58 protein-coding genes and 1 pseudogene are annotated in these 55,127 nt (G+C 64.2%); 31 read left to right on the top strand and 28 right to left on the bottom strand.

What is annotated here, in order from left to right; translation table 11 throughout:
- Positions 1–33 precede the first annotated feature (33 nt).
- The 4 genes from ACUXH0_RS23780 to ACUXH0_RS23765 form a co-directional block, all read right to left on the bottom strand.
- Positions 34–1,341, bottom strand: coding sequence for a DASH family cryptochrome (locus ACUXH0_RS23780; protein WP_024541867.1), 1,308 nt, complete (start codon positions 1,339–1,341; stop codon positions 34–36).
- The gene (locus ACUXH0_RS23775; RefSeq protein WP_170816401.1) at positions 1,338–1,502 is read right to left on the bottom strand and encodes a DUF2256 domain-containing protein; all 165 of its coding nucleotides are present in this window, start codon (positions 1,500–1,502) and stop codon (positions 1,338–1,340) included. Before ACUXH0_RS23775 ends, ACUXH0_RS23780 begins: the two co-directional genes overlap by 4 nt.
- Before the next feature lie 8 nt (positions 1,503–1,510).
- Positions 1,511–3,061 carry a cryptochrome/deoxyribodipyrimidine photo-lyase family protein gene (locus ACUXH0_RS23770; protein ID WP_024541866.1) on the bottom strand — a complete coding sequence of 517 codons (1,551 nt, stop codon included), beginning with the start codon at positions 3,059–3,061 and terminating at the stop codon, positions 1,511–1,513.
- 184 nt (positions 3,062–3,245) lie between these two features.
- Positions 3,246–4,106 carry an alpha/beta hydrolase gene (locus ACUXH0_RS23765; RefSeq protein ID WP_024541865.1) on the bottom strand — a complete coding sequence of 287 codons (861 nt, stop codon included), beginning with the start codon at positions 4,104–4,106 and terminating at the stop codon, positions 3,246–3,248.
- Between the two features lie 439 nt (positions 4,107–4,545).
- Between ACUXH0_RS23765 and ACUXH0_RS23760 the strand changes: the two genes are divergently transcribed.
- Positions 4,546–5,205 (top strand): carbonic anhydrase, encoded by a 660-nt coding sequence (locus ACUXH0_RS23760; protein WP_182594714.1) that lies wholly within the window; start codon positions 4,546–4,548, stop codon positions 5,203–5,205.
- An 87-nt stretch (positions 5,206–5,292) separates the two neighbouring features.
- Here ACUXH0_RS23760 and ACUXH0_RS23755 read toward each other — a convergent pair whose 3' ends face one another.
- The 3 genes and pseudogenes from ACUXH0_RS23755 to ACUXH0_RS23745 all read right to left on the bottom strand — a co-directional run bounded on the left by ACUXH0_RS23755 (position 5,293) and on the right by ACUXH0_RS23745 (position 8,473).
- Complete coding sequence (locus ACUXH0_RS23755; protein ID WP_182594715.1) at positions 5,293–6,213, bottom strand: TIGR01777 family oxidoreductase; 921 nt, start codon at positions 6,211–6,213, stop codon at positions 5,293–5,295.
- Positions 6,214–6,247: 34 nt separating this feature from the next.
- Entirely contained in the window at positions 6,248–7,789 is a 1,542-nt protein-coding gene (locus ACUXH0_RS23750; protein WP_182594716.1) for a cryptochrome/photolyase family protein, read from the bottom strand.
- A gap of 77 nt (positions 7,790–7,866) precedes the next feature.
- A pseudogene (locus tag ACUXH0_RS23745) lies at positions 7,867–8,473 on the bottom strand (lipocalin family protein).
- Between ACUXH0_RS23745 and ACUXH0_RS23740 the strand changes: the two are divergent.
- Together ACUXH0_RS23740 and ACUXH0_RS23735 are read left to right on the top strand one after the other, a co-directional pair.
- Positions 8,432–8,644 (top strand): hypothetical protein, encoded by a 213-nt coding sequence (locus ACUXH0_RS23740; RefSeq protein ID WP_182594748.1) that lies wholly within the window; start codon positions 8,432–8,434, stop codon positions 8,642–8,644. The pseudogene ACUXH0_RS23745 and the gene ACUXH0_RS23740 sit on opposite strands and share 42 nt — an antisense overlap.
- A 168-nt stretch (positions 8,645–8,812) precedes the next feature.
- Positions 8,813–9,292, top strand: a complete 480-nt coding sequence (locus ACUXH0_RS23735) for a chalcone isomerase family protein (protein ID WP_004634960.1) — start codon at positions 8,813–8,815, stop codon at positions 9,290–9,292.
- A gap of 11 nt (positions 9,293–9,303) precedes the next feature.
- On the opposite strand, the gene ACUXH0_RS23730 is transcribed toward ACUXH0_RS23735, so the two are convergent.
- Entirely contained in the window at positions 9,304–9,936 is a 633-nt protein-coding gene (locus ACUXH0_RS23730) for a lipocalin family protein (protein ID WP_024974142.1), read from the bottom strand.
- Here ACUXH0_RS23730 and ACUXH0_RS23725 point away from each other — a divergent pair.
- On the top strand, positions 9,925–10,455 hold the full coding sequence (locus ACUXH0_RS23725; RefSeq protein ID WP_004634963.1) for a DUF2878 domain-containing protein: 531 nt from the start codon (positions 9,925–9,927) through the stop codon (positions 10,453–10,455). The two genes, ACUXH0_RS23730 and ACUXH0_RS23725, sit on opposite strands and share 12 nt — an antisense overlap.
- A gap of 15 nt (positions 10,456–10,470) precedes the next feature.
- Here ACUXH0_RS23725 and ACUXH0_RS23720 read toward each other — a convergent pair whose 3' ends face one another.
- From ACUXH0_RS23720 to ACUXH0_RS23690, 7 genes are all read right to left on the bottom strand, one after another.
- A complete protein-coding gene (locus ACUXH0_RS23720; protein ID WP_182594717.1) occupies positions 10,471–11,571 on the bottom strand; it encodes an SAM-dependent methyltransferase in 1,101 nt (366 codons plus the stop codon).
- 22 nt (positions 11,572–11,593) lie between these two features.
- Positions 11,594–12,370 carry a DUF1295 domain-containing protein gene (locus ACUXH0_RS23715; protein WP_024974144.1) on the bottom strand — a complete coding sequence of 259 codons (777 nt, stop codon included), beginning with the start codon at positions 12,368–12,370 and terminating at the stop codon, positions 11,594–11,596.
- 2 nt (positions 12,371–12,372) lie between these two features.
- The gene (locus ACUXH0_RS23710) at positions 12,373–13,572 is read right to left on the bottom strand and encodes an SAM-dependent methyltransferase (protein WP_024541856.1); all 1,200 of its coding nucleotides are present in this window, start codon (positions 13,570–13,572) and stop codon (positions 12,373–12,375) included.
- On the bottom strand, positions 13,569–14,336 hold the full coding sequence (locus ACUXH0_RS23705; RefSeq protein ID WP_182594718.1) for a DUF1365 domain-containing protein: 768 nt from the start codon (positions 14,334–14,336) through the stop codon (positions 13,569–13,571). Before ACUXH0_RS23705 ends, ACUXH0_RS23710 begins: the two co-directional genes overlap by 4 nt.
- Positions 14,333–15,628, bottom strand: a complete 1,296-nt coding sequence (locus tag ACUXH0_RS23700) for an NAD(P)/FAD-dependent oxidoreductase (protein WP_182594719.1) — start codon at positions 15,626–15,628, stop codon at positions 14,333–14,335. The genes ACUXH0_RS23705 and ACUXH0_RS23700 overlap by 4 nt, the downstream gene beginning before the upstream one ends.
- A 28-nt stretch (positions 15,629–15,656) precedes the next feature.
- Positions 15,657–16,385, bottom strand: a complete 729-nt coding sequence (gene folE / locus ACUXH0_RS23695) for a GTP cyclohydrolase I (protein ID WP_024974146.1) — start codon at positions 16,383–16,385, stop codon at positions 15,657–15,659.
- A 100-nt stretch (positions 16,386–16,485) separates the two neighbouring features.
- A complete protein-coding gene (locus tag ACUXH0_RS23690) occupies positions 16,486–17,460 on the bottom strand; it encodes a MerR family transcriptional regulator (protein ID WP_235202077.1) in 975 nt (324 codons plus the stop codon).
- Between the two features lie 547 nt (positions 17,461–18,007).
- On the opposite strand from ACUXH0_RS23690, the gene ACUXH0_RS23685 reads away from it, so the two are divergent.
- Positions 18,008–18,661, top strand: a complete 654-nt coding sequence (locus ACUXH0_RS23685) for a GntR family transcriptional regulator (protein ID WP_024541853.1) — start codon at positions 18,008–18,010, stop codon at positions 18,659–18,661.
- Between the two features lie 84 nt (positions 18,662–18,745).
- Here the strand turns inward: ACUXH0_RS23685 and ACUXH0_RS23680 are convergent, their stop codons facing one another.
- Positions 18,746–19,753 (bottom strand): zinc-dependent alcohol dehydrogenase family protein, encoded by a 1,008-nt coding sequence (locus ACUXH0_RS23680; protein WP_182594720.1) that lies wholly within the window; start codon positions 19,751–19,753, stop codon positions 18,746–18,748.
- 150 nt (positions 19,754–19,903) lie between these two features.
- Between ACUXH0_RS23680 and ACUXH0_RS23675 the strand changes: the two genes are divergently transcribed.
- From ACUXH0_RS23675 to ACUXH0_RS23595, 17 genes are all read left to right on the top strand, one after another.
- Positions 19,904–20,290: a winged helix-turn-helix transcriptional regulator gene (locus tag ACUXH0_RS23675; RefSeq protein WP_182594721.1), complete on the top strand. Its 387-nt coding sequence runs from the start codon at positions 19,904–19,906 to the stop codon at positions 20,288–20,290.
- A gap of 76 nt (positions 20,291–20,366) precedes the next feature.
- Complete coding sequence (locus ACUXH0_RS23670) at positions 20,367–20,606, top strand: hypothetical protein (RefSeq protein ID WP_371316227.1); 240 nt, start codon at positions 20,367–20,369, stop codon at positions 20,604–20,606.
- A gap of 308 nt (positions 20,607–20,914) precedes the next feature.
- Positions 20,915–21,496 (top strand): FMN reductase, encoded by a 582-nt coding sequence (msuE, locus tag ACUXH0_RS23665; protein WP_024541850.1) that lies wholly within the window; start codon positions 20,915–20,917, stop codon positions 21,494–21,496.
- Between the two features lie 50 nt (positions 21,497–21,546).
- Positions 21,547–22,683 (top strand): dimethylsulfone monooxygenase SfnG, encoded by a 1,137-nt coding sequence (sfnG, locus tag ACUXH0_RS23660; RefSeq protein ID WP_024541849.1) that lies wholly within the window; start codon positions 21,547–21,549, stop codon positions 22,681–22,683.
- 93 nt (positions 22,684–22,776) lie between these two features.
- Positions 22,777–23,691 carry an ABC transporter ATP-binding protein gene (locus ACUXH0_RS23655; RefSeq protein WP_182594722.1) on the top strand — a complete coding sequence of 305 codons (915 nt, stop codon included), beginning with the start codon at positions 22,777–22,779 and terminating at the stop codon, positions 23,689–23,691.
- Between the two features lie 14 nt (positions 23,692–23,705).
- The gene (locus ACUXH0_RS23650) at positions 23,706–24,587 is read left to right on the top strand and encodes a branched-chain amino acid ABC transporter permease (RefSeq protein ID WP_220660176.1); all 882 of its coding nucleotides are present in this window, start codon (positions 23,706–23,708) and stop codon (positions 24,585–24,587) included.
- A gap of 3 nt (positions 24,588–24,590) precedes the next feature.
- Positions 24,591–25,670: a branched-chain amino acid ABC transporter permease gene (locus ACUXH0_RS23645; RefSeq protein WP_024541846.1), complete on the top strand. Its 1,080-nt coding sequence runs from the start codon at positions 24,591–24,593 to the stop codon at positions 25,668–25,670.
- Between the two features lie 62 nt (positions 25,671–25,732).
- A complete protein-coding gene (locus ACUXH0_RS23640) occupies positions 25,733–27,064 on the top strand; it encodes an ABC transporter substrate-binding protein (protein ID WP_182594723.1) in 1,332 nt (443 codons plus the stop codon).
- A gap of 45 nt (positions 27,065–27,109) precedes the next feature.
- A complete protein-coding gene (locus ACUXH0_RS23635; protein ID WP_182594724.1) occupies positions 27,110–28,366 on the top strand; it encodes an acyl-CoA dehydrogenase family protein in 1,257 nt (418 codons plus the stop codon).
- Positions 28,367–28,377: 11 nt separating this feature from the next.
- Positions 28,378–29,154, top strand: a complete 777-nt coding sequence (locus ACUXH0_RS23630; RefSeq protein WP_182594725.1) for an ABC transporter ATP-binding protein — start codon at positions 28,378–28,380, stop codon at positions 29,152–29,154.
- A 30-nt stretch (positions 29,155–29,184) separates the two neighbouring features.
- A complete protein-coding gene (locus tag ACUXH0_RS23625) occupies positions 29,185–30,387 on the top strand; it encodes an acyl-CoA dehydrogenase family protein (protein WP_182594726.1) in 1,203 nt (400 codons plus the stop codon).
- A gap of 23 nt (positions 30,388–30,410) precedes the next feature.
- The gene (locus ACUXH0_RS23620) at positions 30,411–31,568 is read left to right on the top strand and encodes a sigma-54 interaction domain-containing protein (protein ID WP_182594727.1); all 1,158 of its coding nucleotides are present in this window, start codon (positions 30,411–30,413) and stop codon (positions 31,566–31,568) included.
- Between the two features lie 49 nt (positions 31,569–31,617).
- Positions 31,618–32,745, top strand: a complete 1,128-nt coding sequence (locus ACUXH0_RS23615) for an acyltransferase family protein (RefSeq protein ID WP_182594728.1) — start codon at positions 31,618–31,620, stop codon at positions 32,743–32,745.
- A gap of 89 nt (positions 32,746–32,834) precedes the next feature.
- Positions 32,835–33,689 carry a transporter substrate-binding domain-containing protein gene (locus tag ACUXH0_RS23610; protein ID WP_024541840.1) on the top strand — a complete coding sequence of 285 codons (855 nt, stop codon included), beginning with the start codon at positions 32,835–32,837 and terminating at the stop codon, positions 33,687–33,689.
- Between the two features lie 14 nt (positions 33,690–33,703).
- On the top strand, positions 33,704–34,486 hold the full coding sequence (locus ACUXH0_RS23605; protein ID WP_182594729.1) for an amino acid ABC transporter permease: 783 nt from the start codon (positions 33,704–33,706) through the stop codon (positions 34,484–34,486).
- A complete protein-coding gene (locus ACUXH0_RS23600; protein ID WP_182594730.1) occupies positions 34,479–35,162 on the top strand; it encodes an amino acid ABC transporter permease in 684 nt (227 codons plus the stop codon). The genes ACUXH0_RS23605 and ACUXH0_RS23600 overlap by 8 nt, the downstream gene beginning before the upstream one ends.
- Positions 35,149–36,006, top strand: coding sequence for an amino acid ABC transporter ATP-binding protein (locus ACUXH0_RS23595; protein ID WP_182594731.1), 858 nt, complete (start codon positions 35,149–35,151; stop codon positions 36,004–36,006). The genes ACUXH0_RS23600 and ACUXH0_RS23595 overlap by 14 nt, the downstream gene beginning before the upstream one ends.
- Positions 36,007–36,016: 10 nt before the next feature.
- On the opposite strand, the gene metC is transcribed toward ACUXH0_RS23595, so the two are convergent.
- Positions 36,017–37,261, bottom strand: a complete 1,245-nt coding sequence (metC, locus tag ACUXH0_RS23590; RefSeq protein ID WP_182594732.1) for a cystathionine beta-lyase — start codon at positions 37,259–37,261, stop codon at positions 36,017–36,019.
- A 155-nt stretch (positions 37,262–37,416) separates the two neighbouring features.
- On the opposite strand from metC, the gene ACUXH0_RS23585 reads away from it, so the two are divergent.
- On the top strand, positions 37,417–38,022 hold the full coding sequence (locus ACUXH0_RS23585) for a cysteine dioxygenase family protein (protein WP_182594733.1): 606 nt from the start codon (positions 37,417–37,419) through the stop codon (positions 38,020–38,022).
- A gap of 43 nt (positions 38,023–38,065) precedes the next feature.
- On the opposite strand, the gene ACUXH0_RS23580 is transcribed toward ACUXH0_RS23585, so the two are convergent.
- Complete coding sequence (locus ACUXH0_RS23580) at positions 38,066–39,016, bottom strand: LysR family transcriptional regulator (RefSeq protein ID WP_182594734.1); 951 nt, start codon at positions 39,014–39,016, stop codon at positions 38,066–38,068.
- A 111-nt stretch (positions 39,017–39,127) separates the two neighbouring features.
- Between ACUXH0_RS23580 and pcaD the strand changes: the two genes are divergently transcribed.
- Complete coding sequence (gene pcaD / locus ACUXH0_RS23575) at positions 39,128–39,943, top strand: 3-oxoadipate enol-lactonase (RefSeq protein ID WP_182594735.1); 816 nt, start codon at positions 39,128–39,130, stop codon at positions 39,941–39,943.
- Positions 39,944–40,029: 86 nt separating this feature from the next.
- Positions 40,030–40,641, top strand: coding sequence for a TetR/AcrR family transcriptional regulator (locus ACUXH0_RS23570; RefSeq protein ID WP_004635026.1), 612 nt, complete (start codon positions 40,030–40,032; stop codon positions 40,639–40,641).
- 3 nt (positions 40,642–40,644) lie between these two features.
- Here the strand turns inward: ACUXH0_RS23570 and paaE are convergent, their stop codons facing one another.
- The 8 genes from paaE to ACUXH0_RS23530 form a co-directional block, all read right to left on the bottom strand.
- Positions 40,645–41,745, bottom strand: coding sequence for a 1,2-phenylacetyl-CoA epoxidase subunit PaaE (paaE, locus tag ACUXH0_RS23565; RefSeq protein WP_004635028.1), 1,101 nt, complete (start codon positions 41,743–41,745; stop codon positions 40,645–40,647).
- Between the two features lie 20 nt (positions 41,746–41,765).
- Entirely contained in the window at positions 41,766–42,248 is a 483-nt protein-coding gene (gene paaD / locus ACUXH0_RS23560; protein ID WP_182594736.1) for a 1,2-phenylacetyl-CoA epoxidase subunit PaaD, read from the bottom strand.
- Between the two features lie 23 nt (positions 42,249–42,271).
- Positions 42,272–43,072, bottom strand: coding sequence for a 1,2-phenylacetyl-CoA epoxidase subunit PaaC (gene paaC, locus ACUXH0_RS23555; RefSeq protein ID WP_182594737.1), 801 nt, complete (start codon positions 43,070–43,072; stop codon positions 42,272–42,274).
- Between the two features lie 9 nt (positions 43,073–43,081).
- On the bottom strand, positions 43,082–43,369 hold the full coding sequence (paaB, locus tag ACUXH0_RS23550; RefSeq protein ID WP_182594738.1) for a 1,2-phenylacetyl-CoA epoxidase subunit PaaB: 288 nt from the start codon (positions 43,367–43,369) through the stop codon (positions 43,082–43,084).
- Between the two features lie 17 nt (positions 43,370–43,386).
- Positions 43,387–44,406, bottom strand: coding sequence for a 1,2-phenylacetyl-CoA epoxidase subunit PaaA (gene paaA, locus ACUXH0_RS23545; protein ID WP_182594739.1), 1,020 nt, complete (start codon positions 44,404–44,406; stop codon positions 43,387–43,389).
- Positions 44,407–44,572: 166 nt separating this feature from the next.
- Positions 44,573–46,021 carry a DHA2 family efflux MFS transporter permease subunit gene (locus tag ACUXH0_RS23540; RefSeq protein ID WP_182594740.1) on the bottom strand — a complete coding sequence of 483 codons (1,449 nt, stop codon included), beginning with the start codon at positions 46,019–46,021 and terminating at the stop codon, positions 44,573–44,575.
- A 427-nt stretch (positions 46,022–46,448) separates the two neighbouring features.
- Positions 46,449–46,880, bottom strand: a complete 432-nt coding sequence (locus tag ACUXH0_RS23535) for a VOC family protein (RefSeq protein WP_182594741.1) — start codon at positions 46,878–46,880, stop codon at positions 46,449–46,451.
- 97 nt (positions 46,881–46,977) lie between these two features.
- The gene (locus ACUXH0_RS23530) at positions 46,978–47,409 is read right to left on the bottom strand and encodes a YybH family protein (protein ID WP_004635042.1); all 432 of its coding nucleotides are present in this window, start codon (positions 47,407–47,409) and stop codon (positions 46,978–46,980) included.
- A gap of 125 nt (positions 47,410–47,534) precedes the next feature.
- Here ACUXH0_RS23530 and ACUXH0_RS23525 point away from each other — a divergent pair, with 125 nt between their 5' ends.
- The 5 genes from ACUXH0_RS23525 to ACUXH0_RS23505 all read left to right on the top strand — a co-directional run bounded on the left by ACUXH0_RS23525 (position 47,535) and on the right by ACUXH0_RS23505 (position 52,562).
- Positions 47,535–48,179, top strand: a complete 645-nt coding sequence (locus tag ACUXH0_RS23525) for a TetR/AcrR family transcriptional regulator (protein WP_182594742.1) — start codon at positions 47,535–47,537, stop codon at positions 48,177–48,179.
- 154 nt (positions 48,180–48,333) lie between these two features.
- Entirely contained in the window at positions 48,334–49,173 is an 840-nt protein-coding gene (locus tag ACUXH0_RS23520) for a hypothetical protein (RefSeq protein ID WP_182594743.1), read from the top strand.
- A 5-nt stretch (positions 49,174–49,178) separates the two neighbouring features.
- On the top strand, positions 49,179–50,564 hold the full coding sequence (locus tag ACUXH0_RS23515; protein ID WP_182594744.1) for an LLM class flavin-dependent oxidoreductase: 1,386 nt from the start codon (positions 49,179–49,181) through the stop codon (positions 50,562–50,564).
- Between the two features lie 249 nt (positions 50,565–50,813).
- Complete coding sequence (locus ACUXH0_RS23510) at positions 50,814–51,938, top strand: zinc-binding metallopeptidase family protein (RefSeq protein WP_182594745.1); 1,125 nt, start codon at positions 50,814–50,816, stop codon at positions 51,936–51,938.
- A gap of 111 nt (positions 51,939–52,049) precedes the next feature.
- On the top strand, positions 52,050–52,562 hold the full coding sequence (locus ACUXH0_RS23505) for a hypothetical protein (RefSeq protein ID WP_116576226.1): 513 nt from the start codon (positions 52,050–52,052) through the stop codon (positions 52,560–52,562).
- 54 nt (positions 52,563–52,616) lie between these two features.
- Here ACUXH0_RS23505 and ACUXH0_RS23500 read toward each other — a convergent pair whose 3' ends face one another.
- Together ACUXH0_RS23500 and ACUXH0_RS23495 are read right to left on the bottom strand one after the other, a co-directional pair.
- On the bottom strand, positions 52,617–53,570 hold the full coding sequence (locus ACUXH0_RS23500) for a chemotaxis protein (RefSeq protein WP_004635059.1): 954 nt from the start codon (positions 53,568–53,570) through the stop codon (positions 52,617–52,619).
- Between the two features lie 117 nt (positions 53,571–53,687).
- Positions 53,688–54,593 carry a LysR family transcriptional regulator gene (locus tag ACUXH0_RS23495; protein ID WP_024541822.1) on the bottom strand — a complete coding sequence of 302 codons (906 nt, stop codon included), beginning with the start codon at positions 54,591–54,593 and terminating at the stop codon, positions 53,688–53,690.
- 107 nt (positions 54,594–54,700) lie between these two features.
- On the opposite strand from ACUXH0_RS23495, the gene ACUXH0_RS23490 reads away from it, so the two are divergent.
- Complete coding sequence (locus ACUXH0_RS23490; protein ID WP_259393752.1) at positions 54,701–55,084, top strand: NAD-dependent epimerase/dehydratase family protein; 384 nt, start codon at positions 54,701–54,703, stop codon at positions 55,082–55,084.
- The last annotated feature ends 43 nt before the right edge of the window (positions 55,085–55,127 follow it).

Below are 55,127 nucleotides of genomic sequence, written 5' to 3'. Positions count from 1 at the left end.
GCGCTTGCGTTCCGGGGCGTTGGACGCCGCGCACTATCGCGCCGCCCATAGATGGAGATAAGACCCATCGGGGTCGTATTCGGAGGCCTGCTTGCGGACGTTGAACCGCCTGCCACCACGTGGGTCTGTGCCGCGCCCCGCGATATACAGCCAATTGCCCTGATTGCTGTACACGTCGTAGTCGACGAGTTGGGATTCGAACCACGCGGCACCGGCACGCCAGTCGCCTCCCAGCTCATGCACGAGGTAGCTGGCGACCACCTGTCTGAGCCTGTTGCTGAGGTAGCCGGTGGTATCCAGCTCGCGCATCGCGGCATCGACTAGCGGCTCGCCGGTCGATGCATGACGCCAGCGCTCGAAGCCCTGCGCATCTCGGCGCTCGGCGTGCTGCCGCACATCAGCGAGACCGCGCGCGCGGTACAGCCGAGACCCATGCTTGAGATGCAGAAAGCGGAAATAGTCTCGCCACAGCAGCTCGAACCATAGCCAGTAGCTCCCGTCGCTCTGCCCATGCGACTGCTCGAACTGCTGCAGCTCTGCCATCACACGTCGGGGCGACAACGCACCGGTGGCCAGCCACGGCGACCATTTGCTCGAGAAGTCCAGACCAGCCAAGGCGTTGCGCGTGCGCTTGTACGTGTGAGGCAACTTGCGCTGCAGGTATCTGGCCAGGTGCCGAAGCCCCGCCGTCTCCCCTCCATCAAACTCCGGCGTGCCGTACGGAAACGACGTGCGCGAATCCGCCGACAGCGTTTCGTTTGCAACGTGGGCCGGCGCGCGCAGCAGCCCGGGTGGAATGATGACGCCTGAGGGCCATGGCGGAAGGTGGGTTGGCGGTGGCAGAGGCGTCGAAGGTGCAATCCGCGCTTGTTCGAGCGCTTGCCTGAATGTTGTGAAAACAGCCGGCAGCGATTGAACCGGCCACGGCAGCGCAAGCGGATCGATCAGGCTACTCTGCCAGACGGTCTGCACGTGCAAACCCGCGCTTCGCACTTCGGCCACGTCTGCCTGCTCGTACGGCGCGGCGATGTCTTCGCAAAACACAGCGCTGGCGCCCACGGCATGCGCCAATGCGGGCAGAACCTTCCCAGGCGGCCCGTAGCACTCGACCAACCGGTTGCCAAGATCGACCAACTGGCGGCTCAGATCGCGGAGCGCCGCCGCAAGTACGGCCCGGCGGTGAACACCCACACGTGCGAAGCCCCACAGCGTTTGCGCTTCGTAGTCGGCATGGCAGTAGACCGGGACGAGGTGCGTGGCCCCGCTCTCGCACGCGGCACGCAGTGCCGGCTGGTCGTGCAGTCGCAGATCGCTGCGGAACCAGAACAACACGGTGCTCAACGCGCCTCTCCATGCTGTGCCCTGCCCTGCTTGCCTTGTCTGCGACAACGTTCCGAGCAGTACTTCACCGCATCCCAGTCCCGCGCCCACTTTTTGCGCCAGGTGAATGACAAGCCGCAGTGCATGCAGCGCTTGTCCGGCAGGTTCAGCTTCTTGTGCATCGGCGCATTCAAAAGTCGAGACTGAGTTGCGAATGCGCGGACGCATTCTCACGTGGGTTGCTGACACGGTCACGGCGCAAGCGCGAAGCGTGCCTCTTTACGATGGCCTCGTTGGCGACGTGAACTTCCGGCCGCGCACGCAACGCATGGACGCGCATCTTGGCCTGCCGCGTTGCTGCCACAAGGTCGACCAGCGGAACGGGGATGTCTTCGCCCACCCGCACACCGCAGCGCGCCTGCACATCGGGCGGCATGCGCCAAGGCTGCAAGAGCCAAGCATCGGGCACGCGGCGCAGGGCCGGCAGCCAGCGCCTGACAAACCGGCCATGCGGGTCCTGGTCCTGCGCCTGCTTGATCGGGTTGTAGACGCGCGTGGTGTTAATGCCGGTGGTGCCGGCTTGCATCTGCATCTGGCTCCAGTGAATTCCCGGCTCGTAATCGATGAACTGCCGGGCCAGCCAAACGCCCACCGGCCGCCAATGCAGCCATAGCGGGTAGGAAGCCACGGAGACAAGCATGGCCCGCATGCGAAAGTTGATCCATCCGGTCTCTCTCAGCATGGCAACACAGGCGTCCACCATCGGCCAGCCGGTGCGCCCGGCGACCAGGGCGGCAAAGTGGGTTGCGTTCCATGCGTCTTCGCGCAGGCCGTCGTAGCCGCGGTGCAGATTGCGGAACTCGATGGCGGGTTCGGATTCCAGCTTCTGGATGAAGTGGCAATGCCAATGCAGGCGGCTGACAAACGCAGCCAGCCCCTTACGCTGCCACACCGCATCCTCGTCTGTGCTGGCCCTGAGCTGGAGCACGCGTTGCTCGGTGGCCTGTACCACTTCGCGCATGCCGAGGCATCCGTATGCCAGGTAAGGAGACAGACGTGAGCAGGCGCTCGGCGCCGTCAAAGGCGAAGAGATGCCGCCCCGATAGTTCCGGCTTCGCTCGAACAGGAAATCGCGCAGCACTTCGCTGCCGCGCGCGCGTCCACCGCGCTGGCGGCGAGGTGGGGCATGTGTATCCAAGCCGAGGGCCTCGCACCCAGGCCAGTCCATCGCCGGCCATGGCAGCATGACATCGCTAAGGGCGCCCACCCCGGGCGCAGGCACGCAGGGCGCGTACATATGTTCCGCCCAGCGGTCGTGCCAGACGTCTCGCATCGGCAAGCGCCGCACCACGCCGTGCTGGGGCCACTCGCGCCAGGTTACGCCGTGATCGAGGCACCAGCGTGCGACGGCCTTGTCGCGCGCGAACGTATGACCGTTGCCGGTTTCCTCGTGAGACACCAGGTGACTGAAGGCCGCGGCCGCATGCAGCCGCCCGAATACCTCCGTCACTTCGCCCACGGCGACTTGCAACCGTGCGCCGCATGCACGCAGTTGCTGCGCAAGATCGTGCAGGCATTCCTGGATAAAGAGATAGTGCTGGGATGCGGCGTCCGGCTGCGCCCACAGGCTTGGCTCGATGACGTACAAACACAAGACTTTTCCCCGGCGCGCGGCGTGGACCAGCGGGGCGTGGTCGTGCACCCGCAGGTCGCGCTTGAACCAGACGATGGTGTAGCTCATTGATCTTCAGCGGCTTGCAGCGCGGCTTGATCGCGTCGCCTGAGTATAAGGACGCCGGGTCCCGCAATGAACGACCCACCGCGCTGGCCGAGCACGAATTTCCAACGCATTACCAATTCAAATCGCCCCGCCACGTCGTTGAAAAACGTTTCGTGATCTGGCGAGGCGAAGCTCCAAATTACGCTCAGGCGTTGGCCACAAAGCGCGCCACATCTGAAAGCACAGGCCCGAGAAACTGCAGCGGCGAGGCCAGTGCGGCCACGAGTGTTTTATGGTCCAGGCGCGGGTAGACCTTGAGTTCCACGGGGTGCCGATACTCGGTCAGGCGTTCGGCGAGTGAAAGCGTATTTCGCCGGACATCCACATATGCATCGTGCTCGCCGGTGAGCAGCAACGCCGGGGGCAACCAATCCTGGCGCACGTGGAACAACGGCTGGCTATCCGCTGTTTCATTCGGATGGTTGAACACGGGCCGCACGTCGGCCGCTTGAATCGGCAGGAAGTTGTAAGGACCGGCCATGCCGATCCAGCCCGACAGCGTTTCAATGCGCAAACCCTGCATCGCCAACCAGCGGCTGTCGGTTGCCAGCATCGCGGCGTTGTAGGCGCCTGCGCTGTGCCCGGCAACGAACAAGCGCGCGTCGGCATAGCCCTGCCGATCCAGCCACCGTCGGGCAAAGGCCGTGGCGGCGGCACAGTCAAGCAGGAAGTCCGGGTAGCGCACCTCGGGATACAGCCTGTAGTCAGCAACCATTGCGATCGACCCAGCCGCGGCCAACGCTTCGCCAACGAACGCGTAATCCTTGCGGTCGCCCTCTCGCCACGATCCGCCGTAGAAGAAAACAACCGCCCGGGGCGGCCCTTCCATCGGGCGAACCGGCCGGTAGACGTCCAGCCTTTGCCGCGGATGTGCGCCGTAGGGCAGGCCAAGCGCCGGCACACTTGCGTCGGACGTAGACACAGCGTTGAGAACATCCAGGGCCGAACACCCTGCCAGGCTCGCCAACGCGGTTCCCATCCATGCTCGACGGGTCACGCCACGCATCGGCATCCTCCATGCGGCACCAAAGCCGGGCGAACGCGCAGATGGCGGTCAGTGCCGCCCATGCTCGATGGGATATGGATCAAGTGGAAGCGCATACAGTTTCAGGTCAAGGCAAGACGTTCGACCGTATACGCGCGTTTTCGGGGGTTGGATGCGCTGTCCTGAATGGATCGGCCAACTGCATGATCCATCGGCATGTGGCGGTGCCACACGGTAGACCGCCCTGACCGAGACGGCCCGTGCCGGCGTATCGCACGACCAGGTAAGAAGAACACGCATACATCGACCTCGCCGCCTCCATCGGCGTATCACCTTCATGGCCCTGCAATCCGTATGGACCCGTTTTTCTTCCGCTCGATATCGACGACAATAGCGGCTGTGCCGGTGCGTTGGTCCCGATGACCGCGCCGGCATCCAACCATTGAACGGGAAAAACGCCATGCGCGACATCATTGACGGTTTCCTGCGCTTTCAGCGCGACATCTATCCGCAACGGGTAGAGCTTTTCAAACAACTTGCGACATCACAGAACCCCAAGGCGCTGTTCGTGACCTGCTCGGACAGCCGCGTCGTTCCAGAACTGCTGACACAACGCGAACCCGGTGAGCTGTTTGTCATCCGCAACGCGGGCAACATCGTGCCGTCGTATGGCCCGGAGCCGGGCGGCGTTTCGGCCACAGTCGAATATGCCGTTGCGGTGCTGGGCGTGCAGGACATCGTGATCTGCGGCCACTCCGACTGCGGTGCGATGGGCGCCATCTCGCGCTGCACCTGTCTTGACCACCTGCCGGCCGTGGCCAACTGGCTGCGCCACTCAGACGCCGCCAAGATCATCAACGCAGCGCATACGTTCGACTCGCCCCGAGCCAAGCTGGACGGCCTCGTTCGTGAAAACGTGATCGCACAGCTTGCCAACCTGCGCACGCACCCGTCGGTTGCGCTCGCCCTCGAGCAAGGCCGCATGAACCTGCATGGCTGGGTGTATGACATCGAGAGAGGCAGCATCGACGCGCTGGATGGATCGACGCGCCGCTTTGTGCCGCTTGCGGAATCCCCCACCACGGTGGCGGTCACGTCACGCAGCCAGCGGCAAGGCTGAGGAGCACGGCCGGGGCCTTCGGGCACCGGTCGCTCCCGGCCACGCGGCGGGTGTAGTTCCCCCCGCCGCTCAATATCAATCTGCGGGTTACCGGGTAACGGGATGCTTATCCTGCACCAGCAGACCCGCCAGCGCCTCCTCCAGATTCGGAAAGCGAAAGCGATAGCCGGCCTCCAAGGCCCGCCGCGGTTGCAGACGCTGACTGCCCAGCAGCAACACTGACATTTCGCCCAGCGCCATTCGCAATACCCAGGCAGGAACCGACAGGAACATCGGCCTGCGCAGGGTCGCCGCCAGCGTGCTGGCAAAGTCTGCGTTTCTGACGAGGTCCGGTGCGCACGCATTGAAGGCGCCCCAGTAATCGGCGTGGTGCAAAAGGAAATCGATCAGACCGACCACGTCGTCAAGATGAATCCACGGCATCCATTGACGCCCATTGCCGAGCCGACCGCCAAGCCCCATGCTGAATGGCAGACGCAGCCTGGGCAACATGCCGCCGTCGCTTGCAAACACGGGCGCGGTGCGCAGTAACACGACACGCATGCCGAGCGCCTCGGCACGGCGCGCTTCCTCCTCCCACGCGACGCAGAGTTGACTGCCAAAGTCGTCCTTGCCAGCGCGGCTGTCTTCATCCAGGGGCTCCTGCCCCCGATCGCCATACCAGCCGGTGGCAGATCCGGAAACAAGCACGCGAGGGGGCTGCTTGCAACGGCCGAGCCAGTCCACGAGTTCACGGGTCAGATCGACCCGGCTGCGCCACAGAATTCTTCGTCGCGGCGCACTCCACGGGCGATCGGCAATCGGCGCGCCCGCCAGATTGATGACCGCATCCAATGGCGCAGCACCGTCCAGCTCTCGCAGCGTTGCAATGCCGCGCGCACCGGCACACAGCCGCGCGACGCGTTCAGGCGTACGGCTCCAGACAACCAGATCGTGCCCCTGCGCCTGCCAGTGGCGGCACAGTGCCCGCCCGATCAATCCGGTGCCTCCAGTCAGCAGGATGCGCACGATGGAACGACCTCCTTATTGCGGTTCAACGCAGTCATAACGCCTCGAGACTTGCGCGCACTTCTTCGGCGCGCTTGCGCAGGGCGTCGCGCTCTTCGGGTTCCATCTTGGCGAGTTGTCGATACACCATCGACAGCCGCGGGTTACGGCCGAACACTTCACTGTGGCGCGCAAAGAAATCCCAGTACAACGCGTTGTATGGGCATGCGCGCTCACCGACACGCTGCTTGCTGTCGTAGTGGCAGCCCTTGCAGTAATCGCTCATGCGGGAAAGATAAGCGGCACTGCTGACATACGGCTTGGTGGCAATGCGGCCGCCGTCTGCCCATTGGCTCATGCCCACCGTATTCGGCAGCTCCACCCATTCGAATGCGTCGATATACACGCCGAGGTACCAGCGGTGCACCTCGTCGGGCGCGAGCCCCGCCAGCAAGGCGAAGTTGCCGATCACCATGAGGCGTTGAATGTGATGGGCATGGGCCGTTTGCAACGACTGGCCGATGGCGAGTTGCAGGCAGCGCATCTGCGTCTTTCCGCTCCAGAACCAGGATGGCAGCGGCGCATTGTGATTCAGCACGTTGCACGAAGCGTATCCGGGCATCTGCGCCCAGTAGATGCCGCGTACATATTCGCGCCAGCCCAGAATCTGGCGGATAAACCCCTCCACGGCAGGCAATGGCGCCCTGCCATGCCGATACGCTGCCTCGGCGCGATCGATCACCTCGCGCGGATTCAGCATCTTCACGTTGAGGGAAAAGGACAGCAACGAATGGAACAACCGCTGGTGGCTGCTGCTCATGGCGTCTTCAAAATCGCCAAAGTGCGGCAGCACCTGCTCGACAAATGCGTCCAGGCAGGCCAGCGCCTCGGTGCGGTTCAGGGGCCACCGGAATGCCCCGGCCTGCGGGTTGCCGAACGACTTCACACCGCTGCGCTCAACGGTTTCCCACAACGCCCGGTGGTCATGCACAGGACGCGCGTCGGCAGGCTCGGGGGGCGAGCCGCGCCAAGGCTTGCGGTTGTCATGATCGAAATTCCACTGCCCACTTTCCGGCGCCCCCGTGCCGTCGAGCAGCACGCCAAAACGACGTCGCATCTCGCGATAAAACCGCTCCATCAGCCACTGCTTGCGGCCTTCAAACATGGCAGCCAGCTCATGCCTGCCCGTCAGGAAGTGTTCGGTATCGACTTCGCTCGTCGACAGCGACTGCGCTTCGCCCCAACGACGCAACTGTTCATCCAGGCGCCACTCGTCCGGAGATTGCCATTCGACCCGCTCGGCGCCGTAGTGCCTGGCGAGCGCCGCGAGATTCTCGGTCACGGACTGGCGGTTGCTTTCATCGTCGATCGCCACATACCGCACGCGGTGACCCGCCGCCCGAAGACCGCGCGCAAAGTCGCGCATGGCTGCAAAGATGGCGAGGATCTTTTGCGCGTGGTGCAGCACGTAATCGGTTTCTTGCCGCACCTCCATCAGCACGTAGACCACGTCCGCGTCCGCGTCCGCAAACCATGAATGCTGCGGGTTGAGCTGATCGCCCAGCACCAGCCGAAGAATCTTGGCGCTCTGGTTCATGTCATTGTTCGGTGGCACATGGCGCCACGGCTTTGCGCCGCGTGCTCGCTTTCGGTCGTGTGCATACGCCCTCGCCGCTACTGAGACGGATCCTGCCGCCCATGGGATACCGAGATGAGCGCGTTTGTATCAATGCCCAGCGCACGTGCACGCGCGAGGATCGCCTCGCGCTGCGCGGGTTCGAGTTGCTTGTCCCGCGTCAACACCCAGCAGTAGCTGCGGTCCGGCCCGACAACCAGCGCCCAGCGATAGCCCGGATCGAGCGCCGCCACGTGATAGCCGCCGTAGAACGGACCGAAGAAGGACACCTTCAACGAGCCGGTATCGTGGCTGCCAACGAACAGCGCTTTGCCGACCCGCCTCGCGCCACTCGCTCTTCGCAGGATCGAAGCCACGATTGACCACACGCACACTGCCGTCGGGTTGGAGCTGGTACGTGGCCGACACGTCGGTCAAGCCTCGCTCGAACGAGTGATCGAGCCGTGCCTGCTCGTACCAGCGCCCCTGATACCGTTGAAGATCAAACGGCGTAACAGCAGTGATGCCTTCGGGCGGGCTCGTCGGCACACAGCCTGCCAGAAGCGTCGCGCCCGCGAGTAGCGGCACCAGCCATTGCAGGCACGCACGCACAGCACGCAACCCATGCTTCGCGAGTTGAAACGTGTATGTCAACGCATCTGCCATTCAATTCCTCCCAACCTGAATGCCGCCCATGCCGACATGAAACGCTGCACGACGCAGCGCGTCAACGGATTGCAACAGAACTACCGGCGCATTCCCGCCAATGAACAGGCTTTGCGTTGGCAAATTCGTCTACACCAGATCAATCCTGCTATCGACCGGTGTGAGCCGTGAGCACGATTTGCATCGAGAAAATTTCGTATCAGCGTTTCCGCGTCAGAGGCTCTGTCAGTAGACTTGTCAAGCAGTTTGTTCAACGCTTGACCACACGCACGCCCTCGCAATATGCCTGTCAAACGCGTTCACGCCGCCCGAGCCCTGGTCCTTGTTCTGTCCTCCATCATGAGCGTCGGCGCCTGGGCGGACTGCCGCGACACCGTGCCCGCGCCGCAGCTGTCAGGCAAGGGAGCGCTGTGCCTGCTGGGGTTCTGTCTATACGATGCGCAGTTGTGGAGCGCTGAACTCCCGCCCAGCTATGACGCGCCCTTTGCACTGGAGGTGACGTACCGGCGAGCGATCGAGCGAAGCCGCCTCATCGACACCGCCATCGACGAAATCCGGCGGCTCCAGAGCCCCGTCCCGCCCGACGACACGCTCGCGCAATGGCAGCGCGCAATGACACCCGCCTTCCCCGATGTCAAACCCGGCGACACTTTGTGCGGCGTGTACCTGCCCGGCCGCGGAGCACGCTTCTACGCAAATGGACAACTGACGACCGAGGTGAGCGATCCCGTCTTCGCGCGCGCCTTTTTCGATATCTGGCTGGCACCCGGCACGCGCGCTCCGTCCCTGCGTCGTCACCTTCTGGGCAAGTCACGTTGATGCGCAGGCAGCTAGTTGGGATCTCCCGGCGACTGGAAGCCCGGTTGCCCGATTTGGCTTGGGAACTGCGGTACACGCCGGAAGCGCGAAATGTCATAACCCATCGCTTCGAAACGGCCCAATGCCGCGCGATAGTCCGCATCACTCATGTTGGGCTCGCGCGAAAACACCCAGCCGAGGCTTTTGTCCGGATAGCCGAGCAGGGTCACGCGGTATTCGGGGTCGACATAGAGCGTCAGCTGCGACACGTAGATGGGCCAGAACAACCGCACGCGCCATTCGCCGCCGCCACTGCCGTCCACCACCGAATCGACGAACTGCATGCGTTTGAATGGCGCGTCGAAACTGCCGGGCCGATAGACGTACGCATCGTCGATACGGCCATCGGGCCGCAGCGACCATTCGGCATAGCTGCCGACGTTGCCTCGCTCTCCAAAGTACGGAATGTTGGCGATGACATACCAGCGCCCCATGTAGCGCGGCAGGTCGACCGGAACCGTCTGCAGCGGCACGGCCGCCCGCGGGTTCGGATTTGGCGGAGGGCTGGAGCAGGCAGCGCTGGCAAGCGCCAGCGCGACCACTGCCAGGTAACGTGCCCAACCTGACAGGATGACCCCACGAAGGCCTCTTTGATGCGTTCTCATCGTGCTCTCCTCTATGCGGTGGCCGGACAGGCCGGCTGGTTTGTCTGCGTGCTGAGTGCCGCGCGCGACGCCGCGTGGATCGGCATCGTCTTCGTCGCCGTACTGCTCGCGCTTCACTTGCAGCAAGCCCGCCAGCCGCAGCGGGAATTGCGGCTGGTGGTGTGGGTCGTGGTGCTGGCGGCGCCGTGGGAAACCCTCCTGATACGCGCCGGGCTCATCGCCTATCCGCACGGCACGTTGTGGGCCGGATTCGCACCGCCCTGGCTGCTGGCGCTGTGGGTGCTCTTTGCAATCCAAGTGAATGTCCTCTTTCGTTGGCTGCGCGGCAGATGGTGGCTGGCGTTGGCGCTGGGGGCCGTTGCCGGCCCGCTCTCGTTTCGTGCGGGTGCAGCGCTTGGGGCGGCACATATTTCGGCGATGGCTGCCACGCTGGGCACCCTGGCAATCGGTTGGGCGATATGGATGCCGCTACTGGTTCGGATGGGCGAGCACAGCGACGGAACCGGCATCCCGCCCTGACTGCCGCTCCGCTCCCTAACGCTTGACGAATCGGTAATGCGCCACGCCCCATTCGTTGCCGTCTGCATAGCCGAACAACGTCGACACCGCCAGGTAGAACATGCGCCACCGCTGAAACCACACCGCCGCCTGGGGCTTGCCATAGGTCTGGATGAACACCGGCATCAAACGATCACGGGCCGCGTCGAGGTTGGCTAGCCAATGGTCGGCGGTGCGCGCGTAGTGCACGCCGCTGACCCACCAGTGCCGCGCCATGCGCAGGTCGTCCTGGAACTCCAGCAGCAACGCCTCCGATGGCATCGTGCCGCCAGTGAAGAAATACTTCGACATCCAGTCGGTGCCGTCCTGCACCTGGAAGTGATACGCCAGCGTGCGATGCGCAAAGATGTGCACGAACAGCACCGCATCCGGTCGCATCCACCGCGCGATCTTGCCCAGCAACAGGCCGTAGTTCTTCATGTGCTCGAACATCTCGATCGACACGACCCGGTCGAAGAGACCGCCCTTGGGCATCTCTGCAAAGTCGAAATCGACGATGTTTCCCGTGTGCACGGTCAGGTTCGTCAGGCCGCGCTCGGCAGCACGGGCTTCGATCCAGCTGCGCTGGCCCCGCGAATTCGACAACGCCACGATGCGTGCGTTGGGATAGCGCTTGGCCATCCATAGCGACAGCGAACCCCAACCGCAGCCCAGGTCCAGAATGCACTGACCGTCGGCCAGGCTGGCACGCTCGGCGTAGCACGCAAACATCGCCTCTTCGGCCTCGGCCAGCGTTTCGTTGCCGTTCGGGTACAGGGCGCAGGAGTATTTCAGCTGCGGCCCAAGATGCGCCTCGAAGAACGCAGGCGGCAATTCGTAGTGCTGCGTATTGGCCGCGTCTGTCTCAATGGCAATGGGGCTGCCATGCAGCTCGTCCAGCAACGCATTGAAGCGCCGCGAACGCAGTTCGCCGTCGTTCAGACCCTCGTCTCGCAGGCGTTGGCGCATGAGGGCGCGCATGCCCGCACGAACGAGCCCATCCGGCAGCCATCCGCGCTCGCAGCACTGGATGAGCCAGCCGTCACTGGCGTCGGCCGCAGCCTGCGGCGGTAGGGTCGGCGTGGACAGTGCAGTCATGTGGGCTCCTTGGATCTGTATATCAGTGGCGCGGTGGCCAGGGGATCAGCACGCTTGTTGTGCGGGTGTACTCGGCATAGTCATCGCGTGTGGCTCGCATATGGGCTTCGAGCATGGGTACGCCCGAAACCTTCACGAGGAGCCACGCCATGACCACTGGCGGCAAGAGCGTGAGCCACGCCCACGGCGTGCCGATCGCCAGTGGCACGTAGGCCAGCCAGTGCACGCATTCAAAGAAATAGTTCGGATGCCGTGAATAGCGCCACAGCCCTACCTGGCAGGTTTTGCCCCGGTTGGCCGGGTCTGCCGCAAAGCGGCGCAATTGCCCGTCTGCCACGGCCTCCCCCGCCACCGCAATCAGCCACAGCGCAACCGCAACCGCCATGGCGAAAGCGCCTGGTGAATCGGGCCGGAAGCTCGGCACGGCAAACGCAATCGACAGGAACATCGATACCGCCGCCTGCAACTGGAAGAAACCGAACATGTTTCGCGATGCGGCTGCGCCCCACTCCTGGCGCAGCTTGCGGTAGCGCGCATCTTCCGGCTTGCCGGCGTTGCGGCGCCAAAGGTGCCAGCCAAGGCGCGCGCCCCACACCGCTCCGCCCGCCCCGACCAGCAAGCGCGCCGGCAACGAACCTGTGCTCAGCCCCGCGTAGAGCAATGCCACCACGCCCAGGGAGAACGCCCAGACGGGATCGACCATGCCGGCGTTCCTGGTACTCAGCTGCCACGCCCACACGGCACTGAACACCGCCACCAGGAACACCAGCGCAACCAGTGCAACGCCGACCGCCGACATCGTCATCCCCGCTGCAGCAGAAACTGCGACACACCGATCCGGCCCTCGTCAAACCCGGCCTCGCAGTAGGCGAAGTACAGGCGCCAGATGCGGATGAAGGCATCATCGAATCCGAGTGCGCGCACGGCATCGAGCCGGGCTTCGAAACGCTGGCTCCAGCGGCGCAGTGTCTCTGCGTAATCGCGGCCGAAGTCGAGGCGGTCCACCACACGCAAGCCGTGCTGCTCCGCCAGCTTGATGAAGCGCTCACGGCTGGGCAACATGCCGCCCGGGAAAATGAACTGCTGGATGAAATCGGTGCCGGCGCGATAGCGCTCGAAATGCGCTTCGTCGATGGTGATGCTCTGCACCAGCGCGCGCCCCCCATGCCGCAGGCAGCGCACCAGCGTCCGGAAGTAGCTTGGCCAGTAAGCCTCGCCCACTGCCTCGAACATCTCGATGGACGCGATGGCGTCGTACGCCCCATCCAGATCCCGATAGTCACGCAGCTCAACACGGGCCCGGGGCTCGCCGGCCAGGCGCTCGGCCGTGTAGCGGCGCTGTTCTTCCGAGAGCGTGATGCCGTGCACATGCGCACCGCGCGCACAGGCCATCTCCATCAGGCCGCCCCATCCGCAGCCGATTTCCAGCACGTCCATGCCGGGCTCCACCCTCAGCAGGTCGCACACGCGCCGGAACTTGGCGGCTTGCGCTTCAGCAAGCCCATGCCGCAGATTGCCGTTGAACCAGGCAGACGAATACGCCATGCCTTCGTCCAGCCAGAGGCGATAAAAATCGTTACCCAGGTCGTAATGCAAATGGATATTGCGACGGCTGCCGCGGCGGCTGTTCCGGCGCAGCAGGTGACGCAGGCGCAGGACGGAGCGCGCCAGCGCATTCCCGAAGATCGCCTGGTCCAGCGTGGCCGCGTTGACGATGGCCAGCCGCAGCAGGTTGGTGAGGTTGCCGGAGTCGATCCATCCGTCGCGATACGCCTCGGCAAAGCCCACGTCGCCGCTGCGCAGGATGCGCCCGCAGGCGCGCCAGTCGGTGATGCGCAGATCCGCCGCGAGCGGCGAAGCGGCATCGCCGATCTGCACATCGCCATCAGGCGTGACAAGGTGAAGGGAGCCGTGCCGCAGCCGACCGGCCAGCGCCAGAAACAGCCGGCCGGCAGCAGGAACATGGGGCGGCACCCAAGCAAGGGAGCGCGAGACTGTCATCGGGAGTTCTCCGGAGAAGATCTGTCGTGCGGGGCGCGGCCAAAGAACGGCACGCCCTTGAACCACAAGCGCAGGGCTTGCCAATGGATGCGGCCGATGACCTGCAGTGCAAGCAAGGGCTGGCGCAGCAGCGCGCGCCGCAGGTGAGCGGCATCGAAAGGCTGCAACCGGCCGCCGATGGCGGTATGCAGCAAGGCGCCGTCTCGGTCGTGATAATCGATGCGCACCAGCGCCGTTGCAGCGCCCTCGGCAAAGCGGAACCGATAGCCGCCCTCGACCCTGCAGAAGGGCGATACATGCAGCTGCTTGCGGCACGTCAGCACGGTGTGCGCGTCGATGGCCCCACCGCCCTGCGCGCACAGCAGGTATTGATGGTGCTGCCCAAAGGTGTTGTTGACCTCGGCCAATACGGCGCGCAGCGTGCCGGCCGCGTCGTGGCAATACCAGAAAGAGACGGGGTTGAACATCCAGCCGGCAATACGCGGAAACGTCTGCAGCCAGACCTCGCCATCGGCAGGCAAACCTGCGCTGCTCAGCACGCCACGTATCCAGGTGAGCAGGTCCGTGCCGTCTCGCGGGCCGTAGTCTCGCGTGCGCAAAGACAGCGGCCGGAGGCAGTCGACGCCAAACCACGTCCCGGTCAGGCGCCCCAGCGCGGAAAGCTTCACGCGCACGGCAAACACCGGATAGACAAAGCGATTGGCCACCGGCCGCAGGCGGCGGTGCATGACCTGGCCGACAAGAAGCTGCGCGTCGCCGTTCATGGCGCCACCTGTGCCCAGGCTGGAGCGCAGCCGAAATCCGCCACGACGCGCAGGGCGGACTTCAGCCCATCTTCGTGGAATCCGTAGCCGGTCCAGGCGCCTGCAAACCAGGTTCGACTGCGGCCCTGCAATGCCGGCAGGCGGGCCTGCGCGTCGATGGCCGGTTGGTCGAACACCGGATGCTCGTATTCGAAGCGCCGATACTCAAGCTCGGGCGCGGGCGGCGCGGATGGATTGAGTGTGACCACCACGGGCGTCGACACCGGCAACGGTTGCAGCTGGTTCAGCAGATAGCTGACGCACGGTGCGCCCCCCGAGGCGCCGGCGTGGGGCGCATCCAGATAGTTCCACGCCGACCACACGCGCCGTCGGCGCGGCAACAGGCGGGTATCCCGATGCAGGAATGCGGTGTTGGGCTGGTACCGGAAAGCGCCCAGCACGGCGCGCTCGTCGTCGGTGGCATCGTCGAGCAGCTGCAGCGTCTGCGGAGCGTGTGTGGCGAGCACCACGGCGTCGTATCGCTCGCTTCCCGAATCCATGCGCACATCGACATGGGTCTCTGCACGGCGGATGCCTCGCACCGGCGTGCCGACACGCACATCGGCCAGCCGGCTGGCAATCGCCTGCACATAGCTGCGCGCGCCGCCTTTGACGGTACGCCAACGCGGCCGGTTGAAGACCTGCAGCAAGCCGTGGTTTAGACAGAATCGAAGGAACGTTTCGGCTGGAAATGCCAGGATCTCGCGGCTCGGCGTCGACCAGATTGCGGCCGCCATCGGCAGCAGATAGTGCGCGCAGAACGGCTCGCCATAGCGGCCGGCAGCCAGCAGCGCGCCGAGGCTGTGGCGCTCGTTTCGGGCCACCGCCAGGTTGGTGTGCGCCTGGCGGTTGAAGCGCAGGATGTCGCGCAGCATGGACAGGAACCGCGCCGACACCAGATTGCGCGGCTGCGCAAAGACCGTGCCGAGGCTGGTGCCGGCCCACTCCAGCGCTCCGCCGTCGACCGATACGCTGAACGACATGTCGCTCTCGCAATGCGCCACGCCAAGCTCGTCAAACAGCGCGATCAGGTTCGGATACGTGCGCGAATTGAACACGAGAAAGCCGGTATCGACGCCGAAGACCTGTCCGCCCTCTTCGATGTCGACTGTATTGGTATGTCCGCCAAGCCGTGGGGCGGCCTCAAACAGCGTCACGGCGTGCCGCTTCGCAAGAAAATGCGCCGCCGCCAGCCCCGAGATACCGGAGCCGACCACGGCGATACGCTTTGCAGGAAACTGAAGAATGTTCAAGGCAATGCCTCTTGGGGTGGCTGGGCGCTCATCCGCCGTTGCGGCCGGGCAGCAGCGCAAGAAACTCGCGCCGTAGGCTAGCGTCGGTCAGAAACACGCCGCGCATCACGCTGCTCACCATGCGCGACTCGTCGTCTTTCGTGCCGCGCCAGTGCATGCAGTAGTGTTCCGCCTCCAGCACGACAGCCAGGCCGTCGGGCTCCATCCGGTCTTCCAGCAAATCGGCAATCTGCTTGATGGCTTCTTCCTGGATCTGCGGACGGCTCATGACCCAGTCGATCAGCCGGGCGTACTTGGACAGCCCGATGAGCTGGGAGTCCTGGCGCGGCATGACACCGACCCACGCGCGCCCCATCACCGGACACAGGTGGTGCGAGCAGGCGCTACGCACCCGCAACGGCCCGACCACCATCAGCTCGTTGAGCCGCTCCGCGTTCGGAAACGCCGTCACTTCGGGGGCTTCGACGTAGCGCCCGGCAAACACCTCGCGTATGAACATCTTGGCCACGCGGCGCGCCGTTTCCTGGCTGTTGTGGTCTTGCTCCACGTCAATGACGAGCGCGCGCAGCACCGCCTGCAGGCGCTCCTCAACCTCTGCCTGGAGCAGATCCAGTTCGCCGTCGCGCAGGTAGGCGGCGATGTTGTCGTTGGCGTGAAAGCGGTGGCCGGCGCTCATCAGCCGCTCCCGAATCCGGACAGAAAGCGGCACGCTGCCAACCGCACCGGCAAACCCGGGCGGATCCAAAGTCAGTTTCATTGAAGTTGCCTCCGAAAAGTCGGCGGTGCTTTCACCGCCCATGCCGCCTCAGGCAAGCTGCCGCGCGAGGCGGGTGGGACGCATACCCACCTATACGCAGCTAACCCGCAGGTGGATGCAGTGTCTCGGCCCGAATGGCGAATTCCATCGCGTCTTCGAGCATCAACCGCGCGCGGTTGGCGACATCGCCGAGATAGCGGTGAAGTTGTTCATCGAGCGACGACCGCACCGCACAGCCATCGCTGAACCGCTCGAATGCATCGAGCTGACGGATCAGCCCGACAAGATGCCGTGGGCATTCGCAGGCAAGCGTCTGCGATGCGTTGGCGAAGATCTCCAGCTGACGGTCCGTGAACCTGCGCGCATTGCGCCGCAACGGCTCGAGCTTTCCGTACACGGCATCGACGCGCACAAGCTGCGCCAACTCCTGCAGAACCTGGTCGAGTTCGCCCTGCGCGTTGGGCTCTCGATACAGCCGCACGCCGGCCGCGCGCAGCATGTCGGTGGCACGCACCGTGCCAAAGCTGTAGATCACGCCCACGGCACTGGCGCCGCAACGGCGTGCCGCAGCCAACACGGCTTCCGCCGTTTCCGGATGCAGGGAGGCAGCTTCCACGACCAACGCGTCGCTGCGCGGCGGTGGGTCGAGGAGTGCCTCGCCGTCAAGCGCGGGCAACTCGATGACGGGCTCGATACCCAGCGACGCAAGCGTGCTCTTTCTGCGCCGGACGCGCTCGGCCAGCAGCGCGCCGCAGACGGCCATCGAAATGGCCGCGGTGGATGGCGCTGGCGCGGGCGCCTCCACGGCCACGGAAGCTTCCAGCAACTGCTGGAGTTCGGTGCTGTCCGCATGCGCAATCGCACCAATGGCGTGCCCCTGATTGACAAGTGCACGCAGCAGCGCGAGGCGCCGGACATCATCGCTGGAATACAACCGTTGGCCGGACTCCGATTTGGCCGGCGAAATCACGCCATAGCGCTGCTCCCACACACGCAGGGTGGATACAGGCATCTTAGCCATGCGGGCGGCGGTTCCGCTGCGGTACATCGGCGCCGCGTTATCTTCGTGTGGCACGTGCGTCTCCATGCAAGAGCTGCTTTGTTGCCATGAAACGCTGTGCCGCCGATATCGTCAATGAAATGAAGCGCAAAACGCGCTTTTTGACTACGCATGAGTCGGAATTGAGTCGCTATATTGAAACCCGGGGCGAACTGCAGGCCCAGCACACCGACGCGTTCCGGCTGCGCTCCCCGCATTGCAACGGCGGGAGCGCCCTCCAGGCGTTGTTCTCCGCGGCCCAGGGGAGTCGATTTTCTGGAACGCCTCGATGGTGTGACCGCTAGCAAACCTTTGCACTGCCAGCGGCGGCGACATATCGGGGGTGAAGTACGAAGATCCCGTCCGGTGGGCGTTGTTGAATTGCGAGCTGTCCAGACTGGATTGAATCGCAATTCAGGCGCGCTGAGTTTGCCGCTATCATCGTGACCGCACCGCCCTTGGTCTGCGGCCGCATCGACAATCTCAGGCCGCGCCGTTGCAATTCCATCCACTCCCATCCGAACTCGTTGCGAGCTGTATGACTTCGCGCCCTTTCCCCTCGCCCCCTGAGGGCGCGGCCACCATGACCGCCTCTCGACGCGTGTATCTGAGCCTGCGCGAGCGGATTGTCGAGATGGAACTACTGCCCGGAACGCGCATCGTCGAGAAGGATCTCGCAGAAGAATTCGGTACCAGCCGCACGCCTGTGCACGAGGCCGTCCAGCGGTTGGCAGAAGAAGGCTTGATCGACGTGCAGGCGCGCGTCGGGACATTCGTGTCGCGCATCCCGCTCAACACGCTGGAAGAAGCCATGCTGGTGCGCGGCGCGCTGGAAGTCGCCATCATCGAGAAGGCCGCAGAGCGCATGACGCCCGAAGGCATCCACAAACTCAATGTTGTGCTAGAGCGGCAGGCGCAATGCGTGCGGGAGAGCAACCGGCGCGGTTTCTTCCGCACCGACGAAGCGTTTCACGCCACGCTGGCCGAGCTGTCGGGCTACCCCGGCGTCTGGCAGATCATCCTGGAAGTCAAAACGCAGATCGACCGCTACCGGCTGCTGACCCTCCCGCTGGAGGGCCGCATGACCGAGGTGCTGGCCGAGCACCGCGCCGTGATCGACGCCCTCGCGTCCAACAACCCGAAACGGGCCGTGCGCGCCATGCGCGAGCATCTGGACCACGTACTGCCGGTGCTGGAAATCACGCGCCGACTGCGGCCCGAATACTTCACGGTTTAAGCGCGGCGCCCACGCCGGTGCATCGGCCGGCAGATACGGGGCGGCGGCGCCCCACCCGATGGTGTTTCCCGCCGCCCAGGCAACTCAAATCGACAGGCAGAGCTTGCCGAAATGCTTGCCCGCCGCCTGATGCGCAAACGCATCGGCAATGTCCTCCAGCGCAAACGTCTGATCGATCACCGGCTTGATGCCGGTTGCATCGATCGCGCGGACCATGTCGCGCTGGTGGCGCCGGCTGCCGACAATCAAGCCCTGCAGGGTCTGGTGGCGTCGCATCAGTTCGACGGTCGGCACCGGCCCGGCAATACCGGTGAGCACGCCGATCAGGGCGATATGTCCGCCGGTGCGGCATGCCTGGATGGATTGACCCAGTGTGTCGGGCCCGCCTACTTCGATCACGTTGTCGACGCCCCGGCCATTCGTGTATTCGAGCACCTTGGCTGCCCAGTCGGTATCGCGCCGATAGTTGATCGTGAAGTCGGCGCCAAGCGCCTGCGCCCGTGCGAGCTTTTCGTCGGAGGATGACGTTGCGATCACGGTTGCGCCCATGCTCTTGGCAAATTGCAGCGCAAAGATCGACACGCCGCCCGTCCCGAGCACCAGCACGGTGTCGCCCGCCTTCAGACGTGCGTCGACCACCAGCGCCCGCCATGCGGTGAGCCCGGCGGTCGTCAGCGTCGCCGCCTCGGCGTGGCTGTAGCCGCGTGGCGCATGCGTGAACCAATGCGCCGGGCGAACGACGTATTCGCGCGCATAGCCGTCAACGCCGTCGCCTGGTACGGTCGCAAAATCGGAGAGTGTCGGGCCGCCATCCAGCCAAGTCGGGAAGAACGTCGAGACAACCGAATCCCCCACGGAAAATTCGTCCACGCCCTCGCCAATCGCCTCCACCACCCCGGCGCCGTCGGACATCGGGATACGGCCGTCGGCGCTCGGCATGCGGCCAGTCACAACGCCCAAGTCGTGAAAGTTCAGCGAGCTGGCATGCACGCGCACGCGGATTTCTCCGGCGCCCGGCTGGCCAGGGTCGGGCAGGTCGACGAGATGAAGTTTGTCGAGGCCAGCAGGCTGGCGCAGGGTAATGGCTTTCATGAGCACGACATCCTTAATGAGAAGGTTGCGAAAGGGCAGCGCTGCAAAACTTGCAGCGATACCGCATTGCAGGCATTGTCACGGCGTACCTCCTGCTTCGCAAGAACGTACAATTTTTACAGGTACTATCAATTTTGTAGGTATAAAACCATGCGTCTGAAACGTCTGGACGGCAAGAGCGGTTGCGCCGTCGAAGTCACGCTTTCCGTGATCGGCGGCGTCTGGAAGCCCGTGATCCTGTTCCACCTGCTGCCCGGAAAGAAGCGCTTCATGGAACTGACGCGCCTGATTCCGAACGCCACGCAGCGCATGCTGACGTTGCAATTGCGCGAACTCGAGGCGGATGGCGTCATCGCGCGGCACGTGTATCCGCAGGTGCCGCCCAAGGTCGAATATGCGCTTACTCCGCTTGGCGAGTCGCTCGCGCCGGTGCTGATCAGCCTGCGCGAATGGGGTGAGTCGTATCGCACGAGCGAGATGTCCCGCGAGCCGGCCGAAGCACCGGAATGCGCGCGTGGCGGGGCAATGGCGACTTGAAGTCACACAAAGGCTTCCAAAAAGGAGCCCGACGCCCTCGCCCGTCGTCGATCTGAACCGTGCCGTGGCGGTGGCCATGGCGTATGGCCCGCAAGCGGGGCTGGAGATCGTCGATACGCTGCCGGCCGAACCGGCACTGCGCAGCTACCACTTGTTGCCCAGCGTGCGCGCCGATTTTCTTGCGCGCCTCAACCGCTTGGAGTCGGCTCGCGTGGAATACGAGCGTCCTGCTCCTCGAGCGCGCAGCCGGGTGCACTGCTCGCGGGTGACGCTGTCGATCATCAGATCATCACTTCGACCTGCACGTCGATCGTGATGCTTTGGAAGCAACGCTCCAGCAAATTGCGCGCTCGAAAGCATCCGGAATTCGTCTTTCGATATGACGATGCGCAATTGCGGAATGGCAACAACACGCCAACATCAAAGACTGAATTCAATTCTCTTTACAGCTCAGAGACTTAGCGTGAAACGCGAGCATTGAAATATAGATGCTCCGATTTCTACGTATGCCGCTACGCGTGGTGCAACGCAGAATGATTTGCAAGCGCTGGACACGGCTCGAGGCCGGCCGCGCTCAAGCATTCATATCGTTCCGTCGATCGCGCAAGCGCAGAGGTACTCACAATGAGTCGCAAGTTCAAGGTCGTGGCCGTCTCGGGTAGCGTGCAGCGCCCCTCGCGGACACTCGTATTGGTCGAGCAACTGCTGGCCGCCCTCGCCGAGGTTCTTCCCATCGATGTTCACCTGATCACACTCGAGGACCTGGCCCCGGCCATCGGCGGCGCATCGTATCGAGACCGGCTGCCGAGCCGGGTGCAGGCGGAACTTGCCGCCATTGAATCGGCGGATGTGCTCGTCGTCGCGAGCCCCGTGTATCGCGGGTCATACACCGGTCTGTTCAAGCATCTTTTTGATCTGGTCCACCACGAAGCGCTCATCGACGTGCCTGTGCTGCTGGCCGCCACGGGCGGCAGCGACCGTCACGCGCTGGTGATTGACCATCAGCTGCGGCCGCTTTTCAGCTTCTTCCAGGCGCGCACATTGCCGCTGGGCGTGTATGCATCCGAGCAGGATTTCAGCGGCTATGAAATCAGCAGTCAGGCACTGCGTGACCGGATCGCCCTGGCCGTCGCACGTGCGTTACCGCTGCTCGGCACAGCGTCGGCCGAAGACCTTCGCGCCGCCCCTGTGGCGCAAGCCGCCTGAAGCGCCCGCTTCGTTCGTTCCCATCCCGCACAGGACAAAGGACCATCGCGATGAGCCAATCTTCTTCCAGCGCCAATATCAAGTTTGCCTACTGGGTGCCGAACGTCAGCGGCGGCCTGGTCGTCAGCACCATCCCGCAGCGCACCGACTGGAGCCTCGAATACAACCAGAAGCTGGCGCAGACCGCCGAGAAAGCCGGCTTTGACTATGCGCTCAGCCAGATCCGATTTACCGCCGGCTACGGCGCTGAGCACCAGCATGAATCGGTATCGTTCAGCCAGGCGATCCTGCACGCCACCACCAAGCTGAAAGTGCTCGCAGCCATCCTGCCCGGCCCCTGGCATCCGGCGGTGGTGGCCAAACAGCTGGCAACCATCGACCACATCTCCAACGGCCGCATCGCCATCAACGTCGTCAGCGGCTGGTTCAAGGGCGAGTTCCAGGCTCTGGGTGAACCTTGGCTTGAGCACGATGAGCGCTATCGCCGCTCCAACGAATTCATCCGCGTGCTCAAAGGCATCTGGACGCAGGACAAGTTCACGTTCAAGGGCGACTTCTACCGCATCAACGACTACACGCTGAGCCCCAAGCCGCTGCAGAAGCCGCACCCCGAGATCTTCCAGGGCGGCAGCTCGCGTGCCGCACGCGACAACGCGGCCAGCGTGTCGGACTGGTACTTCACCAACGGCAACACGCCCGAAGGGATCAAGGCGCAGATCGACGATATCCAGGCGAAGGCCCGCGAAAACGGCCACACGGTCCGCATCGGCGTGAACGCCTTCATCATCGCGCGCGATACCGAAGAGGAAGCCAAGGCGGTGTTGGACGACATCATCAAGCATGCGCACGTGGAAGCCGTGCACGCCTTTGGCGATGCGGTGAAGCAAGCCGGCAAGGCGTCGCCCGAGGGCGAAGGCAACTGGGCGAAATCCACGTTTGAAGATCTCGTTCAATACAACGACGGTTTCCGCACCAACCTGATCGGCACGCCGCAGCAGATTGCGGAGCGCATCGTGCATCTGAAGTCGATCGGCGTGGACCTGGTTCTGGCGGGCTTCCTGCATTTCATCGAGGAAGTCGAGTACTTCGGTCGCAAGGTGCTGCCGCTGGTGCGCGAGCTGGAAGCGCAACGCGCAGCGGCCAACGCCGACACGCGCGAGGCCGAGGCCGCCACGTCCGTCGCCTGACCGCCTGATCTGATACCCGCGTTTCCCATACGCGCCCGCTCAATCGAACGGGCGCGGGGGAGTTCTGTTGCCTGTTGCTTTGCGAAGACCGCCATGTCTCACACGTCCGCTGAACTTGCTGCCCCGCCACCGCCGCTTGCACGCTACGCCGACACGCGTAACGCCGATGGACCATCGCTTGCGCTCAGCGTTGGCGCCGAGGCCGTAGAAGCTGCGGCACCCGTGCTGCGGTTGACCGACATCGACCTGTCGTTCGGCGGCATTCAGGCGCTCAGCGGCATCGACCTCACGGTGGTGCCGGGGGAGATCCGCGCCATCATCGGCCCCAACGGCGCAGGTAAAAGCTCGCTGGTCAACATCATCAGCGGCCTGTACCGGCCGGACCGCGGGAGCATCTGGCTCAATGGGCGCGCCATGCGCAAGGTGTCGCCGGCACGATTGGCCGGTCTTGGCATTGCCCGCACGTTCCAGAACCTGGCGTTGTTCAAGGGCCTGAGCGTGCGCGACAACATTGCGCTCGGCCGCGTACAGCACACCCGTTCTGTCTTCGTCGAGCAGTTGATCGGGCTGGGCCGCGCGCGACGCGAGCTGGCCGATGCGCGCGACCGTGCGGAACAGGTGATCCACTTTGTCGGCCTGGACGACGTGCAGGACCAACTCGCGGGCACACTTTCCTATGGGCTGCAAAAGCGCGTTGAACTGGCGCGTGCGCTGGTCGCGCGGCCACGCCTATTGCTGCTCGATGAGCCGCTCGCCGGCATGACGGTGACGGAGAAGGTTCAGATGGCCGAGCTAATCCGCGCCGCGCGCGACCAGTGGGGCACCACCATCGTGCTGATCGAACACGACATCGGCATCGTGCTGGGCCTGTCAGATCGCGTGGCGGTCCTCGACTACGGCCGCAAGATCGCCGACGGCACGCCGCACGATGTACGCGACGATCCGGCCGTCATCGATGCTTACCTCGGCGTCGCACACGACGCGGCAAGCGTGGCGGAGACGCAATGATGGGCGACTTCGACGTGGCGTTCTTTGCCGAGGTGCTGGTGGGCGGCCTGCTGTCCGGCGTGATGTATTCGCTGGTGGCGATTGGTTTTGTGCTGATCTACAAGACTTCTGGCGTGCTCAATTTCGCGCAGGGCGCGCAGTTGCTGTTTGCCGCGCTCACGTTTGTCAGTCTGCTTGAGCGCGGTGTGCCGTTCCCGCTCGCATTGCTGCTCACGTTCATGTTGATGGTGCTGCTGGGACTCGGCATCGAGCGCGCGGTGCTCCGGCCACTGGTCAACCAGCCGCCCATCACGCTGTTCATGGCGACGCTCGGCCTGTCGTATGTGATCGAGGGCGTGGCGCAGTTGGTGTGGGGCACGCAGGTGCATGAGCTGAACCTCGGCATCTCCGATGCGCCGCTACAGATCGGCGGCATCCTCGTCTCCAGCTTTGATCTGTTTGCTGCCGCCACCGCGGCCGTCATGGTGACGGCGCTGTCGATCTTCTTTCGCTACACACGCGTGGGGCTGGCGTTTCGTGCCGTGGCGGACGACACGTTCGCCGCGATTGCCGTGGGCTTGCGGCTACCGCGCATCTGGGCGACGGTCTGGGCCACGGCCGGCGTCATCGCCCTTGTGGCGGGGCTGCTCTGGGGCGCACGCCTGGGCGTGCAGTTCTCGCTGTCACTGGTGGTGCTCAAGGCACTACCAGTACTGGTGCTGGGCGGCTTCGATTCGATCCTGGGCGCGGTGGTCGGTGGCTTGATCATCGGCGCGCTGGAGAAGCTGGCGGAGGTGTACCTGGGGCCATTCGTCGGTGGCGGCATCGAGAGCTGGATCGCCTATGTGGCCGCGCTGGCCTTCCTGCTGGTCAAACCGGGCGGGCTGTTCGGCCTGCGCCCTGTCGAGAGAGCCTGAGCCATGTCGACTGCATTGGAATCCCCATCCGGGCACACCGCGCACCCTTCCGCTGCGCGGAGGCACCTGTCCTGGCCAGCGTGGGCAACGCCCGCGGTGACGCTGCTGCTGGCCTACTTCGTCGTGCCGCTGGTGGCATCGGACTATTGGCTCGATGCCATCCTCATTCCGTTCCTCGCGCTGTCGCTTGCGGCGGTGGGCCTGAACCTGTTGACCGGCTACGCAGGGCAATTGTCGGTGGGCTCCGCCGCCTTCATGGCAGTGGGCGCGTTCGCCGCGTACAACTTCAACCTGCGCGTTGAGAGCCTGCCGCTGCCGGTGAGCATCGTGCTCGCCGGGCTGGCCGCCACCGCCATCGGCGTGGCGTTCGGGTTGCCGAGCTTGCGCCTGCGAGGCTTCTACCTGGCCGTATCGACCCTCGCTGCACAGTTTTTCGTGCAGTGGGCACTGACCAAGTACGGCTGGTTCAGCAACAACAACGCATCGGGCGTGATCGACGCGCCGCCCATCGTGGTGGCAGGCGTCGCGTTCGATACGCCGGCGCTGCGCTACGTGTTTGCACTCACGGTGGTGACGATCCTCACGGCACTGGTCTGGCGACTCGTGCAAACGCCCACTGGCCACCATTTCATTGCTGTGCGCGACAACGAAATGGCGGCACGCGTCACAGGCGTACCGGTACTGCGGACCAAGCTGCTTGCGTTCGCCATCTCATCGTTCGTCATTGGCGTGGCAGGGGTGCTGTGGGGCTTCGTCTATCTGCGCACGGTGGAGCCTGCGGGCTTCAATCTCGATCGATCGTTCCAGATCCTGTTCATCGTCATCATCGGCGGCCTGGCGACCATCCGGGGCGCGTTCCTGGGCGCGGCGCTGGTGGTGGTGTTTCCGCTGCTGCTGTCCCGCTTTGGCGCGTTCGTGTTCGGCGGCCGGTTCGACTCCGGCGTGCTGGACCTCAGCCAGCGCATCGTGATCGGTGCGCTCATCGTGGCCTTTCTGATTGCCGAGCCGCAGGGCCTTGCCGCCCTGTGGCAGCGGGTGCTGCGCCGGATAAGCAACGTCGCGCGTCCAGCTTCCCGGCGCTGATTCCGTCCTCTTTCCTTTCTCCACGCAACCTACGTCGTATCGATATCAGGAGCATCTGCACCATGTCCCTCCCCCGCACCATCAAGATGGCGCTGCTGACCGGCACGCTGGCCCTCTCTAGCCTGACCGGTCTGGGCATACAAGCCGCCCATGCGGATGAGCAGTTCTTCCCGCTGCAAAGCTACCGCGTCGGCCCATATGCGGCCGGCGGCACGGGGTTCTTCGGCGGTTTCATCGACTACCTGAACCTCGTCAACACGCGAGACGGCGGCGTGGGCGGCGTCAAGCTGACCTGGGAAGAAGGCGAAACGCAGTACGAAGTGGAACGCGGCGTGGAGGTGTACGAACGCCTGAAGACGCACCCCGGCATCGCCACATGGAATCCACTGTCGGTCGGCATTGCGTATGCGCTGCTCGACCGGGTGACGGCCGACAAGGTGCCGCTGCTCACCATCAACCACGGCCGCACCGACACGACGGACGGCCGCGTGTTCAAGTACATCTTCCCGCTGCTGCTCAACCCGTACAGCGAGACCTCGGGCATCGTCAACTACATCGGCACCAAGGAAGGCGGCGTCGACAAGCTCAAGGGCAAGAAGATCGTCGTGCTGTATCACGGCTCGCCGTACGGCAAAGAGACGATCCCCATCTATGAACTGCTGGCGAAGAAATACGGCTTCACGGTGCAGCAGATCGAAGTGCCGCACCCGGGCAATGAGCAGCAGTCGCAGTGGCTGGCCATCCGCCGCGCCAAACCCGATTACGTCGTGCTGCGCGGCTGGGGCGTGATGAACCCGGTGGCGCTCAAGACGGCACAGAAGACGGGCTTTCCGGCCGACCACATCATCGGCAACGTGTGGTCCAACTCGGAGGAAGATGTGATTCCGGCCGGCGATGCAGCCAAGGGCTACGTCGCCATCACGACGGTGGCAGCGGGTGCCCAATACCCGGTGCTCCAGCAGATCACCAAGACGCTGTACGACCACGGCAAGGGCAACCTGCAGGACAAGAAGCGCATCGGCAGCGTGTACCACAACCTGGGTGTGCTCAACGGCATCCTGAACGTGGAAGCCATCCGCATCGCGCAGGCCAAGTTCGGCAAGCGCACGCTGACTGGCGACGAGGTCCGCTGGGGCCTGGAGAACCTGAAGATTGACGAAGCCCGCGCCGCTGCGCTTGGCGCCAAGGGTCTGTTCCATTCCATCAACGTCACGTGGGACAACCATGAGGGCGATGGCCGCGTCGCCTTCCAGCAGTGGGATGGCACGAAATGGAACGTGATCTCCGACTGGATCGCGCCGGACTGGAAACTGCTGCGGCCGATTATCGAGAAATCGTCGCTGGCGTACGCCAAAGAGAAAAACATCAAGGTGCGCACGAGCATCAACGATTGAATTCCGCTGTCTCTCCACCCTGCCCGACCCACCTGGAGGTTCGCCATGACGCAGCCGCACGCCGAGACCTTGTTCGGCGCCCCCTACGAAACCCTTGCGCAGCAGTACCGCCCGGTCTTCCAGCGCATTCGCGAAACCGCCCTGCAGCGCGAGCACAACCGCCAGCTCGGCGTCGACGCCATCCAATGGCTCAAGCAGGCGGGCTTCGGCGCGGTGCGCGTGCCCGCCGAATATGGCGGCGATGGCGCCACGCTGCCCCAACTGTTCCAGTTGCTGATTGAGCTGGCCGACGCCGACTCCAACATCGTGCAGGCGCTGCGCGGGCATTTCGCCTTCGTGGAAGATCGCCTGAACGCACCGCGCGACGCGGGCAACGAAGTCTGGCTGCGGCGCTTCGTGGCCGGCGATCTGGTCGGCAACGCCTGGACGGAAATCGGCGACGTGGCCATTGGCGATGTCATCACGCACATCTCAAAAAGGGACGGCCGCTGGGTTGCCAACGGGCGCAAGTACTACAGCACCGGAAGCATCTTTGCCGATTGGGTCGACCTGTATGCGCGCCTGGAAGACGGCACCGACGTGATCGCCGCCGTCAGCTCGCATCAGCCGGGCGTGACGCACCACGACGACTGGAACGGCTTCGGCCAGCGCACCACCGGCAGCGGCACCTCGGTGTATGAGAACGCCGCCGTGGAAGACGAGAACATCTTCCCGTTCAGCAGCCGCTTCAAGTACCAGACGGCGTTCTACCAGTTGTTCCACCTCGCCACGCTGGCCGGCATTGCGCGCGCCATCACACGCGAAGTTGCGCAGCAGGTGCGCGAGCGAAAACGCATCTTCAGCACCGGCAATGCCTCCGCCGTGGCGCAAGACGTCCAGGTCCAACAGGTGGTTGGTGAGGTATCGGCATTGGCCTACGCGGCGGAGGCCACGGCCATTCGCGCCACCTTCGCCGCGCAGCGTGCCTACGATGCCCGCTGGGCCGGCGACGCTGCGCTGGAGCGCCAGGCCAACATCGACGCTGAACTCGAATCCGCGCAAGGGCAGGTGGCGATTTCCGATCTCGTGTTGCGCGCGTCCACGCAGTTCTTCAATGCGCTCAGTGCGTCGGCCACGGCCTCGAGCAAGGCGCTGGACCGTCACTGGCGCAACGCGCGCACGGTCGCTTCGCACAATCCGCTGATCTACAAGGCGCGCATCATCGGCGACTGGCACATCAACGGCACCGAACCACCATATGTCTGGCAGATCGGTGCCGGGCCCGGCGTCACGGCGACGCCGCCCATCGCCAAAGCGGCCTGAGGGCGATGGCAATGCACGATTCTGCTGTGCTGCTGCACGTCAACGGTGTCGAAGCGACGTACCAGAATGCCATCGTCGCCTTGCACAACGTGAACCTCACCGTACAACGGGGTGAGGTGCACGCACTGCTCGGCGCGAACGGTGCGGGCAAGTCCAGCACGCTCAAGGCAATCTCGAACCTGCTGGTGCCCGAACGCGGACAGGTCACTGCCGGCACGATCCGCTTTGACGGGCATGACGTCGCCCGCACCACGCCTGCTCAGCTGGTGCGCCTGGGGCTCGTTCAGGTGCTGGAGGGCCGGCGCTGCTTTCCGAACCTGTCCATCGAAGCGAACCTCGTTACCGGTGCGCTCGGGCGCAGCGCCTCGCGCGCGGAGACTGCCGCCGACCTGGAACGCGTGTACGCGATCTTCCCGCGCCTGAAAGCACGGCGCCGGGTGGCCGCCGGCCTCACGTCGGGCGGTGAGCAGCAGATGGCCGCGATTGGGCGCGCGCTGATGTCACGCCCGCGCCTGCTGGTGCTGGACGAGCCGTCGATGGGCCTCGCGCCCCTGGTCGTGCAGGACATCTTTGCGAGGCTGCGGCAGCTCAATCGTGAAGACGGGCTGTCGATCCTTGTGGCCGAACAGAACTCCACGGTGGCCCTGCAATACGCCGATCGCGCCACGGTGCTGGAGGCAGGCGTCACCGTGCTCAATGACACGGCCGAGGCGTTGCGCCAGCGCGAGGACATCCAGCATTTCTATTTCGGCCGCGATGTTGCGCACCAAGTGCCAGCCTTGGTGTGAGCGGCGTCCATTCGTCTTTCCCGATTGTTCATGACAACAGAAACGGCAATCTTTCCTGAAACCGAAACCCTTGATGTGCCGGCCCCGCAATCCGCCAGGGCACTGGCTGCCGAGTTTGCCCGGACGGCAGTGGAGCGCGACGCTGAAGGCGGCACGCCCTTGGCCGAACGCGACGCGTTGCGGCGCAGCGGCCTGCTCTCCTTGGCGATTCCCAAGCGCTATGGCGGGCACGGGGCCAGTTGGGCCGAGACGTTGGATACCGTGCGCGAGTTTGCACAGGTGGATAGCTCCATCGCGCACGTCTACGGCTTCCACCATCTGCTCTTGGCCACCGTGCGACTGTTTGCGCGGCCAGACCAGTGGGAGCCGTGGTACGAGCAGACCGCGCGCAAGCACTGGTTCTGGGGCAACGCGCTGAACCCGCTCGACGAGCGCACCATCGTGCGCCGGTTCGACGGCTGGTACGAGTTTTCCGGCAAGAAGAGCTTCTGCTCCGGCGCATTGGATTCGCAAATGCTGATTGCCTCGGGCATCGATGAACACAGTCGCAAGCTGCTGATTGCAGCGGTGCCGACTGCACGCGCCGGCATCACGCTCAACCACGACTGGAATGCCTTCGGGCAGCGCCAGACCGACAGCGGCAGCGCCTTGTTCGAGAAAGTCCGCGTGGAAGAGAACGAACTGCTCCGCGATCCGGGGCCGCTCACCACGCCTTTTTCGTCCTTACGCCCGTTGCTGGCGCAGCTTGTGTTTGTGCACATGTTTCTGGGCCTGGCAGAAGGTGCGTTCGAGCAGGCCAGGCACTACACGCTGCATGAGGCGCGACCGTGGCATCGGTCTGCAGCAAAACGTGCGAGCGAGGACCCATACACGCTGGCCCACTACGGTGAGTTCTTTGTCGGCCTGGAGAGCGTGCGCCTGCTGGCGCGGCAGGCGGTCACACGGTTTGATGAAGCGTGGGCGCAAGGCCCCACGCTCACCGCGCACGCGCGCGGCCACGTTGGTATTGCCATCGCCACCGCCAAGGTTGCAGCCACGCGGGTCGGGCTCGATTTGACCAGCCGAATGTTCGAGACCACCGGCGCACGCGCCACGCACGGTGCGCTCGCGCTGGACCGCTTCTGGCGCAACCTGCGCACCCAAACGCTGCACGACCCCGTCGACTACAAGCTGCACGAGTTGGGCGACTGGGCGCTGAATGGCACGCTGCCGGAACCCTCCTTCTATTCCTGATCCCACGCGCTGAATGGACAATCATGGCGACGTTCCCTGTATGGCCTCCACCGCCTGGCCATGAGCCCGCGGCCTGCACGCCAGGTTGGATCTTCGAGGACCCGCGCTCCCGCGCCCTGCTCGATGAAGTCGAACAGGTGGCGCCCAGCGACGCGGCCGTGCTGATCTCCGGTGAAACCGGCACGGGCAAAGAGCTGATTGCCCGCTACCTGCACAACCGCAGCGCACGGCAGGGTGGTCCTTTCGTGGTGGTGAGTTGCGGCGCCTTCTCCGACACGCTGGTCGATGCAGAACTCTTCGGCCACGAAAACGGCGCGTTCGCCGGCGCATTCGGCACGCAGGTCGGGTGGTTCGAGCAGGCCAACGGCGGGACGATCTTCCTCGACGAGGTCAACGACCTGCCGCTGCCTGTGCAGAACAAGCTGCTGCGCGTGCTGCAGGAGCGCGAAATCGTGCGCCTGGGCGGGCGCACGCCCATTCCGGTCGATCTCCGGATCGTCGCGGCCACCACCGTCGATCTGGAAACGCTGGTCCAGGAGAAGCGCTTTCGCAAGGATCTTTACTACCGGCTGAATGTCGTCAATCTCAACGTCTTCACGCTGAAGGAGCGTCCGGGCGACATCGTTCCGCTGGCGCGCTACTTCATCAACACCTACAGCAAGCGACTCGGCCACGCGCGCGCGACCCTCACACCCGAGGCCGAACGCCTGCTGACAGAAGCCCCTTGGCACGGCAACGTGCGCGAGCTTGAAAACGTCATGCACCGGACGCTCCTGCTCTGCGATGGAAACACTATCGACGCACCAGACCTGCGGCTGTCGAGCCGCTCTACCAGCCCTCAAGCACAGGCCGAGACCGACCCATCAATCGCTTCCGGCGCCACCGCGCCCACGCAGGTGCCCGTCGCGTCCGCCGACGAAACTGACCTGCTGCGACGTGCCATTCGGCAACTCTGTAACGACAACGTGGGCAATGTCTATCAGGTGGTGGAAGATGCGTTGTTCCGAGAGGTATTCCGGTATTGCCACTACAGCCAGAGCGATACCGCGCGCGTGCTGGGCGTAACGCGGAACGTGGTACGCGCCCGGCTTATTCGCCTGGGCGAAGTTGGCGCACCCCGCACACTGTCCTTTGCCTCAGCACCCGCGACAGTGGCACACGAAGACGTGATGGGCACGTAGCTTGCTTGCCAGCGTGAGTTGCTCTCTGCGTTATCGATAATCATCCTGCGTGAACCGTTCTTCGTCTTCTCTACTCAGCATCCAGGCGCTGCGGGGCTTCGCCGCACTGTATGTGGTGGTGTTCCACTCCGGACTCGCTCTGGCCCACGCCGACATCCCTGCGCTTGCGTGGCTGACGTCGCATGTGATCAAGCGCGGCCATGTCGGTGTGGACGTGTTCTTCGTCATCAGCGGCTTCATCATTGCCTGGGTTGCCATTCTCGGCCCCAAGGGGCCTGAGCCGGCCAACGAGTTTCTCGTCAAGCGGGCGTTCCGGCTTGCGCCACCCTACTGGCTGATGTCGGTGCTGTATTCCACGTGGTTCAACCCGGTGTCGGCCGGCGTACTGTTCAGCTCGCTCGCGTTTGTGCCGCAGGCCAATGTCGATGCGCCGTACTTTGGGTACCCGCCACTGTATGTCGGCTGGTCGCTCAACTATGAAGTGTTCTTCTACGCGCTGTGTGCGGTTGGGCTGGCACTCTTTGGCCGGCGCGCGCTCGGACTGGTGGCACTGGCGCTGTTCACGACGACGATCATCGTTCCGTTCTGGCACGGCGGCGTCGTGCAGGGCAACCCGGAAGCCTTGTACCACTGGGCCACACCACTGCAGGCCATGGCAGCGAATCCGCTCGTGCTGGAGTTCCTGCTGGGCGCCGGGCTGGCATGGCCGTATGCGGCACATCGGCATCGTCTGACCCCCGCCGTTGCCCGTGTACTGCTGGCGGTTGGCGTGGCCACCTTCGTGATGTCCGTGGTCGGCCCGGTCCCGAAATTCGATCTGCTCGCGCGGGGACTGCCCGCAGGCGCGTTGTTGATCGGCATGGTGGCCATGGAGCACTGCGGCGAGCTTCGCGTGCCGCGCGTCGCCGTCTGGCTGGGCGAGTTGTCGTATGCGCTGTACCTCGTGCACCCGAGCGTGATTGAGGCCACGCATCGCGTGGTGGGCAGGCTCGCGTCGGAGTGGCTCGGTACGCAGTTGATGCTGTTTGCCGTCAACCTCGCGCTGACACTGGCACTGGCCGTGCTGCTGCATCGCTATGTCGAACTGCCATCCATCGCCCTCGGCCGCCGCGCCATCGACTGGATGCGCAACCGTCGGCACGCCTTGCGCACCCGCCTCGGGCCGCAAAAGCCCTGAGCGACGCATAACGTTTCCGGTTTTTATTCGTTCGCCGCACGACGGGCGTCTCACACAATGGCCGCTTCAGAAACAATCTGTCGCGTGCCATGTCCGCTCCCTCTTCCTCGTCCCGCCGATCCGCTCTCGTCTTCGCCTCCGTGGCGTTGGCTGCGGCCGCCGCGCTCACTGCAACGGCGGCACACGCTGATGCCACGCTCGACAAGATCCAGCAGCGCAAGAAGCTTGTCGTGGGCGTGGTGCTGTCGGGTGGGCCATTCGGCTCCATCGATCCCGTCACGCAACGCGGCACGGGCTTCAACGTCGACCTTGCACAGGCACTCGGGCGCGGGCTTGGCGTGGAAGTGGAGACGGTGCAGGTGCAACCTTCCAACCGCGTGCAATTTCTGCAGCAGGGCCGTGTTGACGTGCTGGTTGCGGCGATGGAGCTGAACCCCGAACGCGCGGACCTGCTCGCCCACGTGCCGACACCGTACTACCGCGTGGGCGGCGTGGCGTTGGTCCCGAAAGACAGCCCGGTGCACCAGTGGAGCGACCTGAAAGGCAAGGACGTTTGCCTGTCGCAAGGCAGCAGCTATGCCAAGCCGCTGGCAGCCGACATTGGCGCCACGCCCAAGGGGTTCAAGAGCCCGGCCGAGTCCTTGCTGGCCCTGCGCGGCAACAACTGCGCTGCCGCCGTGCACGACGCCACGCTGCTGCAGCCGCTGCCACGCAGCAACCCCGAATGGAAGGACTACCGCATCGTCGGCCCGGACCTCATCCCTTCGCCCACGGTCATCTGGGCGCGCAAGGGCGAGAACGACACCGTGGCCGCCCTCGACCGCATCGTCCAGGGCTGGCACCGCACCGGCTGGCTGATCGAAACGGAGAAGAAGAACGGCATCCTGCCGCCTTCGCCCGCGCTGGTCGAATGGCATGACAAGCTAAAGGCCACGCGCGGCTGATCGAGAGGCTGCAGTTGACTGACGATCTGCTCGCGCGGGCGATTGCGCTGGTCCGCCACACCGGCCTCGACTACGGCTTTCTGGCCGAGGTGTACGAGCGTAATGCGCTGCTGCAAGGCGCGAAAGTTTCGCTGCTAGTGATGCTGAGCACCGTGGTGCTGAGCCTCGTCTTTGGTGTTGGGCTCGCGCGGCTGCTGGTGTCGCCGCACAAGCGCGTGAGATGGCTGGCGCAGGGCTTTATCGAACTGACGCGCAACACGCCTACGCTCGTGCAGTTGTGCTGCGCCTTTCTCGTCGTCAACACGCTCATCACGCAAACGCTGGCGCAGTGGCAGATGGCCAATCCGCTCACGCCGTTCTTCTGGGCGGTGACGTTGCTCTCGCTACACAAGGCGGCGTTTCATGCAGAAGCCCTGCGTGCCGGCATTGAAGCCGTGCCGCCCGCCATGCTGGAAGCCGCAACTTCGCTCGGCTTCAGCGCACGCGAGCGCCTGTGGCGCGTGCAACTGCCGCTCGCACTTCGCGCTGCGTGGCCCTCGCTAATGAACAACACAGTCGAGCTGGTAAAGGCATCGTCGCTGGCATCCGCCATTGCGGTGGGCGACCTCACGTATAGCGCGCTGATGATCTGGACACAGCGCGACAACGTGCTCGAATGCATGGTGCTGTTGCTGCTGTTCTACGGCGTGGTGACCTATGCCGTGCATGCGCTGGGCGTATGGATCGAACGCCGGCTACGAATGCCCGGTTACGGCGCCGCTGGCCACGCCGCATTGGGGAGCGCCGCGCATGCCTGACACCCTTCTCGCCACGCTTCTGCATTGGTCGCCCGCTTTGCTGCGGGGGCTGGGCATCAACGTCGGCATCAGCTTGCTGGCCGTCGGGCTCGGCACCTTGGTCGGGCTGGCGATCGGCGCGCTGCATTTGTCGTCGGTGCGCGGGCTCAGGCACCTCGCCGGTGGGTATGTAGTTGCGTTTCGCAATGCACCTTGGCTTGTACTGGTTTACGGCATTGCGTACGCGGTGCCCTTCGAAATTGTCGTGCGTGGCCACGTGATCCCGTTTCCGGATTGGCTCAAGGTGACGTTCGCGCTGGCATTGCCGGCAAGTGCGCACGTGGCGGAAATCTTCCGTGGCGCGGTGCAGTCGATCCCGCATACGCAGTGGGAAGCCGCAGCGTCGCTGGCGTTTACGCGGCGCGACATCCTCTGGCGCATCGTGCTGCCGCAGTGCGTGCGGCGCATGCTGCCTTCGTGGATGAACCTGTACGCCGTCATCACCATGGGCACGGCACTGGCGTCGCTGGTGGGCGTGCACGATCTGCTCGACACTGCCCAGATCGCCAGCAACACGGTTAACCGCACACCGTTTACGGTGCTGACCTACTTCACCGTGCTCGCCCTGTTCTTCGTTTACTGCTACCCGATTTCGCGCCTGACCCGGCGCATGGAGCGCGCGCATGTCGCTGCCTGATCTTCTTCCTCTCGATGCATCTACGCCGGTTGCCCCACCGCTTGTCTCACTCCGCGACGTGCATCTGAGTTTCGGCATCACGCCGGTGTTGTCGGGCATCAACCTCGACGTGCAGCGCGGCCAAGCCGTGTCGATCATCGGGCCGTCGGGCTCGGGCAAGTCGACGCTCCTGCGCTGCATCAGCGGTTTGCTTCGGCCGCAGCGCGGCAGCATCACCGTGGACGGCATCCGCGTCGACCAGCTCAACACCGAAGAAGACACCATTGCCCTGCGCAAGCGCATCGGCTTTGTGTTCCAGCAATACAACCTGTTTCCGCACCTGAACGTGCTCGACAACCTCGTCGCCGCCCCCGTGCGCGTGCTCGGCAAAGCGCGTTCAGAGGCTGAAGCCACCGCACATGCGCTGCTCAAGAAAGTGGGCCTGGCAGACAAGGCGCGCGCATACCCCGGACAGCTCTCGGGCGGCCAGCAACAGCGCGTAGCCATTGCCCGCGCGCTGGCCATGAAACCGGAACTGATCTTGTTCGATGAAGTGACGTCCGCGCTCGATCCGGAAACGGTGGGGGAAGTGCTCAACGTCATCGGCGAATTGGTCGACGATGGCCTGACCTGCGTGCTGGTCACGCACGAAATGGCCTTCGCGCGGGCGATCAGCGACGAGGTGGTGTTCACGGAACACGGCGTCGTGGTGGAACGTGGCTCGGCAGAACAGGTTTTTTCCTCTCCGACGAGCGACCGCACGCGTGCATTCCTGTCGCGCGCGCTTTCGGGTCATGCAGGTGCGCGGCCCCTCCTGCATGCGGCATGGCACGCTGCTTTCACCAGCGCGACGTTTGCCGTCTGACCTTCGACCTTCAACCGCCAATCGCGTGCAGCGCGGCTACGGGCGCGTGCTGCAGCGCCTGCTCCAGATCAGCAATCAGGTCATCGGCATCTTCCAGACCGACATGCAAGCGCAGCACAGCGCCAGCTTGATCCCATTGCGCGTGGTCAGCCAACCTTTCGGGCGCAACCACGGTGACGAGGCTTTCGTACCCGCCCCACGACGCGCCAATCGCGAACAGCTGCAAGGCATCGGCAACCCGTTCTGCGGCGTACTGATCCGCGCCTTCCAGCACGAATGAAACGAGCCCGTTCGCGCCCGAGAAATCCCGCTGCCACAGCGCGTGACCCGGGTCACCCGGCAATGCCGGATAGAACACCCGCCCAACGCCCGGCTGCGCCTGCAGCCACTGCGCCACGCACGTGGCATTGCGCTGGTGCTGGGCCATGCGCACCGGCAACGTGCGCACGCCGCGCAGCGCCAGATAGGCATCATCGGCGCCGATCGTGAGGCCGAGCACATCGTGTGCGGCCGCAATACGTGCCGCCACGGCATCGGTGCGGGCAACGACCGCACCCAGCATCACATCGGAATGCCCGGCCACGTACTTGGTGGCGGCAAGGATGGAGATGTCCGCCCCCGCATCGAGCGGCCGGAAGAGAATGCCAGACGCCCACGTATTGTCCGTCGCCAGCAAGACGCCGTGCCGCTGCGCTACTCGGGCAATGGCACGCAAGTCATAGATTTCATAGAGCAGCGACCCCGGCGATTCCGTATAGATCAGCCGTGTGTGCGGGCGGATGGCGGCTTCGAGCTGCCCGTCGCGCGGGTCCACATAGGTCAGTTCAATGCCCAGGCGCTGCAGCAGACCTGTGTCGAGCCGGCGTACGGGCGCATACACGCTGTCGGTCACGACCACGTGGTCGCCAGGCGACAACAGCGCCAGGAACGTCAGCGAAATCGCCGACAAGCCCGATGGCACAAGGAACACACGCACGCCGCCCTCAAGGGCCAGCAGCGCATCTTCCAGCGCGCGGTGTGTTTGTGAACCGTGGCGGCCGTAGCTCGCGATGTTCTCGCCGGCCTTGCGGCGCGCGTGGACATCGTGCTGCGCGGCAGTGCTGGCATGGCGGACGGTGCTGGTGCGCTCCACCGGCACGTTGACCGGCGCAGTGCCCTCCACAAACGGCGGGCTGCCCGCGTGGATGATGCGTGTTGCAAGAGAATTCGAGGCATCCGGCGCATTGGAACGGGCGTCGATGGAAGAGCGTGTCATGCAGGCCTCGCGCGTTTCTGAAGGCGCCCATGTTAGGCACGCCACCCCGCACCCGAGAACGAACCGATGCGTCTAACCATATGCAGGATGCTGCGTTGGTCGTGCGCTGCCGCCGCCCTACACTGAGGGCTTCACCGATTCGCTTTTGAGCTGCCATGAGCCTCGCCCAGCAACGCGACCACGCCGTCCGCCAGACCCTCGTCGCCATTCGTGCCATTGCCGCGCAAGACGGCATTACGCAGGCATCGCTTGCACGCATTGCCGATCGTCTGCATGAACTTGCCGCGCAAGAAGCGCTGTTCCCGCTCGACGCCTTCCCACCGCCCGCAGCCGGCGATGCGGATGCCTCCAGCCGTTACCTGCTGCATGCAGAACCTGATCAGACCTTCGCGCTGTACCTGAACTCCATCAACCCTGGCAAGACGACGCCGCCGCACAACCACACCACGTGGGCCGTCATCGTCGCGCTCGAAGGCGAAGAGTTGAACCGCGTCTACACACGCACCGACGACGGCCGCGACCCCGAGCGTGCCACACTGGCCCTGTCGCGCGAAGTCGTGGTACAGCCGGGCACGCCCATCACGTTCCTCGACGACGACATCCACAGCATCCACGTGCTGGGCAACACACCCACCCGCCATTTCCACCTGTATGGCCGAGCGCTGGAAACGCTGACAGGGCGCGTCGGCTATGACCTCGCCACGGGCCGTGTGCTCAACTACAACCGCAACTACATGAACGCGACGAAGCAGGCCGCTTGATCGTCCACCTCAAGCCGGGACGGCCGGCCTGCGCCTCAGCGGGTTATGTCCGCTGTCGGCTGGCCGCACCCGTTTGACGCGGCATGCGACCCAACGCCGGCTTCAGCACCGGCGCACGGTGCCCGAGAAAATCCCACAGCCGATTGGCGACTGGCCCATGCGGCTGATCGCGCCTGCGTGCGACCACCAGTTCCTGCACCATGCCGGGAAAATGGCGCCCCGCAATCGACAGCAACGTCCCCTCGCGCAGCTCCGTCTCGATCAGGAAACGCGGCAGATGCCCCCACGCCATGCCGTGGAGAATCAGCTCTTTCTTCATCAATTGGTCAGGCGCGGCGCACTGCGGCGCACCGTCGATGACGTAATGGAATTGCTCCGGCGGGTTCCGCGCGGAATCGTTGATGACGCACTGCATGAAGCGCTGCATCTGCTGAGGCGTGATGGCCGACGTGATGGCGAACGGCAAAAACCCCGGCGCCACCACCGGCACCATGGCGATCTTGCCCAAGTCGATCCACTCCATGCGCACGTCGCCTTTCGGCACGCGGTGGACGATCAGGTCCGCATCGTCTTCCAGCAAGCGCTCCCACGGCCCGGTGACGGCTTCGAACAGCAATTGCAGCCGCGTCTGCGGACACTGGCCGAAGAACGCGCTGAGCAGCGCGAGCACTGGCTGGAGCGGGCACAGGTCGCCCAGCACCACGCGCAACTCGGCCTCCTCGCCCATCGCGAGCTGTTTTGCGTGGGTGCGCAGCTCCTCGCTCTCACGCAGCAAAGACTGCACTTTGCGGTGGAACGATCGCCCCGCTTCCGTCAAGCGCACGCGATAACCGCTGCGGTCCAGCAGGCTCAAACCCAACTGTCCTTCCAGCTTGGCGACCGCCGCAAAGACCGACGGGTGCGAGCGATGCAACCGCTCGGCCGCGGCCTGAAAGCTGCCGCCGGTCACCACCGCGTCGAAGCACTGCAGCTCATGAAGCGTGAAGTTCTGCATTGTCGACAAAGCCTACAAAATTGTTCAAAACTTCATAGTATCCACGAACCCCACCGGCTTCTAGGATGACGACATCCCAATCGTTTCAACCGTCTTTCCCAGGAGCCCAACATGACCACCCGCAACGACCTCTCCTTCATCACCACCGGTGACGGCGCACGCCTTGCCTATCGCTTTGATGGCACAGCCGGCAAGCCTGTCCTGCTGCTATCCAACTCCATCGGCACCGACCTGCACATGTGGGACGTGAGCGTGCCGAGCCTGGCCGAGCACTTTCACGTGCTGCGCTACGACGCGCGCGGCCATGGTGCTTCGGATGCCCCTGCTGGTGCGTATTCAATGGACCGGCTCGGCCGTGACGTGGTGGAATTGCTCGATGCGCTGGGCATCCGGCGTGTGCATATGCTGGGGCTGTCGCTTGGCGGCATCGTGGCGCAGTGGCTGGCGATTCATGTGCCGGAGCGCATCGACCGGCTGATCCTCTCCAACACCGCCGCGCATATCGGTCCGACGCAGTACTTCGACCAGGCCATTGCAGAGCTTCAGCAAGCGCCGGACATGCAGGCAACAACGGAAACGTTCCTGCGCAACTGGTTTCCCGCACGCATGCTGAAGGCCAACGACCCCGCCGTTGAACCATTCCGCCGCACGCTGCTGGCAACGCCGCGCGAAGGCATCATCGGCGGCTGGGCGGCCGTGCGCGATGCCGACCTGCGCCGCACGATTACGCTCATCACGCATCCGACGCTCGTCATTGCCGGTCAGCACGACACCGTGACGTCTGCCCGCCATGGCGAGGAAATTGCCGCTGCCATTCCGGGCGCGCAATTGCGCCTGCTGGACACCGTGCACCTCGCCAATGTCGAGCTGCCGGACGCGTTTCTTGAAGCCGTGCTGGATTTCCTGGGCGTGCACGAAACCGTCTGACGCGTTGATGCAGCATCAACGCAGCATCGACACACGGCAAGCCAGCCGGTTAACATGGCGGCCATCCAACCGATGTGCCGCCCGCCATGTCCCGCGTCAAGAACGAAGACGAATTCGAGTTGCGCCGCGAAAGCGTGCTCGACACCGCCGCCGAAGCCTTTGCGGCCGACAGCTACCCGAGCGTGTCGATGAACCAGCTTGCCGCTGCATGCGGCGGATCCAAATCGCGCCTGTATCACTACTACGAAGGCAAGGAAGCCATTCTGTTCGACCTGCTCGACCGCTATACGCGGCGGCTGGCCGACCTGGTTGAACGCGCCGAGAGCGACGCGCGCCACGCCAAGCTCTCGGCACGCGCTACGCTGCATCTGCTGATCCGAACGTTCCTGGCCGAATACGCCACGTCGCGTACGCGGCATGTGGCCTTGCTCAATGATGTGAAATACCTGGCGCCAGAACAGCGCGACATCGTGCTCGCGCGCGAGCGAGACGTGGTGGCCGCGGTGGGCCGACAGCTCGGGGCGGCTTACCCGAGCAAGGTGGACGAGGCCAACCGCACGCCCATCACGATGATGTTGTTCGGCATGATGAACTGGACGTTCACCTGGCTCAAACCCGACGGCCCGCTTTCCTATGAGGGCTATGCGGAAATGGTGATCGACATGCTGGAGAACGGGCTCGGTGGCAAGAAGAGCTGACGTTCAACGCTCGTCGTAGCTGACCACCACGCGCTGCGTGAGCGGGCGCGCCTGGCAGGTCAGCACAAACCCCTGCTGGATCTCCCAGTCTTCCAGCGTGAAATTCTTGTCCATCTCTACGCGGCCTTCCAGCACCTTGGCGCGGCACGTACAGCACACGCCGCCCTTGCACGCATAAGGCAGATCCAGCCCCGCGTTCAACGCACTGTCGAGCACCTTGGCGTCGCCTGCCATCGGCACCTCGTGCGATTTGCCGTCGAGCACAACGGTGAGCGCCACTTCGCCCGCCACGGCACCATGCTTGCGCGGCTTGGCCGTTGCCGACACATCGCCCACCGGCACGCCAAAGCGCTCCGCATGCACACGCTCTCGCGGCACGCCGCGCTCAAGCAGCGCGGCTTCCACCGCATCGATCATCGTCGACGGGCCGCAGATGAAAGCGGCATCGATATCGTCGGGCGGGATCAGCGCATCCAGAAATGCATGGGCCTTGGCGCCATCAAGCCGCCCGTTGAACAACGCAATCTCCTGCGCCTGACGCGACAACACGTGATACAGCGCGAAGCGATCGAGGTAGCGGTCCTTCAGGTCTTCGAGCGCCTCGCCAAAAATGATGCTGTCGACGCTGCGGTTGCCGTAGACCAGCGTGAAGCGGCTCTGCGGCTCCGCCGCGAGCGTGGTCTTGATAAGCGACAGGATGGGTGTGATGCCGCTGCCGGCCGCAAAGGCGACGTAGTGGCGAGCGCTTTCGGCGGCGAGCGGCACATAGAAGCGCCCATCTGGCGGCAGCACATCAAGCGTCTGGCCCACGCGGATACGGTCGTGCAGATGGTTGGAGAACACACCCGCATCAACACGCTTGACTGCCACCCGCAACTCGCCGTGCGCGTCGTAGTCCTGTACGGCGCAGCAAATCGAATACGAGCGCCGCAGTTCTTCGTGTCCTGGCAGTTGGCCGGACGGCACGCGCAACGTCAGGAACTGGCCCTGCGTAAATCGGTATGCATCGCGCAGATCGTTCGGCACATCGAAGCGCACGGAAATCGTATCGGCCGTCTCGCCGCGCACTTCGGCAACGCGCAAGGGGTGAAATTGCGGAGTCATGGGCGTCGTGCTCGGTGGGCTTAGTAGGGCTTGAAGTAGTCGAACGGCTCGCGGCACGCGCGGCAGCGGTACAGCGCCTTGCAGGCCGTCGAGCCGAAGGCGGAAATGAGCACTGTATCGTGCGATCCGCATTGCGGGCAGGCGATGTGTTCACCCTGCGCGGGGCGCGTAAGACGAATCGGCCGGGCCCCCTCCACTTCGGCCACATGCGCAGGCGGCGCAATACCAAAGTCGCGCAATTTGCGCTGCCCTTCCGCGGTGATCCAATCCGTCGTCCATGCCGGCGACAGCACCGAACGCACCCGATACGCCCCTACGTCTGCCGCTTGCAAGGCATGGCTCACATCATCGGCAATCTGCTCCATGGCCGGGCAGCCGGAATACGTGGGCGTGATCGTTGCCACCAGGGTGCCGTCTTCGTCGAGCTGCACATCGCGCAGGATGCCCAACTCGGCAATCGTCACCACGGGAATCTCCGGATCGGTTACCGCTTCGAGCGCCATGCGTGCGCGCTCCAACCGCTCGCTTACCACGATGCCCCCGGATACTGGCGCGCCAATCCCTGCATCTCGGCCAGCAGATAGCCCATGTGCTCGGAGTGCACACCGTGCTTGCCGGTGCTGACATAGGGACCGGGCTCGGGCCAGCGCAACGTAGCCTCGTCCAGCGCGTCACGCACCGTCGCCTCCCATGCGTCGCGCAGGTCGGCCGGACGCACGCCGATGCCGGCTTCGGCCGCGGCCGTTTCAACGTCGTCCGCGGCAAAAAATTCGTTCGTGTACGGCATCAGCCAATCGAGCGCGGCCTGCGCACGTGCATGCGATTCCTCGGTGCCATCACCGAAGCGCACGAGCCAGTCGCGCGTATGGGCGAAGTGGTAGCGCATCTCCTTCACCGACTTGGCGGCAATGGCGGCCAGCTCTGCGTCGGTCGAACGCGTCAATGCTTCCCACAGCGGCACCATCAACGCGGCGTACAGGAAGTGGCGGACCATGGTGACGGCGTAGTCGCGCGTGGCTGCCGACGTCGCGACCAATGGGCCGGCATGCGGCAGCTCGAGCAGCGTGTAGTTGCGGAACGCAGGCTCGGCCCGCCAATAGGCGTAGTCGTCTTCCGTGTGCGGTGTGCCGGTGAGCGCGCCTTCGATCTGCCCCGCGTGCGTGTAGAGCAGCCGCGCCTGCCCGGTCAGGTCAAGACTGAGATTGGACAACGCAATGTCTTCTTCCAGCACAGGGCCATGGCCCGTCCATTCCGCGTTGCGCTGGCCGAGGATGAGCGCGTTGTCGGCCAGACGAAGGATGTATTGCAGATGCGCGTCGGAAGTCATCGCCGCGGCTCACATGTGGTTGACTTCATCGGGCAGCCGGTAGAACGTCGGGTGCCGATAGATCTTGTCGGCCATCGGGTCGAACAGGATGGGCTTGTCGTCGGGCTCGCTGGCGGTGATGGCCGCCGACGGCACCACCCAGATCGAGACGCCTTCCTGCCGGCGCGTGTAGACATCGCGCGCCATCTGCAGCGCTTGCTTGGCGTCCACCGCGTGCAGGCTGCCGCAATGCTTGTGCTCCAGGCCCTGCTTGCTGCGGATGAACACTTCCCACAGCGGCCAGTCGTGTTGATGCATGGTGGGTTCCTACCGGTTCAGGCAGCTTGTTGGTTGGCGGCGGCACGTTCGGCCTGCTTGCGCGCGTAGGCGAGCGCGGCTTCGCGCACCCACTCGCCCTCTTCGTGTGCACGCTTGCGGGTGGCAAGGCGCTCGCGGTTGCACGGGCCGTGACCATCGAGCACGCGTTTGAATTCGGACCAATCGAGCGGCGAGAAATCGTAATGGCCGCGCGCTTCGTTCCACGTGAGGCCGGGGTCGGGCAGCGTCACGCCGAGCACGCGCGCCTGCTCGACGGTGGCATCGACAAAACGCTGCCGCAGATCGTCGTTCGAGATGCGCTTGATGCCCCAGGCCATGGTCTGCGCGCTGTTGGGCGACGCGGTATCGGGCGGGCCGAACATCATCAGCACAGGAAACCACCAGCGGTTGACGGCTTCCTGCACCATGTCGCGCTGCGCCTGCGTGCCGCCCATCATCGTCAACAACGATTCATAGCCCTGACGCTGGTGAAACGACTCTTCCTTGCAGATGCGGATCATGGCGCGCGCATACGGGCCATATGAGCAACGGCACAGCGGCACCTGATTCATGATGGCCGCGCCATCGACCAGCCAGCCGATCACGCCCACGTCTGCCCAGGACAGCGTCGGGTAATTGAAGATCGACGAATACTTCGCCCGGCCTTCGTGCAGCGCGTCGATCATCTCGTCGCGCGAGCTGCCGAGCGTTTCAGCCGCGGAATAGAGATAGAGGCCGTGGCCCGCTTCATCCTGCACCTTGGCCAGGAGGATGGCCTTGCGCTTGAGCGACGGCGCGCGGCTGATCCAGTTGCCCTCGGGCAGCATGCCGACCACCTCGGAGTGCGCGTGCTGCGAAATCTGCCGCAGCAGCGTCTTGCGGTACGGCGCCGGCATCCAGTCCTGCGGCTCGATCTTGTGGTCGGCCCCGATGCGTGCATCGAAGCGCGCCTGCAAATCGGCTTCGCCTTGAGAGGCGGCGGCCAGTTCCTGCTCCGTGGGCAAACCGCCGGGCTGGTTGAGGCTTTGGGTGTACATGCGATCCTCCGGCCGCTTGCGCGGCATGTGCACGGCGCGTCATGCGCACCGTGTTTTGGATGGATCGATTATAAACCGTCCGACCGGTCGGTCAATAACGGGTTTCATCGCATGCCTCGTGTGAGACATGCGGTGTGCTCTCTTCCTCGGGTCCTTTCTCGGTGGCTCAGATTGGCGCTGCCGACGATGCTTCGCCCTGCGCCGCTCCGTGCGTGCGCGTGCGCACGAACACGCCCGCCAGCACCGAGCCGAGCAACGCTGCAACCGCCCCCAGCAGGAACGCGAGGTGATAGCCGCCATTCAGCGCGGTCGTGGCATCGGCCCCTGCCGCCGCCAGACCTTCGCTGCGCCCGGCAGCCAGACTTGCCAGGATGGCCAGGCCCAACGCACCGCCCATCATGAACGACGTGTTGACCACGCCCGAGGCCAGGCCCGATTCATCCGGCGCCACATCGCTCATGGCGGCCAGCAGCACCGGGTTGAACGCCACCCCGGCGCCCAGGCCGAGCAACAGCATGCCAGGCAGCACGTCGAGCACAAAGCTGCCGCCCGCAGGCGCGCGCGCAAACAGCACCAGCCCAATGCCTGCCACCAGCAAACCCACCGACAGGGGCGCGCGAATGCCAAAGCGCATCACCAGCTTGGCTGACAAACCCAGCGAGAACACCGCCATGATGATGTTGGCCGGCAGGAAGGCCAGTCCGACCTGCATCGCGCTGTAGTCGAGCACACGCTGCATGTACAGCGCCGAGATAAAGAACCACGCGAACATCGCCGCCGCCCACAGCACGCCCACCACATTGGCCGTGGCCACGTTGCGCAGCGCGAACATACGCAGCGGCATCAAGGGATGCGACACGCGCGATTCAATGACCAGGAACGCGATCATCAACGCGATGGCAATGCCAAGCTGCGTCAGCGTCTGCGTCGATGTCCAACCGGCTTCGTTGCCGTGCACGACGGCGTACACCGCGAGCATCAGCGATGCGGTCACGGCAATCGCGCCTGCCACGTCCAGCTTTGTTCGATCGGCCAACGGCTTGCCCACCGGCAGCAACGCCACACAGGCGGCATACACCGCCACGCCAATCGGCAGATTGACCAGAAAGATCCAGTGCCAGCTCAGCGTGCTCGTCAGCAGGCCACCGAGCAATACGCCGATGCTGCCGCCGCCCGCACAGACAAAGCCGTAGATGCCCATTGCCTTGGCGCGGTCCGCCGGCGAAGTGAACAGATTCATGATCAGCGACAGCGACACCGCCGACACCACCGCGCCGCCCAGCCCCTGCACGGCGCGCGCGGTAATCAGCAGCCCTTGCGAATTCGCCAGCCCACATGCGGCCGATGCCAGCGTGAACAGCGTAAGCCCCAGCAGGAACAGCTTGCGATGCCCGAACAGATCACCCAATCGCCCGCCGAGCAACAGGCAGCCGCCAAACGTGAGCATGTAGGCGTTGACCACCCATACGAGCGAGGTTTCGGTAAAGCCCAGGTCTGCCTGGATGGACGGCAGCGCAACGTTCACGATCGTCGTATCCAGCACGATCATCAGCACGCCCAGGCAGAGCACGATGAGGGCAAGCCAACGCTTGCGTTCGTCAATGCCATGCGTCATGGAATCACTCCTATGCTTGGCTGCTGCGCCCGGATGTCGCTCAGGATTGCGCAGCCGATTTGAGGTTGGCGAGACCGGCTTCAAAGTCCTCGCCGATCATCGCGTCCATACTGAAAAAACGCCCGTCAGCTTGGCGATGTGCCCAACACAGCAACAATCGCGACGACGATGACGATCGCACTGATCTTCAGCATGAAGAACGCTCCAACAGATGGGGCAGCAGGTGAATGGACGCCTTTGCGCAGGCCATGCAAAGGGTCGCGGCGAGAACAGCCGATCGTCACCCGGCGGGTGGTTTCGTTGATATTGGTAAGGCCCCGGTGATCGCGCAGTCTAGCACCGGGCCACGGCCCAGCGCCAAGGCAGGCTGACTACGAGTTTGCGTAGAACGGCCACCGTGCGGCGGCCGTTTTTACACGCGCGGCCATTACATCGGCTTGGGTGCGATCACCATCCACGTGATGCCAAAACGATCGGTCACCATGCCGAACGCGTGGGCGAAAAACGTTTCGGACATCGGCATCGTGACGTGGCCGCCGTCGCCGAGCGCCTTGAAGGTACGCTCGGCAGCAGCGTTGTCGGGCACGCTCACGGACAACCCGAAACCCTTGAAATCCGGTTTGCCGCCGGCCATGCCGTCAGACGCCAGGATCTGGGTGTCGCCCACGCGGAAGGCGGCGTGCATCACCTTGTCGAGCGAGGGCGCCATGCCGCCACATTGCTCGGCAGTGGGCTGCGCATCCTTGGGCGCGTCCTTGTAGTGCATCACCACGTCGACCTTGGCGCTGAGCGTCTTCTTGTAGAACTCCAGCGCCTCTTCGCAACGACCTTCGAAGAACAGATACGGTTGAACTTGCATCACAACTCCTTGGGGTGGACTCGGGGGACTGCAAAACCGCGCACCGGGTAACTTGAACACGCGGGTGGGGAAAGCGTTTGCTCGCCTTTCGTTGGACTCAATTGCAAGCGCTCTCGGGTACCGGCATCGGAACCGAGGCGTGTTCATGAACCACCAGCCAGCGCCCATCGATCTTGCGAAAGCACACGGTGGCGCGCGTTTGCGCATCGTGCTTTGCACCGTCTCGATACCGCGCACGCAGGCGGTTCACGCTGAAGCAATAGGCCAGATCGCCGCTCACCTCGAGGTGCAATTCAACGAACTGGAAATCCGCCTGGCCATCCAGCGCATCGAACCAACCCTGCCAGTTACGGCGATACGCCTCTGCGCCTTTCACAAACAACGGCGGCATGACGTCAAAGACGACGACGTCCGGCGCGTAGTGACGCATCACGGCATCGATGTCCTTGGCGCGAACGGCTTCTGCCCACGCCTCAATCAGGCTGCGCAGCTGCGATGCATCACCCGCGGCATCGCTTGCGTTTGTCATATCGACCTCCTGAAAGTGCTTGGCATCCTGCGGGGCAGCGCCTAGTGTTGATTTGTGAACACTGTCCACAAACGATAGCAGACATAATGAACAGTGTCCACATCGCTTTTGCGGAGTTTCATCGCATGACCCAGGAACCACCCCGCCCGCCCGTGCGCGCAACGTATCGCCATGGCGACTTGCGGCGCGCGCTGCTTGACGCAGGCATTGAGCTGGCACGTGCCGGCGGGCCGGACGCCATCGTGTTGCGCGAGGCCACGCGCCGTGCAGGTGTCGCGCCAAATGCCGCATACCGCCACTTCGCGGGGCGGCTCGATTTGCTGCAGGGGGTACGCGCTGCGTCACTCGCGGCGCTCGCGCGCGCCATGGAGGCCGAGCTGAATGCCATCGACCCAACCTGGCCGGCAGACGCGCAAGCACGTGCTTCACTGCGCGCCATCGGTGTGGGTTACCTGCGTTTTGCGCAAATGGAGACCGGCTTGTTCCGCACCGCCTTCGCCGTGCCCGATGAGGTGGAAAACGACGCCGACCCAGCCAAGGCAGGCGATAGCGGACTCAACCCGTTTCAGTTGTTGAGCCTCGCGCTGGATCGCATGACCGCCGCAGGCGTCTTGCCCGCCGAGCGCCGCCCCGGGGCCGAATACCTCGCCTGGTCTGCCGTGCATGGGCTGGCGCTGCTCATCATCGACGGGCCCCTGCGCAGCCGCCCGCCGGAGCAAACCGGCGCCATCGCCCTGCGCGTGGTCGAAATGGTGGAGAACGGCCTCTAAAGCGCGCCATGTGCGTGCAGCGTCTGACGACATGCGCAACGCTTCGTTTGCCAGCGCAAGCTTCAATGCAACGATGACAGCCTCGCTGCACCCGCTCACCCGGCCGGTGCATGCCCCATCAACCGGAGTGACCCTCCGCGACGAGGATGTCAGCATGACCCAAGCCCATCTCGAAACGACAGCCACCGCCCACACGCGCTACGGCGCGGCGCTGGAAAAAGACCTGTTCGACCGCGTTGCCGCCGTGCATGCGCCGCACCTGCCGCCGGCGCGCACGGAACCGCCGCGCGACGCACAGACGGCGGAAGAACTGGAAGGCGTGATCGACTACGCAGTGTGGAACGCCGCGCACGACCTGTTCATCGTGCAACTGGCGAGCGCGGGGTTGGACCGGCTCTTTCGCAATGAGCCCGATTTTCAGCTCGCACTGTCGCGCCAGATTGGCGATGACGGTTTTCACGCAGTGGCCTCGCGCGAGCGCATTCGCGTGCTGTCGGGGCATGATCAGATCGAGCGCATCGCGCGGGAAGTGCGCCACCACTGGGATGTCCTTGGCGATTACCCGCTGACAAGCCAGGCCGCCTTTCTCGCGTGGGAATTCCACTACGAGCATCACATCCTCGCGCGGCTGCAGGTCAACCGGCGCACGTCGCGCGTGCTCGATGTTGCCAACCGCGACTTTGCCGAGAACCGCATCATGCCGGACGAGGAAGTGCACCGCATCCTCATCACCGAGTGGTGGCACCGCAAGCTCGATGCGGCATCGGATGACGAGCGTGAGCAGCTCGTGGGTGAAGTGCTGGATGCCGACGACAAGCTGCAGGTGCTGCTTGGTGATTACCTGCGCGAATCGTGGGCGTTGAACGAACGCGCAGCCGGCATCGACACGCGCAACTACGTACCGCTGTACGACGCATGGCGGCGCGAGATTCTGGGCGTATTGCTGCAACGCTCTGCCGACGCCCTGCCGGCCCTCACCAGCCTCGCCACCTGATCGCGATGTCCAAGAAATCGATCCTGCTCAACGCGTTCAACATGAACTGCGTGGGCCACATCAACCACGGGCTGTGGACCCATCCGCGCGACACATCGTCCGACTACCGCAAGCTCAGCTATTGGACCGACCTCGCCAAGCTGCTGGAACGCGGCTTGTTCGACGGTCTGTTCATCGCCGATATCGTGGGCGTGTACGACGTGTATCAGCAGTCTGCCGACCTGACGCTGCGCGAGTCGATCCAACTGCCGGTGAATGATCCGCTGATGCTGGTGTCGGCCATGGCTGGCGTGACGGAACATCTCGGCTTTGGCCTGACCGTCAACCTGACCTATGAGGCGCCGTACCTGTTTGCGCGGCGCTTCTCCACGCTCGACCACCTGACCGACGGCCGGGTCGGCTGGAACATCGTCACGGGCTATCTGGACAGCGCTGCGCGCGCCATGGGCCTGCGCGAGCAGATTGCACACGACGAGCGTTACGACCGCGCCGACGAGTTTCTCGATGTGCTCTACCAACTGTGGGAAGGCAGTTGGGAAGACGATGCGGTGCTGCGCGATCGCGCTGCACGCGTGTTTGCACGGCCCGACAAGGTGCACCGCATCCGGCATCACGGTCGCTATTACGACGTCGAGGGCTACCACCTGAGCGAGCCGTCTGCGCAACGCACGCCGGTGCTGTTTCAGGCGGGCTCGTCCGCGCGCGGGCAGACCTTTGCCGGGCAGCATGCGGAGTGCGTGTTCCTGTCGGGCCAGAGCCAATCGGCCACGCGCGATCAGGTGGCGCAGTTGCGTCAGGCTGCCGTGCAGGCCGGGCGCCGGGCGGATGACGTCAAAGTCTTCATGGGCATCACCGTCGTGGTCGACAAGACGGAAAAACTTGCACGCGAAAAACTCGCCGAATACCAACACTATGCCAGCGCGGAAGCCGGTCTTGCGCATTTCTCGGCGGGCTCCGGCGTCGACTATTCGACCTATGCGTTGGACGATCCGCTGCGTGCGGTGAAGACGAATGCGATCGAGTCATCCATCCGCCGCGCCACCGGCGGCGACACGCAGTTCACCGTGCGGCGTCTGCTCGATCAACTCGCGCTGGGGGGCCGCTACGCCACCATCGTCGGCGACCCACAGCAGGTTGCGGACGCTTTGCAGCAGTGGATGGATGTCACGGACATCGACGGCTTTAACCTGGCGCGCACAGTAACGCCGGAAAGCTATGCGGACTTTATCGACCTAGTGGTGCCGGAGCTGCAGAACCGCGGTGTCTACAAGACCGCGTATGCACTGGGGACCTTGCGCCGCAAGCTGTTTGGTACCGACCGTCTGCCGGACGCCCACCCGGGCGCGCAACGGCGGCGGCAACCCGCACAGGAGCTGGTGGGCCACCCCTAAGCACTGGTCGTGGGCGTCCCCAGCATCTGTTGATCGCGCTTCCACGCACAGCGCGGTGCGATGGACCCATGAGGCGGATTCGCTGTGCGCCGGGATACGGGCATTGATGGCCGAGCCGGTACAGCGCACGGCCGTGCGTATGACACGCCAATGCGGTACAACGCTTGCTGGACAGCTAGCCGCTGCCACACCACCCTCTTGGTGGGGAAGCCCCCCGAAAGCCAGCCCTTCCCCTGCCCCTGGACCGCCATGAAAACGTTCCACTGCAACCGTTGCCAGCAACTCGTCTTCTTCGAAAACGTCTTGTGCGAGCGCTGCAACGCCCTGCTCGGCTACCTCCCTGACGTGGGCGAGATCAGCGCCTTCGAACCTGCCGACGAGCCCACTGAGACAGCGGAGACGGGGGAGACGCTGGAGACAGCAAAGGCCGCGGACAAGCGCTGGCGCAGCCTTCACCCCGAGGCACAAGGCCAGCGCTACCGCCAATGCCACAACTACGCGGTCGAAAACGTCTGCAACTGGATGATCCCGGCCGATTCGCCCGACACGCTGTGTCGCGCCTGCCAGTTCACCGAAACGATCCCCGACCTGACCGTGCCGGAAAACCGGTTCTATTGGTACAAGATGGAGGTGGCCAAGCGCCGACTGCTCTATACGCTCATGAAGCTGGGCCTGCCACTGGAATCGCGGCAGGAGAACCCCGAGACGGGGTTGAAGTTCGCGTTTCTCGCAAGCAAGGAAGACAGCGCGCCCGTCATGACCGGCCACAACCACGGCCGCATCACGCTCAACATTGCCGAAGCCGACGATGCCGCGCGCGAAAAAGCCCGTACCGAGCTGCGCGAGCCCTATCGCACGCTGCTTGGCCACTTCCGCCACGAATCCGGGCATTACTTCTTCGACCGCCTGATTGCCGGCAAGCCGATGTGGGAAGCCGCGTTCCGCGAGCGCTTTGGCGACGACCGCGCGAGCTATGCCGACGCCCTCAAGACCTATTACGACAATGGCCCGCCGGCGGACTGGGCACAGCACTACATCAGCGCCTACGCCACCATGCACCCATGGGAAGACTGGGCCGAAACCTGGGCGCACTACCTGCACATGGTCGACGCGCTGGACACCGCCGTGTCATACGGCCTGGCATTGCTGCCCGACCATCCACAAGAGCCCGAACTGACCGACCAGACCCCAGTGGAAGAAGCCAGCTTCAACAACCTGATGAGCCGCTGGTTTCCGCTCACCTACGTGCTCAACAGCCTCAACCGCAGCTTGGGTCAGCCCGATGGCTACCCGTTCACGCTGGCATCCCCCGTGATCGACAAGCTGCGTTTCGTGCACCGCGTCATCGCAGCCTCCGACCAGAAACCCGGTTGATCGCACCAATGTTGTGCGGCACAGGCGCCCGTTTGGATCGATGGAATATTTCGGGCGGCCGCGCGGTTTACCATCCGTAAGGTCAATCCCAGCATCCCCCCGGAGAACGCCATGCCAAAACGACTCAGCAGATGGATCAGCCTGACGGCACTTGCCCTTTGCGCGTGTGCCTCGCTCAACCCTGTGCAGACAGCGCAAAAGATGATCGGCCAGCCGGAAAGTGCTGTGCGAGAAACCTTTGGCGCACCCACCGAGACCTATCAGCTTGCGGATGGCACGCACCGCTGGATTTACTCCAGGCAGCCGCTCGGGCACGAGGTGTATGCCGCCGATTTTGACGCCAACGGCAAGCTCACCAACTATCGGCAAATGCTGACGGAAAAGGAAATCTACGAGGCGCGCCCGGGTGTGTGGACCAAACGCGATGTGCTCGAGCGCTTCGGCACACCGAAAGAGCCGACGCAGTACTACCCGCTGATGAAGCGGGAGGCGTGGTCATACCGGATGTACGTCGCCGGGACTCAGCAGGCGCACTTCAACGCCCTGTTTGACGACAACGGCGTGCTCGATCGCACCATGATCGTCGTCGACCCGCTTGGCGGGGACCACCACAGCCGCAAGTAATACAGAGCCCGGCGACGCATTGCACGTCGCCCGGCCCCATGCCTGGCTCAGTGCTTAACCCAGCGCAGAAGCAATAGCCTGCGCGAGCTCGTTGGCTTCGAACTTGGCCACGTAGCCGTTGGCGCCGACGCGGCGCACGTGGTCTTCATTGGCCGAGCCCGACAGCGACGAGTGAATCACCACCGGAATCGACTGGAACGCCGGCTCGGTTTTGATCTTGCGGGTGAGCGTGAATCCGTCCATCTCGGGCATTTCCAGATCGGTCAACACCAGCGCAATCTTGTCGCGCACGGTCTTGCCTTCGCGGGCGGCATCGCGTGCGATGTTCTGCAGCGTATCCCAGGCTTCCTGGCCGCTCTTGGTCATGACGTACGGCGTGCCCATCGCCTCCAGGCCGTTGGCGATCAGCGAGCGCGCGAGGCCCGAGTCATCCGCCACCAGCAGCTTGGCACCCGGCGGCAGCTTGATCGGGCGCTCGTCATTGTCGGGCGCCAGATCGGTGCGGCGGGTCGGGAACACGTCCACCAGAATCTGTTCGACGTCGATCACCTGCGCCAGACGCGAGTTATCAGCGTTGCCGTCCAGGCGCGCCAGGCTGGTGATATTGCTGCTGCCCACGCTCGCCTCGGCCGGGAAGATCTGGCTCCATTCCAGGCGCACGATTTCGTCCACTTCTTCCACCGCAAAGCCTTGGGTGGTACGCGCGTATTCGGTAATCAGCAGGATGTTGGCGTTACCGTTCTTGGTGCCGATCACGCTGGCGAGGTCGATCACGGGAATGATCTGGCCGCGCACATTGACCGCACCCAGGATATGGGCGCCGGCGTCCGCCACATGCGTTACAGGCGGCATGACCATGATCTCGCGCACCTTGAACACGTTAATGCCGAACATCTCGCGCTGATTGGAGCGCGCAGATTCGCCCAGGCGGAACAGCAGCAGCTCAAAGCGGTTGTTGTTCGTCAGATTGGTCCGTTCATCGACTTCGTGCTGCGAATGCTGTGACATCGCGTCTTCCCCCGTTCATGCACACGTTATGTGGCGGTAAACGGCAGGGCGTTAGGCAACTTGAAGGCGTTTTGCGAATGTGAAGGCCGCGCCCTTCCAGCGTGGGGGAACAGCCGCCTAGGCAATCTTCACATGGGCGACCAGGAAATCCAGAAACGCCCGCACGCGCGCCGGCAGATGCGCGCCCTGGCCAACATAGACGGCGTGGATGTCTTCGGCCTCGCCGGGGTTGTAATCCTCCAGGACGGGAACGAGTCGACCCGCCTCCAGATCGGCGCGCACCTGAAACTCGGCCAGGCGCGCCAAGCCCAGCCCGGCAACCGCCACGGCACGCAGCGCCTCGCCATCGCTGATCTGCGTGTTGCCCTGCGGTATGAACTCGGTACGGCGACCGCGCTTGATAAAGGGCCAGGCATTCATTGCCCGCACATAGCTGAACGCCAGGCAGTTGTGGTTCGTTAAATCAGCCGGCGTGCGTGGCGTCCCGGCGCGCGCCAGATAGGCCGGCGACGCGACCACCATCAAGCGCGTGTGTCCCAGCTTGCGCGCCACCAGACGTGAACTCTTCAGCGGGCCACTGCGCAGCGCAACATCGGTGCGGTCTTCCAGCAGATCGACCACTCGATCCGTGAGCGCAATGTCGAGCGACACCTCCGGATGGCACGCCAGAAACGCCGGCACGATCGGCAGCAGCAAGTGCGTGCCGACTGGCACATTTGAATTGATGCGCAACCGCCCTGCGGGCTGTGCACCGGCGGAAGCCGCGCGCTCCGCCTCGTCCAGATCGGCCAGCACCGTCACGCTGCGTTCATAGAACGCCGTGCCCTCGGGCGTGAGTTGGAAGCGCCGCGTGGATCGGTTTACCAACCGCGCAACGAGGCGAGCCTCCAGCCGTGCCACCAGCTTGCTCACCGCCGACGGCGTCATCCGGCAAGCGCGCGCCGCAGCAGAGAAGCCGCCCTCCTCCACGACCCGAACAAAGACTTCCATCTCGCCAAAGCGATTGACATCGAGCCGCGACATTGTGATTTCAATTCATAGATGTTGTTCTTACAGGCAGTCTATCGCACAGATCCGAGCGTTCTCATACTGGTGGTCATTGCTGATTCGTACTTCAACCCAACTCCAACATGACTGCACAGGACAAAGTCGCGCTCGTCGTGGGCGCGCAGGGCGTGATCGGCCGCAACCTGATCGAGTACCTCGCCACATTGGACGACTGGCGCATCGTGGGCCTGTCGCGTCGCGGTGGAGCATCGACAGAGCGCATCCAGCACATCGCCGTCGACCTGCTCGACGCGGCCGACACGCGCATCAAGCTCGGCGCACTCGACAGCGTCACCCACCTCTTCTACGCCGCCTATCAGGACCGTGCGACCTGGGCTGAGCTGGTGCCGCCCAACCTCACCATGCTGACCAACGTGGTCGACGCCATCGAAGCCGCATCGTCCAACCTCGTGCACATTGACCTGCCCCCGGTTTTAGTACGAAGCACAGTTAGAGTCCGAGGTTAAAAACTCTTGCTCATGCCCCTGCGCAAACTGCATCGGGGTCAGG

This window comes from Ralstonia sp. 110700041-2, assembly GCF_056280165.1.
The sequence above is the reverse complement of the archived record's forward strand: the minus strand, read 5'-3'. Positions and strand labels throughout refer to the sequence as shown.

What these genes read in the sequence shown, in the direction of transcription:
- ACUXH0_RS23775 (WP_170816401.1), bottom strand. Translation starts at nt 1,502, where the DNA reads ATGCACAAGAAGCTGAACCTGCCGGACAAGCGCTGCATGCACTGCGGC.
- ACUXH0_RS23770 (WP_024541866.1), bottom strand. Translation starts at nt 3,061, where the DNA reads ATGAGCTACACCATCGTCTGGTTCAAGCGCGACCTGCGGGTGCACGAC.
- ACUXH0_RS23765 (WP_024541865.1), bottom strand. Translation starts at nt 4,106, where the DNA reads ATGCGTGGCGTGACCCGTCGAGCATGGATGGGAACCGCGTTGGCGAGC.
- ACUXH0_RS23760 (WP_182594714.1), top strand. Translation starts at nt 4,546, where the DNA reads ATGCGCGACATCATTGACGGTTTCCTGCGCTTTCAGCGCGACATCTAT.
- ACUXH0_RS23750 (WP_182594716.1), bottom strand. Translation starts at nt 7,789, where the DNA reads ATGAACCAGAGCGCCAAGATTCTTCGGCTGGTGCTGGGCGATCAGCTC.
- ACUXH0_RS23740 (WP_182594748.1), top strand. Translation starts at nt 8,432, where the DNA reads ATGCTTCGCGAGTTGAAACGTGTATGTCAACGCATCTGCCATTCAATT.
- ACUXH0_RS23735 (WP_004634960.1), top strand. Translation starts at nt 8,813, where the DNA reads ATGAGCGTCGGCGCCTGGGCGGACTGCCGCGACACCGTGCCCGCGCCG.
- ACUXH0_RS23725 (WP_004634963.1), top strand. Translation starts at nt 9,925, where the DNA reads ATGCGTTCTCATCGTGCTCTCCTCTATGCGGTGGCCGGACAGGCCGGC.
- ACUXH0_RS23730 (WP_024974142.1), bottom strand. Translation starts at nt 9,936, where the DNA reads ATGAGAACGCATCAAAGAGGCCTTCGTGGGGTCATCCTGTCAGGTTGG.
- ACUXH0_RS23720 (WP_182594717.1), bottom strand. Translation starts at nt 11,571, where the DNA reads ATGACTGCACTGTCCACGCCGACCCTACCGCCGCAGGCTGCGGCCGAC.
- ACUXH0_RS23715 (WP_024974144.1), bottom strand. Translation starts at nt 12,370, where the DNA reads ATGTCGGCGGTCGGCGTTGCACTGGTTGCGCTGGTGTTCCTGGTGGCG.
- ACUXH0_RS23710 (WP_024541856.1), bottom strand. Translation starts at nt 13,572, where the DNA reads ATGACAGTCTCGCGCTCCCTTGCTTGGGTGCCGCCCCATGTTCCTGCT.
- ACUXH0_RS23705 (WP_182594718.1), bottom strand. Translation starts at nt 14,336, where the DNA reads ATGAACGGCGACGCGCAGCTTCTTGTCGGCCAGGTCATGCACCGCCGC.
- folE (WP_024974146.1), bottom strand. Translation starts at nt 16,385, where the DNA reads ATGAAACTGACTTTGGATCCGCCCGGGTTTGCCGGTGCGGTTGGCAGC.
- ACUXH0_RS23685 (WP_024541853.1), top strand. Translation starts at nt 18,008, where the DNA reads ATGACCGCCTCTCGACGCGTGTATCTGAGCCTGCGCGAGCGGATTGTC.
- ACUXH0_RS23680 (WP_182594720.1), bottom strand. Translation starts at nt 19,753, where the DNA reads ATGAAAGCCATTACCCTGCGCCAGCCTGCTGGCCTCGACAAACTTCAT.
- ACUXH0_RS23675 (WP_182594721.1), top strand. Translation starts at nt 19,904, where the DNA reads ATGCGTCTGAAACGTCTGGACGGCAAGAGCGGTTGCGCCGTCGAAGTC.
- ACUXH0_RS23670 (WP_371316227.1), top strand. Translation starts at nt 20,367, where the DNA reads ATGGCGTATGGCCCGCAAGCGGGGCTGGAGATCGTCGATACGCTGCCG.
- msuE (WP_024541850.1), top strand. Translation starts at nt 20,915, where the DNA reads ATGAGTCGCAAGTTCAAGGTCGTGGCCGTCTCGGGTAGCGTGCAGCGC.
- sfnG (WP_024541849.1), top strand. Translation starts at nt 21,547, where the DNA reads ATGAGCCAATCTTCTTCCAGCGCCAATATCAAGTTTGCCTACTGGGTG.
- ACUXH0_RS23655 (WP_182594722.1), top strand. Translation starts at nt 22,777, where the DNA reads ATGTCTCACACGTCCGCTGAACTTGCTGCCCCGCCACCGCCGCTTGCA.
- ACUXH0_RS23645 (WP_024541846.1), top strand. Translation starts at nt 24,591, where the DNA reads ATGTCGACTGCATTGGAATCCCCATCCGGGCACACCGCGCACCCTTCC.
- ACUXH0_RS23640 (WP_182594723.1), top strand. Translation starts at nt 25,733, where the DNA reads ATGTCCCTCCCCCGCACCATCAAGATGGCGCTGCTGACCGGCACGCTG.
- ACUXH0_RS23635 (WP_182594724.1), top strand. Translation starts at nt 27,110, where the DNA reads ATGACGCAGCCGCACGCCGAGACCTTGTTCGGCGCCCCCTACGAAACC.
- ACUXH0_RS23630 (WP_182594725.1), top strand. Translation starts at nt 28,378, where the DNA reads ATGCACGATTCTGCTGTGCTGCTGCACGTCAACGGTGTCGAAGCGACG.
- ACUXH0_RS23625 (WP_182594726.1), top strand. Translation starts at nt 29,185, where the DNA reads ATGACAACAGAAACGGCAATCTTTCCTGAAACCGAAACCCTTGATGTG.
- ACUXH0_RS23620 (WP_182594727.1), top strand. Translation starts at nt 30,411, where the DNA reads ATGGCGACGTTCCCTGTATGGCCTCCACCGCCTGGCCATGAGCCCGCG.
- ACUXH0_RS23610 (WP_024541840.1), top strand. Translation starts at nt 32,835, where the DNA reads ATGTCCGCTCCCTCTTCCTCGTCCCGCCGATCCGCTCTCGTCTTCGCC.
- ACUXH0_RS23600 (WP_182594730.1), top strand. Translation starts at nt 34,479, where the DNA reads ATGCCTGACACCCTTCTCGCCACGCTTCTGCATTGGTCGCCCGCTTTG.
- ACUXH0_RS23595 (WP_182594731.1), top strand. Translation starts at nt 35,149, where the DNA reads ATGTCGCTGCCTGATCTTCTTCCTCTCGATGCATCTACGCCGGTTGCC.
- metC (WP_182594732.1), bottom strand. Translation starts at nt 37,261, where the DNA reads ATGACACGCTCTTCCATCGACGCCCGTTCCAATGCGCCGGATGCCTCG.
- ACUXH0_RS23585 (WP_182594733.1), top strand. Translation starts at nt 37,417, where the DNA reads ATGAGCCTCGCCCAGCAACGCGACCACGCCGTCCGCCAGACCCTCGTC.
- ACUXH0_RS23580 (WP_182594734.1), bottom strand. Translation starts at nt 39,016, where the DNA reads ATGCAGAACTTCACGCTTCATGAGCTGCAGTGCTTCGACGCGGTGGTG.
- pcaD (WP_182594735.1), top strand. Translation starts at nt 39,128, where the DNA reads ATGACCACCCGCAACGACCTCTCCTTCATCACCACCGGTGACGGCGCA.
- ACUXH0_RS23570 (WP_004635026.1), top strand. Translation starts at nt 40,030, where the DNA reads ATGTCCCGCGTCAAGAACGAAGACGAATTCGAGTTGCGCCGCGAAAGC.
- paaE (WP_004635028.1), bottom strand. Translation starts at nt 41,745, where the DNA reads ATGACTCCGCAATTTCACCCCTTGCGCGTTGCCGAAGTGCGCGGCGAG.
- paaD (WP_182594736.1), bottom strand. Translation starts at nt 42,248, where the DNA reads ATGGCGCTCGAAGCGGTAACCGATCCGGAGATTCCCGTGGTGACGATT.
- paaC (WP_182594737.1), bottom strand. Translation starts at nt 43,072, where the DNA reads ATGACTTCCGACGCGCATCTGCAATACATCCTTCGTCTGGCCGACAAC.
- paaB (WP_182594738.1), bottom strand. Translation starts at nt 43,369, where the DNA reads ATGCATCAACACGACTGGCCGCTGTGGGAAGTGTTCATCCGCAGCAAG.
- paaA (WP_182594739.1), bottom strand. Translation starts at nt 44,406, where the DNA reads ATGTACACCCAAAGCCTCAACCAGCCCGGCGGTTTGCCCACGGAGCAG.
- ACUXH0_RS23540 (WP_182594740.1), bottom strand. Translation starts at nt 46,021, where the DNA reads ATGACGCATGGCATTGACGAACGCAAGCGTTGGCTTGCCCTCATCGTG.
- ACUXH0_RS23535 (WP_182594741.1), bottom strand. Translation starts at nt 46,880, where the DNA reads ATGCAAGTTCAACCGTATCTGTTCTTCGAAGGTCGTTGCGAAGAGGCG.
- ACUXH0_RS23530 (WP_004635042.1), bottom strand. Translation starts at nt 47,409, where the DNA reads ATGACAAACGCAAGCGATGCCGCGGGTGATGCATCGCAGCTGCGCAGC.
- ACUXH0_RS23525 (WP_182594742.1), top strand. Translation starts at nt 47,535, where the DNA reads ATGACCCAGGAACCACCCCGCCCGCCCGTGCGCGCAACGTATCGCCAT.
- ACUXH0_RS23520 (WP_182594743.1), top strand. Translation starts at nt 48,334, where the DNA reads ATGACCCAAGCCCATCTCGAAACGACAGCCACCGCCCACACGCGCTAC.
- ACUXH0_RS23515 (WP_182594744.1), top strand. Translation starts at nt 49,179, where the DNA reads ATGTCCAAGAAATCGATCCTGCTCAACGCGTTCAACATGAACTGCGTG.
- ACUXH0_RS23510 (WP_182594745.1), top strand. Translation starts at nt 50,814, where the DNA reads ATGAAAACGTTCCACTGCAACCGTTGCCAGCAACTCGTCTTCTTCGAA.
- ACUXH0_RS23505 (WP_116576226.1), top strand. Translation starts at nt 52,050, where the DNA reads ATGCCAAAACGACTCAGCAGATGGATCAGCCTGACGGCACTTGCCCTT.
- ACUXH0_RS23500 (WP_004635059.1), bottom strand. Translation starts at nt 53,570, where the DNA reads ATGTCACAGCATTCGCAGCACGAAGTCGATGAACGGACCAATCTGACG.
- ACUXH0_RS23495 (WP_024541822.1), bottom strand. Translation starts at nt 54,593, where the DNA reads ATGTCGCGGCTCGATGTCAATCGCTTTGGCGAGATGGAAGTCTTTGTT.
- ACUXH0_RS23490 (WP_259393752.1), top strand. Translation starts at nt 54,701, where the DNA reads ATGACTGCACAGGACAAAGTCGCGCTCGTCGTGGGCGCGCAGGGCGTG.